The 56776-nt window shown below is 70.0% G+C and carries 52 protein-coding genes (1 of these 52 cut by a window edge); 27 read left to right on the forward strand and 25 right to left on the reverse strand.

Annotation, left to right across the window (positions count from 1 at the left end):
- Both B9H04_RS00805 and B9H04_RS00810 read left to right on the forward strand, forming a co-directional pair.
- Positions 1 to 899, forward strand: an 899-nt coding sequence (locus B9H04_RS00805; protein WP_085682360.1) for a 3-dehydroquinate synthase II, incomplete at its 5' end; no start/stop codon positions are given.
- A 71-nt stretch (positions 900 to 970) separates the two neighbouring features.
- Positions 971 to 1585, forward strand: coding sequence for a hypothetical protein (locus B9H04_RS00810; RefSeq protein WP_049929571.1), 615 nt, complete (start codon positions 971 to 973; stop codon positions 1583 to 1585).
- A gap of 47 nt (positions 1586 to 1632) precedes the next feature.
- Here the strand turns inward: B9H04_RS00810 and B9H04_RS00815 are convergent, their stop codons facing one another.
- Positions 1633 to 2349, reverse strand: coding sequence for an SDR family NAD(P)-dependent oxidoreductase (locus B9H04_RS00815; RefSeq protein WP_049929572.1), 717 nt, complete (start codon positions 2347 to 2349; stop codon positions 1633 to 1635).
- Positions 2350 to 2503: 154 nt separating this feature from the next.
- Here B9H04_RS00815 and B9H04_RS00820 point away from each other — a divergent pair, with 154 nt between their 5' ends.
- The gene (locus tag B9H04_RS00820) at positions 2504 to 3442 is read left to right on the forward strand and encodes a carbohydrate kinase family protein (protein WP_085682361.1); all 939 of its coding nucleotides are present in this window, start codon (positions 2504 to 2506) and stop codon (positions 3440 to 3442) included.
- A 69-nt stretch (positions 3443 to 3511) separates the two neighbouring features.
- On the opposite strand, the gene B9H04_RS00825 is transcribed toward B9H04_RS00820, so the two are convergent.
- Positions 3512 to 5038, reverse strand: coding sequence for a carboxypeptidase M32 (locus B9H04_RS00825; RefSeq protein ID WP_085682362.1), 1527 nt, complete (start codon positions 5036 to 5038; stop codon positions 3512 to 3514).
- Positions 5039 to 5184: 146 nt separating this feature from the next.
- Here B9H04_RS00825 and B9H04_RS00830 point away from each other — a divergent pair, with 146 nt between their 5' ends.
- The 10 genes from B9H04_RS00830 to B9H04_RS00875 all read left to right on the forward strand — a co-directional run bounded on the left by B9H04_RS00830 (position 5185) and on the right by B9H04_RS00875 (position 17527).
- Positions 5185 to 6231: a threonine aldolase family protein gene (locus B9H04_RS00830; RefSeq protein ID WP_049929575.1), complete on the forward strand. Its 1047-nt coding sequence runs from the start codon at positions 5185 to 5187 to the stop codon at positions 6229 to 6231.
- 159 nt (positions 6232 to 6390) lie between these two features.
- Positions 6391 to 6747 (forward strand): DUF2209 family protein, encoded by a 357-nt coding sequence (locus B9H04_RS00835; RefSeq protein ID WP_080508530.1) that lies wholly within the window; start codon positions 6391 to 6393, stop codon positions 6745 to 6747.
- Positions 6744 to 8102 carry a GTPase HflX gene (hflX, locus tag B9H04_RS00840; protein WP_085682363.1) on the forward strand — a complete coding sequence of 453 codons (1359 nt, stop codon included), beginning with the start codon at positions 6744 to 6746 and terminating at the stop codon, positions 8100 to 8102. The genes B9H04_RS00835 and hflX overlap by 4 nt, the downstream gene beginning before the upstream one ends.
- Before the next feature lie 146 nt (positions 8103 to 8248).
- The gene (gene acs, locus B9H04_RS00845) at positions 8249 to 10210 is read left to right on the forward strand and encodes an acetate--CoA ligase (RefSeq protein WP_049929577.1); all 1962 of its coding nucleotides are present in this window, start codon (positions 8249 to 8251) and stop codon (positions 10208 to 10210) included.
- 297 nt (positions 10211 to 10507) lie between these two features.
- The gene (locus B9H04_RS00850) at positions 10508 to 12301 is read left to right on the forward strand and encodes a bacterio-opsin activator domain-containing protein (RefSeq protein WP_085682364.1); all 1794 of its coding nucleotides are present in this window, start codon (positions 10508 to 10510) and stop codon (positions 12299 to 12301) included.
- A 98-nt stretch (positions 12302 to 12399) separates the two neighbouring features.
- Positions 12400 to 14394, forward strand: a complete 1995-nt coding sequence (gene acs, locus B9H04_RS00855; protein WP_049929579.1) for an acetate--CoA ligase — start codon at positions 12400 to 12402, stop codon at positions 14392 to 14394.
- 108 nt (positions 14395 to 14502) lie between these two features.
- Positions 14503 to 14970, forward strand: coding sequence for a DUF4212 domain-containing protein (locus B9H04_RS00860; RefSeq protein ID WP_049929580.1), 468 nt, complete (start codon positions 14503 to 14505; stop codon positions 14968 to 14970).
- Positions 14967 to 16688: a sodium:solute symporter family transporter gene (locus tag B9H04_RS00865; RefSeq protein ID WP_085682365.1), complete on the forward strand. Its 1722-nt coding sequence runs from the start codon at positions 14967 to 14969 to the stop codon at positions 16686 to 16688. The genes B9H04_RS00860 and B9H04_RS00865 overlap by 4 nt, the downstream gene beginning before the upstream one ends.
- On the forward strand, positions 16688 to 17149 hold the full coding sequence (locus B9H04_RS00870; RefSeq protein ID WP_049929582.1) for a universal stress protein: 462 nt from the start codon (positions 16688 to 16690) through the stop codon (positions 17147 to 17149). Before B9H04_RS00865 ends, B9H04_RS00870 begins: the two co-directional genes overlap by 1 nt.
- 102 nt (positions 17150 to 17251) lie before the next feature.
- The gene (locus B9H04_RS00875) at positions 17252 to 17527 is read left to right on the forward strand and encodes a hypothetical protein (RefSeq protein ID WP_049929583.1); all 276 of its coding nucleotides are present in this window, start codon (positions 17252 to 17254) and stop codon (positions 17525 to 17527) included.
- Positions 17528 to 17549: 22 nt separating this feature from the next.
- On the opposite strand, the gene B9H04_RS00880 is transcribed toward B9H04_RS00875, so the two are convergent.
- Together B9H04_RS00880 and B9H04_RS00885 are read right to left on the reverse strand one after the other, a co-directional pair.
- On the reverse strand, positions 17550 to 18206 hold the full coding sequence (locus tag B9H04_RS00880; protein ID WP_049929584.1) for an NAD-dependent epimerase/dehydratase family protein: 657 nt from the start codon (positions 18204 to 18206) through the stop codon (positions 17550 to 17552).
- A gap of 92 nt (positions 18207 to 18298) precedes the next feature.
- A complete protein-coding gene (locus B9H04_RS00885; protein ID WP_049929585.1) occupies positions 18299 to 20938 on the reverse strand; it encodes a heavy metal translocating P-type ATPase in 2640 nt (879 codons plus the stop codon).
- A 180-nt stretch (positions 20939 to 21118) separates the two neighbouring features.
- Between B9H04_RS00885 and B9H04_RS00890 the strand changes: the two genes are divergently transcribed.
- The gene (locus B9H04_RS00890) at positions 21119 to 21313 is read left to right on the forward strand and encodes a cold-shock protein (RefSeq protein ID WP_004045866.1); all 195 of its coding nucleotides are present in this window, start codon (positions 21119 to 21121) and stop codon (positions 21311 to 21313) included.
- Positions 21314 to 21487: 174 nt separating this feature from the next.
- Complete coding sequence (locus B9H04_RS00895) at positions 21488 to 22048, forward strand: hypothetical protein (RefSeq protein ID WP_049929586.1); 561 nt, start codon at positions 21488 to 21490, stop codon at positions 22046 to 22048.
- Positions 22049 to 22097: 49 nt separating this feature from the next.
- On the opposite strand, the gene B9H04_RS00900 is transcribed toward B9H04_RS00895, so the two are convergent.
- Positions 22098 to 23057 carry an oxidoreductase gene (locus B9H04_RS00900; protein ID WP_080508531.1) on the reverse strand — a complete coding sequence of 320 codons (960 nt, stop codon included), beginning with the start codon at positions 23055 to 23057 and terminating at the stop codon, positions 22098 to 22100.
- 92 nt (positions 23058 to 23149) lie between these two features.
- Complete coding sequence (locus B9H04_RS00905; protein WP_049929587.1) at positions 23150 to 24220, reverse strand: hypothetical protein; 1071 nt, start codon at positions 24218 to 24220, stop codon at positions 23150 to 23152.
- A gap of 255 nt (positions 24221 to 24475) precedes the next feature.
- Here B9H04_RS00905 and B9H04_RS00910 point away from each other — a divergent pair, with 255 nt between their 5' ends.
- Together B9H04_RS00910 and B9H04_RS00915 are read left to right on the forward strand one after the other, a co-directional pair.
- Entirely contained in the window at positions 24476 to 26938 is a 2463-nt protein-coding gene (locus B9H04_RS00910) for a DNA topoisomerase VI subunit B (RefSeq protein WP_085682366.1), read from the forward strand.
- Positions 26938 to 28023: a DNA topoisomerase IV subunit A gene (locus B9H04_RS00915; protein ID WP_049929589.1), complete on the forward strand. Its 1086-nt coding sequence runs from the start codon at positions 26938 to 26940 to the stop codon at positions 28021 to 28023. Before B9H04_RS00910 ends, B9H04_RS00915 begins: the two co-directional genes overlap by 1 nt.
- A gap of 32 nt (positions 28024 to 28055) precedes the next feature.
- Here B9H04_RS00915 and B9H04_RS00920 read toward each other — a convergent pair whose 3' ends face one another.
- Positions 28056 to 28292 (reverse strand): CDGSH iron-sulfur domain-containing protein, encoded by a 237-nt coding sequence (locus tag B9H04_RS00920; protein WP_049929591.1) that lies wholly within the window; start codon positions 28290 to 28292, stop codon positions 28056 to 28058.
- Positions 28293 to 28399: 107 nt separating this feature from the next.
- Here B9H04_RS00920 and msrB point away from each other — a divergent pair, with 107 nt between their 5' ends.
- The gene (gene msrB, locus B9H04_RS00925) at positions 28400 to 28810 is read left to right on the forward strand and encodes a peptide-methionine (R)-S-oxide reductase MsrB (RefSeq protein WP_049929592.1); all 411 of its coding nucleotides are present in this window, start codon (positions 28400 to 28402) and stop codon (positions 28808 to 28810) included.
- A 27-nt stretch (positions 28811 to 28837) separates the two neighbouring features.
- Here the strand turns inward: msrB and B9H04_RS00930 are convergent, their stop codons facing one another.
- From B9H04_RS00930 to B9H04_RS00945, 4 genes are all read right to left on the reverse strand, one after another.
- Positions 28838 to 29590: a sensor histidine kinase gene (locus B9H04_RS00930; protein WP_049929593.1), complete on the reverse strand. Its 753-nt coding sequence runs from the start codon at positions 29588 to 29590 to the stop codon at positions 28838 to 28840.
- A gap of 68 nt (positions 29591 to 29658) precedes the next feature.
- On the reverse strand, positions 29659 to 30813 hold the full coding sequence (locus B9H04_RS00935; RefSeq protein WP_049929594.1) for an acyl-CoA dehydrogenase family protein: 1155 nt from the start codon (positions 30811 to 30813) through the stop codon (positions 29659 to 29661).
- 151 nt (positions 30814 to 30964) lie between these two features.
- Complete coding sequence (locus tag B9H04_RS00940) at positions 30965 to 32104, reverse strand: pyridoxal phosphate-dependent aminotransferase (protein ID WP_049929595.1); 1140 nt, start codon at positions 32102 to 32104, stop codon at positions 30965 to 30967.
- Positions 32101 to 32589, reverse strand: coding sequence for an Lrp/AsnC family transcriptional regulator (locus B9H04_RS00945; protein ID WP_049929596.1), 489 nt, complete (start codon positions 32587 to 32589; stop codon positions 32101 to 32103). Before B9H04_RS00945 ends, B9H04_RS00940 begins: the two co-directional genes overlap by 4 nt.
- Before the next feature lie 136 nt (positions 32590 to 32725).
- Between B9H04_RS00945 and B9H04_RS00950 the strand changes: the two genes are divergently transcribed.
- Positions 32726 to 33592, forward strand: a complete 867-nt coding sequence (locus B9H04_RS00950) for an aldo/keto reductase (protein WP_049929597.1) — start codon at positions 32726 to 32728, stop codon at positions 33590 to 33592.
- 31 nt (positions 33593 to 33623) lie between these two features.
- On the opposite strand, the gene B9H04_RS00955 is transcribed toward B9H04_RS00950, so the two are convergent.
- Positions 33624 to 35030, reverse strand: a complete 1407-nt coding sequence (locus B9H04_RS00955) for an adenylosuccinate synthase (protein ID WP_049929598.1) — start codon at positions 35028 to 35030, stop codon at positions 33624 to 33626.
- 304 nt (positions 35031 to 35334) lie between these two features.
- On the opposite strand from B9H04_RS00955, the gene B9H04_RS00960 reads away from it, so the two are divergent.
- Positions 35335 to 35640, forward strand: a complete 306-nt coding sequence (locus B9H04_RS00960; RefSeq protein ID WP_085682367.1) for a hypothetical protein — start codon at positions 35335 to 35337, stop codon at positions 35638 to 35640.
- An 83-nt stretch (positions 35641 to 35723) separates the two neighbouring features.
- Here the strand turns inward: B9H04_RS00960 and B9H04_RS00965 are convergent, their stop codons facing one another.
- From B9H04_RS00965 to B9H04_RS00980, 4 genes are all read right to left on the reverse strand, one after another.
- Positions 35724 to 38000 (reverse strand): DUF7527 domain-containing protein, encoded by a 2277-nt coding sequence (locus B9H04_RS00965; RefSeq protein WP_085682368.1) that lies wholly within the window; start codon positions 37998 to 38000, stop codon positions 35724 to 35726.
- A gap of 131 nt (positions 38001 to 38131) precedes the next feature.
- Positions 38132 to 38605: an NUDIX hydrolase gene (locus B9H04_RS00970; protein WP_049929601.1), complete on the reverse strand. Its 474-nt coding sequence runs from the start codon at positions 38603 to 38605 to the stop codon at positions 38132 to 38134.
- 81 nt (positions 38606 to 38686) lie between these two features.
- Positions 38687 to 39664, reverse strand: a complete 978-nt coding sequence (locus tag B9H04_RS00975; RefSeq protein WP_049929602.1) for a transcription initiation factor IIB — start codon at positions 39662 to 39664, stop codon at positions 38687 to 38689.
- A 270-nt stretch (positions 39665 to 39934) separates the two neighbouring features.
- A complete protein-coding gene (locus B9H04_RS00980; protein WP_049929603.1) occupies positions 39935 to 40591 on the reverse strand; it encodes a hypothetical protein in 657 nt (218 codons plus the stop codon).
- 119 nt (positions 40592 to 40710) lie between these two features.
- Here B9H04_RS00980 and B9H04_RS00985 point away from each other — a divergent pair, with 119 nt between their 5' ends.
- The 3 genes from B9H04_RS00985 (at position 40711) to B9H04_RS00995 (ending at position 44422) form a co-directional block, all read left to right on the forward strand.
- Positions 40711 to 41886 (forward strand): M24 family metallopeptidase, encoded by a 1176-nt coding sequence (locus tag B9H04_RS00985; RefSeq protein WP_049929604.1) that lies wholly within the window; start codon positions 40711 to 40713, stop codon positions 41884 to 41886.
- Between the two features lie 84 nt (positions 41887 to 41970).
- Complete coding sequence (locus B9H04_RS00990) at positions 41971 to 43155, forward strand: MFS transporter (RefSeq protein ID WP_085682387.1); 1185 nt, start codon at positions 41971 to 41973, stop codon at positions 43153 to 43155.
- Positions 43156 to 43309: 154 nt separating this feature from the next.
- The gene (locus B9H04_RS00995) at positions 43310 to 44422 is read left to right on the forward strand and encodes a DUF7537 family lipoprotein (RefSeq protein WP_049929606.1); all 1113 of its coding nucleotides are present in this window, start codon (positions 43310 to 43312) and stop codon (positions 44420 to 44422) included.
- Positions 44423 to 44494: 72 nt separating this feature from the next.
- Here B9H04_RS00995 and B9H04_RS01000 read toward each other — a convergent pair whose 3' ends face one another.
- The gene (locus B9H04_RS01000) at positions 44495 to 44731 is read right to left on the reverse strand and encodes a hypothetical protein (RefSeq protein ID WP_008442562.1); all 237 of its coding nucleotides are present in this window, start codon (positions 44729 to 44731) and stop codon (positions 44495 to 44497) included.
- A gap of 71 nt (positions 44732 to 44802) precedes the next feature.
- Between B9H04_RS01000 and B9H04_RS01005 the strand changes: the two genes are divergently transcribed.
- On the forward strand, positions 44803 to 45189 hold the full coding sequence (locus tag B9H04_RS01005) for a hypothetical protein (protein WP_049929607.1): 387 nt from the start codon (positions 44803 to 44805) through the stop codon (positions 45187 to 45189).
- Positions 45190 to 45273: 84 nt separating this feature from the next.
- Here B9H04_RS01005 and B9H04_RS01010 read toward each other — a convergent pair whose 3' ends face one another.
- From B9H04_RS01010 to B9H04_RS01040, 7 genes are all read right to left on the reverse strand, one after another.
- Positions 45274 to 45876, reverse strand: coding sequence for a CDP-alcohol phosphatidyltransferase family protein (locus B9H04_RS01010; RefSeq protein ID WP_049929608.1), 603 nt, complete (start codon positions 45874 to 45876; stop codon positions 45274 to 45276).
- A gap of 26 nt (positions 45877 to 45902) precedes the next feature.
- Positions 45903 to 46460, reverse strand: coding sequence for an adenylate kinase family protein (locus tag B9H04_RS01015; protein WP_049929609.1), 558 nt, complete (start codon positions 46458 to 46460; stop codon positions 45903 to 45905).
- Positions 46457 to 47551, reverse strand: coding sequence for a histidinol-phosphate transaminase (gene hisC, locus B9H04_RS01020; RefSeq protein WP_049929610.1), 1095 nt, complete (start codon positions 47549 to 47551; stop codon positions 46457 to 46459). Before hisC ends, B9H04_RS01015 begins: the two co-directional genes overlap by 4 nt.
- Before the next feature lie 83 nt (positions 47552 to 47634).
- Complete coding sequence (locus B9H04_RS01025; RefSeq protein WP_049929611.1) at positions 47635 to 49080, reverse strand: HflX-like GTP-binding protein; 1446 nt, start codon at positions 49078 to 49080, stop codon at positions 47635 to 47637.
- Positions 49081 to 49360: 280 nt separating this feature from the next.
- Positions 49361 to 50104 carry a fumarylacetoacetate hydrolase family protein gene (locus tag B9H04_RS01030; protein WP_049929612.1) on the reverse strand — a complete coding sequence of 248 codons (744 nt, stop codon included), beginning with the start codon at positions 50102 to 50104 and terminating at the stop codon, positions 49361 to 49363.
- A gap of 95 nt (positions 50105 to 50199) precedes the next feature.
- Complete coding sequence (locus B9H04_RS01035) at positions 50200 to 51327, reverse strand: double zinc ribbon domain-containing protein (protein WP_085682369.1); 1128 nt, start codon at positions 51325 to 51327, stop codon at positions 50200 to 50202.
- Between the two features lie 39 nt (positions 51328 to 51366).
- Entirely contained in the window at positions 51367 to 52464 is a 1098-nt protein-coding gene (locus B9H04_RS01040; protein ID WP_049929616.1) for a sensor histidine kinase, read from the reverse strand.
- 245 nt (positions 52465 to 52709) lie between these two features.
- Between B9H04_RS01040 and B9H04_RS01045 the strand changes: the two genes are divergently transcribed.
- From B9H04_RS01045 to B9H04_RS01055, 3 genes are all read left to right on the forward strand, one after another.
- Positions 52710 to 53432, forward strand: a complete 723-nt coding sequence (locus B9H04_RS01045; RefSeq protein ID WP_049929617.1) for a metal-dependent hydrolase — start codon at positions 52710 to 52712, stop codon at positions 53430 to 53432.
- A 315-nt stretch (positions 53433 to 53747) separates the two neighbouring features.
- Positions 53748 to 55145 (forward strand): sugar porter family MFS transporter, encoded by a 1398-nt coding sequence (locus B9H04_RS01050; RefSeq protein ID WP_085682370.1) that lies wholly within the window; start codon positions 53748 to 53750, stop codon positions 55143 to 55145.
- Between the two features lie 94 nt (positions 55146 to 55239).
- The gene (locus tag B9H04_RS01055) at positions 55240 to 55638 is read left to right on the forward strand and encodes an OsmC family protein (protein WP_049929619.1); all 399 of its coding nucleotides are present in this window, start codon (positions 55240 to 55242) and stop codon (positions 55636 to 55638) included.
- Positions 55639 to 55676: 38 nt separating this feature from the next.
- Here B9H04_RS01055 and B9H04_RS01060 read toward each other — a convergent pair whose 3' ends face one another.
- Positions 55677 to 56776, reverse strand: the final stretch of a protein-coding gene (locus B9H04_RS01060; protein WP_085682371.1) for a PAS domain S-box protein. It continues 1492 nt past the right edge of the window; only the last 1100 of its 2592 coding nucleotides appear in the window; its start codon lies beyond the right edge, outside the window; it ends in the stop codon at positions 55677 to 55679.

Here is a 56776-nt window from a genome sequence, read left to right on the forward strand (position 1 = left end):
TCTCCGGGTCGGCCGACCTGACCACGCTGCGCCGCCGCGACGACCGCGCGCAGGGTGCATACGTCCGCATCCTCGGCACAGGGTACGAGGCGTTCGCCGAGGCCGCCGCCGACGACGCCGAGTTCACCGTGATCGTGGGCGAGGACTGGTCGATCATCCCGCTGGAGAACCTGATCGCCCGCGTCGGCGAGGAGACCCACCTCGTCGCCGGCGCGACGACGGCCGCGGAGGCCCGGACCGCCTTCGAGACGCTGGAGATCGGCGCCGACGGCGTCCTCCTCGACGCCGACTCACCCGACGAGATCCGCGGCGCGGTCCAGGCCCGCGACGCCGCGGACCGCGAGACGCTCGATCTCCGCTACGCCGAGGTGACCGAGATCGAACAGACCGGGAGGGCCGACCGGGTCTGTATCGACACGGGGTCGCTGATGGACGACAGCGAGGGGATGCTCGTCGGCTCGATGTCTCGCGGGCTCTTCTTCGTCCACGCGGAGACGGCGGAGTCGCCGTACGTCGCCTCGCGGCCGTTCCGCGTGAACGCGGGGGCGGTCCACGCCTACGTCCGCAACTCGGAGGGCGGCACCAACTACCTCGCCGAACTGTCGAGCGGCGACGAGGTCCAGGTCGTCGACACGGACGGCCACACCCGCGAGGCGGTCGTGGGCCGGGTAAAGATCGAGAAGCGCCCGATGTTCCGGATCCAAGCGGAGATCGAGACGGAGGACGGGACCGACCGGATCGAGACGCTCATCCAGAACGCCGAGACCGTGAAGATCGCGACGGGCGAGGGCCGCAAGGCCGTCACCGAGGTCGAGCCGGGCGACGAGGCGCTCGTCTACTACGAGGACGTCGCGCGCCACTTCGGCGAGGCCGTCGAGGAGAGCATCATCGAGAAGTGACCGCCGCGGCGGAAACCGGCCGCGTTCGTGTCGACCAGAACGCATTTTAGAGTTGATTGTTATCAGACGGCATGGCAGTCGCTAACGAGACCGATCGCCGCATCGTCGAACAGGGGTTCGTCGATCGAGTCCAACACCTCGCCCGGGCCGCGAATCCGGCGTTCGCGGCCGGGAGCCTCCTCGTCCCGCTGGCGTTCCTCGGGGCGAGCCTCGCGCTCGGGAGCACCGAACTGCTCTTCTACACGCACGTCGCGGCCGGGGCGGTCTGGTTCGGGTTCGCGCTGATCTTCCCGGCGATCATCGGTCCGACGCTCGGTGGTCTCGGCGAGGAGGCGTCGGCCGCGGTCACGACGACGCTGGTGCCGAAGGCGGTCTTCTTCCTCGTCGGCTTCTCGCTGACGACGGTGCTGTCCGGAACGGTGCTGTTGACGCCCGACCTCGGCCTCGGCTACGGCTTCGGCGGCGCGTGGTCGGGGGCCGCGCTCGCGCTCGGCTGGGGGCTGTTCGCGTTCGGGATCGCCGTGCCGCACCGGCTCCAGCTCAGCGCCTACTACGAGACGCTGTCGCCGGATCCGGACGCCTCGCGGCTCGAATCGATCGAGAAGAAGAACCTCGTCGTCGGACTGTTCGAGGGAGCGATGATGCTCGTGCTCATCGTCCTGATGACCGGGTTCCGGCTGGGATAAGCGCGGAGCGAGTGCGGGGACGGCCCCTCGGGGCGTCCGCGTCGCCCTCACCAAGGGACCCGCTCGCGGTCCTTCCAGAGCAGTCCCCCCGGGCTCCCCGGTGCGAACCTGGCGAGCCACACCGGGGTCTCGGCCCCTTTCGACGGCGAGCGGGGCGCACCGTCCCCGCCCATGTCAGTCCGAACCCACCCGGGGGAGGCGGCGTTGGCGATGAGTCCCCGATCGCCGTACTCCCCGTCGAGGTAGGCCGTCAACCCTCCGAGACCGACCTTCGACAGCCGGTACGGCGGATACTCGCCCTCCATTCGTCCCTCCGTGAAGCGTCCGAGGCCCGACGACATGGAGACCACGCGCCCGCCGGGGCCGTCCAGAAGCAGCGGCAGCGCCCGCTTCGTCAGCAGGACCGGGCCGCGGAGGTTCACGGCCATCGTCCGGTCGAAGTCGGCCTCGTCCATCTCGTGAAGCGGTCCCGACCGGGAGAAGATCCCGGCGTTGTTCACCAGAACGTCCAACGACCCCCGCTCTCGTTCGATCCGGTCGACTGCCGCCCGGATCTGCCCGTCGTCGGTCACGTCCAGTTCGACGGCGCGCTGGTCCGCCGCGGTGACGTCGTTCGGGTCTCTGGCCCCGGCGTACACGGTCGCTCCCAGTTCCGCGAGACCCGCTGCGATCTCGGCTCCGATACCGCGGTTCGCGCCCGTGACGAGGGCGACGTCGTCGGTCAGGTCCGGCTTGAGGTCGATCTCGGGCTGCGGCTGCGACATATGGATCGGGGACGCCCTCCGGCCGGAAATATCCCACAGCCGGACGCACGCTCGGTCTCGGCCATGGGTGGCCGGATCGCGGGCGCGGCTGAGGGGGAATCGAGTGGATAGATTCATGCGGGTACCGCTACAGCGTAGCGAACACGGTGCGACAGTGAGTGACAGCGACCGAGGAGTGGCGGTCGTCGGCGACACGACGGTCGACCTCTACCCCACGGACGGCGGACCGATCGCGCCCGGGAGCGGCTTCGAGTGGCACGTCGGCGGCACGGCGACGAACGCCGCCCGATGGGCCGCTGCGGCCGGCTGCGAGGTCGACCTCGTCACGAACGTCGGGACCGCCGTGCTCGGGGCGGCCGCCGCCGAGGACCTCGCGAACGGCCCGGTCGGCACGGAACGCCTCGCGCGGGTCGACGCGCCGTCACCGCTGACGCTGTACGCCGGGGCAGCGGGCGACGAGGAATGGAACGCGTGGGTGGCCGGAAGCTGTTACGGGTTCACACCGCCGGAGGATCCAGCGTCGTTCGCGGCCTCGTACGAGTGGATCCTGCTGGAGGGAGTCACGCTGCCGGCCGCGGTGAACGGGGCGCCGGTCCGCCCCCCCGCCGCGGCGGCCGCGGAGCGCGGCACCCGCGTCGCGTTCGACCTCAACGGGCGTCCGAACCAGTGGTCGGGCCCGGAAGAGTACCGAGACGCGCTGCGAGAGGTCCTCCCGCGCTGCGACCTACTGTTCGCCGGGACGGACGACCTCGGGGTGGCCGGCGTCGAGCCGACGCCGGCGGGCCTGCTCGAACTGCTCCCGGCGGACCACTCCGCGACGGCGTTCGTCACCGACGGCGGCGACGCGACGCGGGCGATACGGATCGACGACGGGGCCGTCACGGAGCGCCTGACCGTCGCTCCCCCCTCGGCGACGGTTGCCACACCGGCCGGCGCCGGCGACGCGTTCGCGGGCGCTGTCCTCGCCGCGCGGCACGGCGGCGCGTCGGACCTCCGCCGGCTGGCGACGGTCGGCAACGCCGCGGGGGCGGCCGCAGTGGAGACCGTCGGCGCGTTCGACGCGGACGCCGCCGCGACGGACCGGTCGTTCTGACGCACGAGCGCGTCCCGCCGAGGACCGTCAACGGTGGAAAAAAGCGGGTTCGGAGCGCTCGACGGCGCCTCAGATCCCGTACAGCTCGCCGTACTTCTCGTCGACGTAGTCGAGGAAGGCGTCGGCGGAGAAGTCCTCGCCGGTCGCGCGCACCACCAGTTCGTTCGTCTCGTAGCGGGCGCCGTGCCGGTGGACGTTCTCGCCGAGCCAGTCGCGGAGGTCGCCGAACTCGCCCTCGGCGATCTTCGCGTCGAGGTCGTCGATCTCGGCCTCGGCGGCCTCGAACAGCTGCGCGGCCATCACGGAACCGAGCGAGTAGGTCGGGAAGTAGCCGAAGTTGCCGTGGCTCCAGTGGATGTCCTGGAGACACCCCTCCGCGTCGTTCTCGGGACGGTTACCGAGGTACTCCTCGTACTTGTCGTTCCACACTTCGGGCACCTCCTCGACGTCGAGGTCGCCGCGGATCAGGTCGCGCTCGATCTCGAACCGGACGACGATGTGGAGGTGGTAGGTGAGCTCGTCGGCCTCGACGCGGATGAGATTGTCCTCGTACACCTGGTTGAACGCCTCGTAGGCGTCGCGGACCGTCGCGTCCTCGGTCTGCGGGAAGTGCTCCTGAAAGACGGGAAGGAACTCCTGCCAGAACGCCTCGCTCCGGCCGACGTGGTTCTCCCAGAGTCGCGACTGCGACTCGTGGACCGAGAGGTCGCGCGACGTGCCCAGCGGCGTGCCGAAGTGCTCCTGCGGGAGCCCGAGGTTGTACTGCGCGTGGCCGAACTCGTGGATCGTCGAGCCAACCGCGCCGAGCGGGTCGGTCTCGTCGAACCGGGTCGTCACCCGGCAGTCGAACTGGTTCCCGGACGTGAACGGGTGTGAGGAGACGTCGAGACGGCCGCGGTCGAAGTCGTAGCCGACGAGCTCGAGCGCCTCTCGCGAGCGCGACTCCTGCCCGTCCTCGGGGAAGGTCCCCTCGACGGTGTCGACGGCGAGCTCGACATCGGACGCGCGGATCTCCTCGATCATCGGGACGAGCGCCTCGCGGAGCTCGGTGAGGATCGACTCCGCGCGCTCCATCGAGAGGCACGGCTCGAACTCCTCGAAGAGGACCTCGTAGGGGTCCCGGTCGGGGTCGATGTGCTCCGCGTACTCCCGCTTCAGCTCGACGTGTTTCTCCAGGTACGGCGCGAAGGTCTCGAAGTCGTTCTCGGCCTTCGCCTCCTCCCACGCCTGAAGCGCCTCGGAGCCCGTCTCGGAGATCTCCTCGACGAGTTCGACCGGGACGGCGTCGGCGCGCTCGTACTCGCGGCGGACCTCCCGGACGACCGCGGCCTGCTCGTCCGTGAGGTCGGCGTCGTCGAGTTCGTCGAGCAGTTCGCCCGTCTCGTCGGCGGTGACCATGTCGTGGTGGACCGAGGAGAGCGCCGAGAGCTGCTTCGACCGCGCGGGCGTGCCGCCCTCGGGCATCATCACCTGCTGGTCCCAGCCGAGGACGCCGGAGGCGCTCCCGACCGCGTTCCACCGCTGGACGCGGTCGAGGAGCGCGCCGTAGGCGTCCGGTGCGTCGGCTGCGTCGTCTGTCGCGGCTTCCGTTGCCATACGTCACGGATCGATCCCGGTCAATAAGAAGGGACCGAACGCGGAACCGACCGCGCCGAGCGCGGATCTCCCGCCCCGCGTTCGCTGCGCCGCTCGCTCGCCGAGCGCGGGATATATGCCCGGCGCCGCGGTAGGGCCTACAACAGATGTCCGACGACGAGTTCATCGACCTGCGGTCCGACACCGTCACGACGCCCTCCGAGGAGATGCGCGACGCGGCCGCGACCGCCGAGGTCGGCGACGACGTGTACCGCGACGACCCGACGGTCAACGAGTTAGAGCGCCAAGCTGCCGACGCGGTCGGCACCGAGGCCGCGCTGTACGTCCCCTCTGGGACGATGGCCAACCAGATCGCGGTCCACGCGCACACGGAGCCGGGCCAAGAGCTCCTCTTGGAGCGCGAGTCGCATATCTACCGCTGGGAGCTGGCGGGGGCGGCGAAGCTCTCCGGCGTCCAGACGCGGACGATAGACGCCGGCGAGCGGTGCGTCCCGACCCCCGAGGCGGTCCGTGAGGGGCTCGTCGGCGAGGACCTCCACCGCCCCGGGACCGGTCTCCTCACCGTGGAGAACACCCATAACTACCGCGGCGGGATCGCGGTCCCGGTCGACCGGATCGCGGCCGCGGCCGAGGCCGCCCGCGAGGCCGACGTGCCGGTCCACCTCGACGGCGCGCGTGTCTTCAACGCCGCGGTCGCGCTCGGCGTCGACGCGAGCGAGATCGTCGCCCACGCCGACAGCGTCACGTTCTGTCTCTCGAAGGGGCTCGGCGCCCCGGTCGGCTCGATTCTCGCCGGCGACGAGGCGTTTATCGAGGACGCCCGCCGGGTCCGCAAGCTGTTCGGCGGCGGGATGCGCCAGGCCGGGATGATCGCCGCGCCGGCGCTCCGCGCGCTGGAGAACGTCGACCGCCTCGCGGAGGACCACGCAAACGCGGAGCGGCTCGCGGCCGGCCTCGACGCGCTCGACGGCGTCGACGCGCCCGCGCCGGACACGAATATCGTCGTGGCGGACACCGAGGCGGCCGGCATCCCAGCCGAGTCGCTCTACGCGGCCTGTAAGGACGCCGGCGTCGGCTGCGTCGAGTTCGACGACTACACGACGCGGTTCACGACTCACCTCGACGTCGACGAGGGCGACGTCGACGAGGCGGTCGACCGCGTCGCGGACGTCGTCGACAGCCTCCGGAACTGACCGTGCCGTTCGGGCCGCCGGGCCGCTCTGCGCGGCGACCCACGAAAACGTTCAATTCGACGGCCCACGTACGGCCTCGCATGGACGCACGAGCAGTCGACGCGAACGCGCGCGCCGGTCGAACGGTGGTGGACGGTTCCCGCCCCTGAGGTCGTCGGCGTGGACATCAGCGGCCGTCACGAGGAGGACGGCGAGTACCTGATGGTCGCGGCCGCGGTCCACGCGCGGATCGACTCCTCCCGGATCCGCTCCGTGGAAGGGATGGGGTTCGCCGCCGCGCGCGAGGGGCCGACGCTGGAGGCGACCGTCGCGCTCGCCGCCGACGCGGTGGGCGACCTCCCCGCGCCGCCCGACGGTCCGATCGTCGCCGAGGGCGGCGAGTTCTACGAGGAGTCGGCCGACCGCGTCGGACTCAGCTTCCAGCCCGAGTTTAAATACGTCGAGAGCATAGGCGAGCGCGAGACAGTGCAGGCAGCACACCACGCCGCGTACGCGGCCCGGGACCTCCTCCGATGAGCGACGGCGCCGGAGCGGGGGCGGCCGACGCCGACTCAGGAACCGACGGACGCCGAGCGGTCGTCGCCAAACGCGTCGACTCCGGTGCGGCCGACCTCTCCGAGATCCGTCAGTTAGCGGCGGCGGCGGGCTACGACGTGGTCGGCGAACTCACCCAGACCCGGACCGAGGACGCCGCGTTCATGTTCGGCGAGGGGAAGGTTGCGGAGCTGCGAGACCTCGTCCGGCACGCCGACGCTGACGCGGTGATCATCGACAACGACGTGGGGCCGTACCAGACGTTCAACGTCGGCGGGAAGCTCCCCGAAGGCGTCGAGGTGGTCGACCGATTCACGCTCATCCTCGAGATATTCGGCCAGCGCGCGAACACGCGGAAGGCGCAGCTCCAGGTCGAGCTCGCGGAGCTTCGCTACGAGCTCCCCCGGGCGGAGGCGAAGGCAAGCCTCGCGAAGCGCGACGAGCGCCCCGGGTTCATGGGGCTCGGCGAGTACGACGAGAGCGTCGAGCGCGACATCAAACGACAGATATCCGGGATCCGCGACGAGCTGGCGTCGATCGCGGGGAAGGGGGAGGCGCGCCGCGGGCAGCGCCGCGACTCCGGCGTCGACCTCGTCGCGCTCGCGGGGTACACCAACGCCGGGAAGTCGACGCTGATGCGCCGGCTCGCGGACGAGCTGGCGGTCGACGAGAACGCCGAGCGTCACCGCGACCTCGACACCACCGCGGAGTCGCAGGACATGCTGTTCACGACGCTCGGGACCACGACGCGCCGGGCCGAGATGGAGAAGCGCGACGTGCTGCTGACGGACACGGTGGGGTTCATCGCGGACCTCCCCCACTGGCTCGTGGAGTCGTTCGAGTCGACGCTCGACTCGGTGTACCGCGCCGACCTCGTCCTCCTCGTCGTCGACGCGAGCGAGCCGGTCGAGGCCATGCGCGAGACGCTCGTCACGAGCCACGACACCCTCTACGAGCGCAACGAGGCCCCGGTCGTCACCGTGTTCAACAAGATCGACCGGCTGGAGCCGGGAGCGCTCGCCGACAAGCGCGCCGCGCTCTCCGGCGTCGCGCCCGACCCGATCGCCGTCTCGGCGAAGACGGGCGCCGGGGTCGCCGAACTCCGCGACCGGGTCGAGGACGAACTTCCCGACTGGGAGCGCGAGCGGCTCGTCCTCCCGGTCTCCGACGAGGCGATGAGCCTCGTCTCGTGGGTCCACGACCACGGATACGTCGCCGAGGAGACGTACGCGGGCGACCAGGTGACCGTCGACTTCGAGGCGAAGCCCTCGATAGTCGCCCGCGCCCGGGCGAAGGCTGCCGAGATGGCGGCGGCGCCCGCCGAAGCGTCGGCCTGACCGCCGCGGGTCGGGCGCTCGCCGAAGACCGTCCGACCGCCGCCCGGCCCCGCGCAGACCGCTCCGGCCGGACCGTCCTGCCCAGACCGTTTCGCCCGGCGAGCGGTCGGACAAAGTATACGTTCCTCCGCGGGCCATCACGTGGTATGGACGACTCCGGTGGCGGGGGGCGGCTGACAAACGGCGACGAGGATGTCGTCCCGCCGCCGGCCGACTTCCTGGAGCGAGCCGCCGCCGATGACCCGGGTGTGTACGAGCGGTTCGAGCGGGAGGGGCCTGACGCGTGGCGCGCGGCGGCCGACCTCCTGACGTGGGACCGCGAGTACGAGACGGTCCTCGACGACTCCGAGCCGCCGTTCTACGAGTGGTTCCCGGACGGGCGGCTCAACGCCGCGGCGAACTGCGTCGACCGCCACCTCGACGACCGCCGGAACCAGCTCGCGATCCGGTGGTTCGGCAAGCGCGGCGAGCGCCGGTCGTACACCTACCTCGACCTCCACCGCGAGGTGAACGCGGTCGCGGCCGGGCTCCGCGACCTCGGCGTCGAGGAGGACGACGTGGTCACGCTGTACCTGCCGATGGTCCCGGAGCTACCGATCGCGATGCTGGCGTGCGCTCGCATCGGCGCGCCGCACAACGTCGTCTTCGCGGGGCTGTCCGCGGAGGCGCTCGCGACCCGGATCGACGCGGCCGACTCCGAGTACCTGATCACCTGCGACGGCTACTACCGCCGCGAGGACGCGTTCAACCAGAAATCGAAGGCGGACAACGCCCGGATCCGCGCCAAGAGCGAGCTGTCGGCCGCCGTCGTCGTCGATCGCCTCGGCGACGAGCTGGCCGTCTCGCTCGGCGACGACGAACACGAATACGGCGCGCTCGTCGACGCGCACGACGGCGAGACCGTCGAGCCGGTCGCCCGGGACGCGACGGATCTGCTGTTCGTGATGTACACCTCGGGCACGACCGGCCGGCCGAAGGGGGTCGAGCACGCGACGGGCGGCTACCTCGCGCACGTCGCGTGGACGACGCGGAAGGTCTTGGACGTGCGCCCGGACGACACCTACTGGTGCGCCGCCGACATCGGCTGGATCACCGGGCACTCCTACGGGGTGTACGGCCCCCTCGCGACCGGGACGACCACGGTGCTGTACGAGGGATCGCCCGACTACCCCGACCGCGACCGCGTCTGGGACCTGATCGAGCGCAACGCGGTGAGCGTCTTCTACACCTCACCGACCGCGATCCGGTCGTTCATGAAGTGGGGCGCGGAGTACCCCGAGTCGCACGACCTCTCGTCGATCCGCCTGCTCGGGACGGTCGGCGAGTCGATCACGCCGAAGGCGTGGCGCTGGTACCGCGAGCACGTCGGCGGCGGCGACGCGCCGGTCGTCGACACGTGGTGGCAGACTGAGACCGGAGCCATCGCGCTTGCCACCCTCCCCGGGATAACCCCCATGAAACCGGGGAAGGTCGGCCCGCCGCTGCCCGGGATCGACGCCCGCGTCGTCGACGAGGACGGCGAGCCGGTCGATCCCGGCGAGTCCGGGTACCTCGCGCTCGCGTCGCCGTGGCCCGGAATGTTGCGCGGGCTCCGGGAGGGCGACGAGCGCTACCTCCGGGAGTACTGGCTCAGGGGCGAGGACGGCTGGCGCTACCGGACCGGCGACGGCGCGACCGTCGACGAGGACGGCTACGTCACGATCCTCGGTCGCGTCGACGACGTGATCAACGTCCGCGCCCAGCGGTTCAACACCGGGGAGCTGGAGGCGGCCATCGTCGACGCCGACGGCGTGACCGAGGCCGCCGTCGTCGGCGACGGCGACGGCCGCATCGTGGCGTACGTGACGACGAAGAGCGGCGTCGAGCCCGACGAGGGGCTCCGCGACGCCGTCGCCGACCGGCTGGCGGGGGCGGTCGGCGACGTGGCCCGCCCGGACCGGATCGTGTTCACCCCGGAACTCCCGAAGACGCGCTCCGGGAAGATCATGCGACGGTTGCTGGAGGACATCGCCCGCGGCGAGGAGTTCGGCGACGTGAGCGCGCTCCGGAACCCGGAGGTCGTGGGCGAGATCGAGTCGACCGTCAGAGACGAGAACAGCCGGCCGTAGCTTCGGTCGCCGCCACCCGCCCGCGACGCCGGCGAACGTTCCGCACCGGTCGGCTTCCGTCTGCTGCCACCGACCGTACAGCCCCTTTTGCCGCGTCGGCGTGTCGGGATGTCGGGGTGGGATCGCGTTGGCGAGGGTGCGGGCGGAAGTATTTCGGGAATGCGAGCAGATGCGAAGTACTTCTCCGGAACATCGTTTCCGAACGGAGGAATCTCGCGACGACGCGGTAGCTCAGGGGACCGAGATCCGCGTTTCCGGAACAGTTTTGTTTCGGCTTCTTATTGGTTCCCGAAACGAATGGTCGACGGACTCGACGCGGACGCCTACGACGCGCTCGTCACCGCCGCGGAGACGTATCGAGCGGCGCTCGTCGTCAGGCTGGCGGGCGAGGCCGGCCTCCGGACGGAGGAGATAACCCGCGTCGCCCCGCGACACCTCCACGAGGCGGAGTCGGGCGCCGGCGCGCGGCTCCTCGCGGTACCGGCGGCCGAGGACGGCGAGCGTGAGGACGGAGACGGGGCGCCGCCGGCCGACATCGACGAGCAGATCGACCGCGAGACCGTCGTTCCGGCCTCGTTGGCCGCCGACCTCGTCCGGTACGCGACGAGCGAGGGGCTCGGCGCGGACGACCCGTACGTCGACGTCTCGCCCCGCCGGGTCCAGATGATCGTGCGCGAGACGGCGGCGCGAGCGGCGAATCGCACCGACGCCGCCCCCGAGGAGCGGGTCACGCCGAGCGCCCTCCGGAAGACGTTCGCCAGACGGCACCTCGTCGACCGAGATGTCGACCCGCGCGCCGTCCGCGACGCCGGCGGCTGGGAGTCGCTCGGCACGCTCGACCCGTACCTCGACCCGCTCGACGGGGAGGCGCTGGCGGCCGCCCTCGCCGTCGACGCCGGCGCCGACGCCGACGCCACCGTCGGGCGGACCGGGACGACCGTCCTCCCGGGGTTCGAGGCGCTCACCGAGTCCGGGCCGTCAGACCCCGTCGCCGCCGTCGCCGCCGGGCTGACCGAGGCGGACCGCTGGACAGAGGCGTGGTTCGCCCGTCGGGCGGTCGGGGGCGAGCGGGTCGAGATCGCCGCGACCGCGGGCGTCGACCGGGCGACGCTCGCGGAGCGCGACGTGTCCGCGCGGGGCCCGTGGCAGGACGCGATAGCCGACGAGGCGCCGGTCTCGACCGACGGCCGACAGGAGACCGGCGGCCGGCCCGCGGTCGCGGTGCCGGCGGCCTACGAGGGCGCGGTCCACGGCGCGCTCTGCGTCGTCGCCGCCGCCGCAGACCCGGTCGACGACGCGGAGACGCGTTCGCTCGCGGTCCTCGGACGCTGCCTCGGTCGGCTGATCACCGCGGACCGGTGGCGGGAGCTGCTCCACTCCGACGCGGTCACCGAGGTCGAGTTCCGCGCGACCGACGACGGCGCGTTCCTCGCCCGGGCGAGCGAGCGGCTGGACTGCCGGATCGAACTGGCCTCGACCGTCGACGTCGACGACGAGGTCTCCCGGGCGTACCTCTCCGTCGACGGGGCCGGTCCGCAGGAGTTCGCGACCGTCGTCGAGGAAGTCAGGGGCGTCTCCGACTTCCGCGTGATCGAGACCCGGGAGGACGGGTGTTCGGCGTCGGTGCGCCTCGCGGGCGGGTCGCTCGTGAGGGCGCTCATCGACCACGGGGCGACGGTGCGCGACGCGTCGGCCGCAGACGGGCGGGTCCGCGTCGTCGCCGACTTCCCGGAGGGAACGAACGTCAGGCCCGTCGCCGACGGGCTCCGCGACCGGTTCGCGGGCGTCAGGCTGGCGAGCAAGGAGTCGGTCGCGCGCTCGCCGCGCACGGAGTCGGCGCTGCGGGACGGGATCGCCGACCGGTTCACCGACCGCCAGTGGGCCGCGCTGTCGGCGGCGTACCACGGCGGGTACTTCGACTGGCCGCGCGGCAGCACGGCCGAGGAGGTCGCCGACGCGATGGACGTCTCCTCCCCGACGTTCCACAACCCCCTCCGAAAGGCCCAGCGCGCCCTGCTCGACGGCGTCTTCGAGGAGGACGGAGATCGGGCCTCCCGCGAGGACGGGAGGATCGTCGGCGCCGACGAGTAGGGGCCGTCGAGCAGGGCGCCTCGCCGGGGTATCCATCACGATTTTTCGTATTTAGCGTCAGCGTTTATATGGTGATATTGGTTGGATACGACCGTACCATGACAGAGGGAGACGGCCAACTGGAAGCGAGATTAGCGGAGCAAGAGGTGTTCGAGCCGTCGGAGTCGTTCGTCGAGCAGGCGAACGTCTCCGACCCGGAGATATACGAGGAGTTCGAGGAGAACTGGCCGGAGTGTTGGGAGACGGCCGCCGACCTGCTGGAGTGGGAAACCGACTACGACCGGGTGCTCGACGACGACGACCCGCCGTTCTACGAGTGGTTCACCGGCGGCGAGCTGAACGCGTCGGCGAACTGCCTCGACCGACACCTCGACAACCGCGGCGACGATGTCGCCATCGAGTGGGTCGGCGAGCCCGTCGACGAGGACGACCGCTCGTACACCTACGAGGAGCTCCACCGCGAGGTGAACGAGTTCGCCGCCGCCCTTCGGGAGCAGGGCGTCGAGGAGGACGACGTGGTCACGATGTACATGCCGATGATCCCGGAGCTGCCGATCGCGATGCTGGCGTGCGCTCGCATCGGCGCGCCCCACAGCGTCGTGTTCGCCGGGTTCTCGGCCGACGCGCTCGCGACGCGGATGAACGCCGCGGAGTCGGAGTACCTCGTCACCTGCGACGGCTACTACCGCCGCGGCGACCCGCTCGACCACCTCGACAAGGCGAACGAGGGGCTCGCGGGCGTCGACCACGACACCACGACCGTCGTCGTCGACCGGCTCGGGCCGAACGGCGACGACTTCGGTCACGACCTCGGCGGCGACCAGCTCGACTACGGCGACCTCGTCGCGGCCCACGAGGGCGCCGAGGTCGAGCCCGTCACCCGGGACGCCGAGGACATGCTGTTCCTGATGTACACCTCGGGAACCACCGGGAAGCCGAAGGGCGTGAAACACACGACCGGCGGGTACCTCTCGTGGGTGTCGTGGACCTCGCAGTCCGTCCTCGACATCAAGCCGGATGACACGTACTTCTGCTCGGCCGACATCGGGTGGATCACCGGTCACTCCTACATCGTCTACGGGCCGCTCTCGCTCGGCACGACGACGATGATGTACGAGGGGACGCCCGATCACCCCGAGCAGGACCGGCTCTGGGAGATCGTCGAGGAGTACGAGGCGACCCAGCTGTACACGGCGCCCACGGCGATCCGCGCGTTCATGAAGTGGGGCGCGGAGTACCCCGACCGTCACGACCTCTCCTCGCTGCGCCTGCTCGGCACGGTCGGCGAGCCGATCAACCCGCGCGCGTGGAAGTGGTACTACCAGCACATCGGGGACGAGGAGTGCCCGATCGTGGACACGTGGTGGCAGACCGAGACCGGCGGGATGATGGTGACCACGCTGCCCGGCGTCAAGGACATGAAGCCCGGCGCCGCGGGACCGCCGCTGCCGGGGCTCGACGTTCAGATACTCGACACGCTCGGCGAGGCGGTCGAGCCCGGGAAGGCGGGGTACCTCACGGTACAGAAGCCGTGGCCCGGCATGCTCCGGACGCTGTACAACAACGACGAGCGCTACATCGAGGAGTACTGGGCGGAGTACTCCGACACCGACAGCGACGACCCCGACGACTGGGTGTACTTCCCGGAGGACGGGGCGAAGATCGACGAGGACGGCTACATTACCGTCCTCGGCCGCGTGGACGACGTGCTCAACGTCTCCGGCCACCGGCTGGGAACGATGGAGATCGAGTCCGCCATCGTCGGGGTCGAAGGGGTGGCGGAGGCGGCCGTCGTCGGCGGCAATCACGACATCAAGGGCGAAGCGGTGTACGCCTACGTGACGACCGAGGACGGCTACGAGGGCGACGACGAGCTCCGCGACGCGATCGTCGCGGGCGTCGAAGACGCCATCGGCCCGATCGCCCGGCCCGAGCAGGTCGTGTTCACGCCCGACCTGCCGAAGACCCGATCCGGGAAGATCATGCGCCGCCTGCTGGAGAACATCGCCGACGGCAAGGAGCTCGGGAACACGAGCACGCTTCGGAACCCCGAGATCGTCGAGGAGATCCAACAGAAGGCCGACGCCGAGTAGCGCTCGGCGCACCGTTTTCGATCCGTCTCAGCCACGACCACGACGGACGACGCGACGGCAACTATCACGAAAAACTCAGATAAACAAACTCGCGACTCACGCCAAAACATGACAGATAATACCTCACGCGAACGGGACGACGCGGTCACCGACGGGGGCCGCGCATCCGACGACGCGGCCACCGACGGGGGCGTCGCCTCCGCCGGAGCCGCACAGACGCACAGGGACACCGACTACCTCAGCGAAGAGGTGAACCTGCTGAAACCGAGCACCGCGTACATGCGGGACCATCTCAGGATCGTCTGGGCCGGGTTCATCGTCTGGGCGCTCGCCGTCTTCGGCCCGGTGACACTGACGATGCTCGCTCCGGGGCCGATGACGACGACGACGGTACCGGTGCTCGGGTTCCCCCTCCACTACTTCCTCGTCGCCTTCGGAGCGCCGACGAGCGCCCTCGTCTTGGCGGCCGTCTACGCCCGTCAGCGCGACAAGTTGGACGATAAGTACGGCATCGAACACACCGCCGCGGAGCCCGCGGACTCCGGGAGCGTCGACGACGGGGGGCAGCAGGGATGATGGCCCCGCTTCAAGCCGAGGCGCTCGACATCTCGTTCAAGCTCCTCCCGGCGATCATCGTTTTCCTGATGATGGCCTCGTTCCTCGTCATCGGGTTCGTGTTCAAGGTGGCGGACGCCGAGGGCATGTGGGTCGCCGGCCGGGGTATCGGCAACATCGAGAACGGGATGGCGATCGGCGCCAACTGGATGTCGGCCGCCTCGTATCTCGGCCTCGCGGGGCTAGTCGCGCTGTCCGGATTCTACGGGCTGGCGTTCATCGTCGGCTGGACCACCGGGTACTTCGTCCTGCTCATCTTCCTCGCGGCGCAAATGCGCCGGTTCGGGAAGTACACTGCGCCGGACTTCGTCGCGGACCGGTTCAACTCCCCGATGGCACGCGCGCTGGCCGCGTTCACCACGCTGCTCATCGCGTACGTCTACTCCGTGGGCCAGGCCCGCGGGATGGGGCTCGTCGGCCAGTACGTCTTCGGGCTCGACATCGTCCCGATGATCGTCGTGATGATGACCATAACGGTCGGGTACCTCGCGCTCTCCGGGATGCTGGGCGCGACGAAGAACATGGCCGTCCAGTACGTTATCCTCATCATCGCGTTCCTCGCGGGCGTCTACGTCGTCGGCTTCTCACAGGGCTACTCCACCGTGCTTCCGCAGATCGAGTACGGCACCCTGTTCAGCGAACTCAGCCGGCAGTTCTCCGAACCGTTCATCGGCGGGAACAGCTACTACCTCTGGGTCGCGACGGCGTTCTCGCTCATCGTCGGGACCTGCGGACTCCCGCACGTCTTGGTCCGGTTCTACACGGTCAAAAACGAGCGCACGGCCCGGTGGTCGACGGTCTCGGGGCTGTTCTTCATCATGCTCCTGTACTGGGCCGCGCCGGCGATGGCCGCCTTCGGCGTCGACCTGTTCGCCGCGGTCAACAACCTCTCCCCGGACGCCGTCTACAGCGGTCAACAGGCGATGTCCGGCGCGGAGGGGGACGTTATCGTCGTGCTGGCCGCCCAGTTCGCGAGCCTGCCGCGCTGGTTCGTCGGCCTCGTCGCCGCCGGCGGGATGGCCGCGGCCATCGCGACGACCGCCGGACTGTTCATCACGGCCTCTTCGGCCGTCGCACACGACATTTACTCGGAGCTCATCAACCCCGACGCGACCCAGCGCCAGCAGGTGCTCATCGGGCGGGCGACCATCATCGGCATCGGCGCCCTGGTCACCGTCACCGCGTTCAACCCGCCGGCGCTCATCGGTGAACTCGTCGCCTACGCGTTCTCGCTCGCCGGCACCGTGCTGTTCCCGATGTTCTTCCTCGGGCTCTGGTGGGAGAACACCAACCGCCAGGGGGCCTTGGCCGGGATGTCCGTCGGTCTCCTGCTGTGGATCACTTCGATCATCAACAGCGTCCTGCCCGCCTACCTGGGCTTCCTCGCCGACATCGCCGGTGGCGCCGGACAGGCGAGCGTCCCGATCTACGCCCAGTACGTCCCGCCGATCGGCGCTGCTTTAATCGGAACGCCGCTCGTGTTCCTCGTCACGATTGTCGTCTCGATGGCGACGCCGGAACCGCCACTGGAGACCAAGCGGATGGTGCGCCAGTGTCACAGCCCCGAACCGATGGGGCAACAGCAGACCGCCGAGGACGTGGTCGCCGACGGCGGTGAAGACGTCGCGACGGACGGTGGTCGCGCAGTTGACGACGAGACGACGGAGGAGGAGCGATAATGTACGACCGCATCCTCGTTCCCACCGACGGCAGCGACGTCGCGGAGGCAGCGGTCGACCACGCCCTCGACCTCGCGGAGAAGTACGACGCCGAGGTCCACGCGCTGTACGTCGTCGACATCGACTCCGTGAACATCAGCCTCGGGACCGAACAGGTGGACCGAATCAGGCAGGGTCGGTTCGACGAGATGGACGAGCTGAAAGAACAGGCCGAAGCGGCGACCGGCGTCGTCGCCGACCGTGGCGCCGAGCGCGATGTCGACGTCGTCGAACACGTCGCGGGCGGGCGACCCCACAAGGTGATCGCCGACTACGCCGAGAATCACGATATCGACATCATCGTGATGGGGAGCCACGGCCGCGCGGGCGTCCGCCGCGCCCTGCTCGGCAGCGTCACGGAGCGTACCCTGCGCTCGACGCACGTCCCCGTCCTCGTCGTCGACTACCTCGACGAGGACTGAACCCCGAGGTTCGGTTCCTCGCCGACGGACGGATCGACTCGCCGCGCGGTCGACGCCGCGCGATTCCGCAACACCGACGTATCCCCCTCAGCCACTCACCATATGCCCGACTCGGACGCCGCGGAGACGCCGGACGACGAGCCGACCGACCCGAGCGTCGCCGACCGCGCCCGGCACGTACTCAGCGAGAACGGCACCGGAATGTTACAGGACCTGCTGTTCGCGCTCGTGTGGGTCGGGCTCGCGTCGTCGCTGTACAACGTCGCCTTCTCGGCGGCCCCGCAGTGGGTGCTGTACATGTTCATGCTCGCGGGGATCCCCGCCTACTTCGGCTTCTTCATCTCGCTGGAGATCGCCAAAGAGCAGAGCGCGCGCTGACGCGCCCGATTACTCTCGCCGTTCACCCGGCGAGTTCGCGAATATCACCGACGTCGAGTAACCGCTCGTCCGGATCCAGCGCGGCGCGGTACGTCGCCCGCGCGACCGTGTCCACGGAGAGCGGCCGCGACTCGCCGAGCCGGGACGCGATCGGCCGCGCGCTCGCGACGAACCGGAGGAGGCGGTCGACCACGCCGGGAACGTGCGGCTGTCCCTCCCCGTACACCGGTCCCGGTCGGAGGGTGACGGCGTCGAGGTCGAGGTCGGCGATCCCGGTCTCGGCGCGTCGCTTGGCCGTCAGGAAGGCGTTCCGGACGCCGGGCGGCTTCCCGGCCGCGGAGAGGAAGACGAACGCGTCGACGCCGGCCCGCTCCGCCTCCAGCGCCGCGAGGAGGGCCGCGTCGCCGTTGACGCGCTCGAAGGTCACGCCGTCGGTCGGCGCCTCGGTGAGGGTCCCGACGGCGTGAACCACGGCGTCGACGCCGTCGAGGCGATCGCGCCACGCGTTCGGCCGGAAGAGGTCGGCGCTCGTCCACGAGACGCCGTCGACCCAGTCGGCGGCGAGGTCCGGGCGGCCGCCCCGCGAGACGCTGCGGACCTCGTGGCCGTCGCGGACCGCGAACCGACAGACGCCGCGTCCGATGAACCCGCTGCCGCCGACGACGAGGAGGGTGGACATGCGACGGCGTACGCTCCGCGCCGTCTTGGGACTTCGGGACGGCGAGCCGAGAGAGTCGGGGAGAGAGCCCGACGAGGGACCGTCGGTGGCGTTCAGCGCCGCAGGAACCTGAGGAGCGCGTAGTCTCCGTCGGGATCGTACCGGCGGAAGGCGAGGCTGTTCGTCAGCACCGACACCGACGAGAACGCCATCGCCCCGGCCGCGAGGGCGGGCTGGAGCAGCCCGAGCGACGCGAGCGGGATCATCGCGGTGTTGTAGCCGAGCGCCCACACGAGGTTCTGTTTGATCTTCCGGAGCGTCGCGTCGGAGACGCGGATCGCCTTCACCACGTCGAGCGGGTCGTCGCGCATCAGCGTCACGTCGGCGGCCTCGATCGCCACGTCGGTCCCGGAGCCGATCGCGGTGCCGACGTACGCGACCGCCAGCGCGGGGGCGTCGTTGACGCCGTCGCCGACCATCATCGCCCGACGGCCGTCGCTCTGGATCGCCTCGACCGCGTCGGACTTGTCCTCGGGGAGGACGCCGGCGCGGACGTTCTCGGGGTCGATGCCGACCTGCTCTGCGACCGCGCGGGCCGTGCGCTCGTTGTCGCCCGTGATCATCATCACGTCGACCCCGCGCTCGCGGAGCTGGCTCACCGCGTCCTTTGCGCTCGGTTTCACCGTGTCCGCGTCGGCGACGACGCCGAGGAGCTCCCCGTCGTCCGCGCCGGCGGGGACCCGCGCGACGAGCATCGCCGTCTTCCCCTCGCGTTCGAGCCGCTCCATCGCGTCCGCCGCGGGCGAGGGGTCGATCCCGGCGTCGCGCAGCAGCTTCCGGTTGCCGACGAGTACCTCGTCGCCGTCGACGGTGGCTCTGACTCCGTGCCCCGGGACGTTCTCGAACGACTCGGGCTCGCCGAGGTCGAGGCCGCGCGCCTCGGCACCGTCGACGATCGCCCGGGCGAGGGGGTGTTCGCTGCCGCGTTCGGCGCTAGCGGCGAGCCGGAGGATCTCGTCTTCGGCCGTCGCCGTCGCGTCGTCCGTCGCCGCCGCGTCGCCGCGCTCGGCGACCGCGCCGCCGTCGGGGACCTCACCGGTCGCGACCACGTCGGTGAGCTCCATCTCGCCCGCCGTGAGCGTTCCCGTCTTGTCGAACACGACCGTGTCGACGTCTTTCGCGCGTTCGAGGACGTCGCCGCCCTTGAACAGGACGCCGTTCCGCGCCCCGATGGTGGTCCCGACCATCGTCGCGGCCGGGGTCGCGAGCCCGAGCGCGCAGGGACACGCGATGAGCACCGACGAGGCGAACACGACGACGGCGAACTCGAACACCGAGATGGTCCCGCCGGTCGAACCGGGTCCGCCCGCGACCTGCCCCCACAGCGGGAGCGAGTCGACGAAGCCCGCGAGCGCCTCGGGGAAGAGGAACCAGACGACGCCCCAGAACAGCGCGTTCGCGATGACCGCGGGCACGAAGTACGCGGAGATCCGGTCCGCGAGGTTCTGGATGTCGGGCTGGCGGGACTGTGCCTCCTTCACCGTCTGAACGATCTGCTGGAGCGCGGTGTCCGCGCCGACCTTCGTCGCCTCGACGACGAGGAGGCCGTTCTCGTTTATCGTCGAGCCGACGACCTCGTCGCCCTCGCCCTTCTCGACCGGGACGGACTCCCCGGTCACCATCGACTCGTCGACCGCGGACTGTCCCTCGACGACGACGCCGTCGGTCGGGATCTGCTCGCCGGGGCGGACCTTCATCCGGTCGCCGACCGCGACCTCGTCGATCGGGACCTCGCGCTCGGTCCCGTCCTCGTCGACGAGGGTCGCGGTGTCGGCCTCCATCTCCAGGAGCTTCCGCAGCGCGTTGCCGGCCTGTCCCTTCGAGCGGGCTTCGAGGTAGTTGCCGAGCGTGATGAAGACGAGGATCAGCGCCGCCGTGTCGAAGTAGACGCTCCCGGCGACCAGATCGAGGAGGACGGCGACGGAGTAAACGTACGCCGTCGACGACCCCAGCGCGATCAGCACGTCCATGTTGGCGCGGCCGTTCGTGACGAGCGCCTTGTACGAGTTCCTGTAGAACGGCCGCCCGAGCACCAGCTGGACCGGCGTCGCGAGCGCGAACTGGACCCAGCCGATCTCGACGCCGAGGACCCGCTCCGGGACGACGGCGCCCCCGAGGAGGAGCTTGTCGGCCATGAAGAACAGCAGCGGCGCGGCCAGCGCGGCGCCGAACAGCGTCAGCCGAAGCTGCTTTCTGATCTCCGCGTTCCGAGCCGCGTCGCGCGCGCTCTCGCCGGAGTCGCCGTCCTCCCCCTCGCCGTTCGAGTCCTCGTCCTCGCGGACCGGCGAGTAACCCGCGTCCTCGACGGCGTCGTACAGCGCCGCCCGCGAGGTCTCGGCGGGGTTGTATCGGACCTGCGCCTCGTCCGTCGCGTAGTTCACGTCGGCGTCGACGACGCCGGGTACGGACTCGAGGGCGTCGCGGTTGGCGTCCGCGCAGTTCGCGCACGACATGTCGGTGATGGCGACGGTCGCCGTCTCCGAGACCGCCCCGTAGCCCGCGTCCTCGATCGCGTCGTAGATCGCCGCGAGCGACGTCGCCTCCGGGTCGTACTCGACGCTCGCCTCGTCGGTCGCGTAGTTCGCGTCCGCCCGCGAGACGCCGTCCAGCGACTCGACGGCGTCGCCGACCGCCGCCGAGCAGTTGGCGCAGCTCATCCCCGTGATGTCGAGGTGGGTCGTTCTGGCACTCATCTTGGGTACTACTACGGGATACTCCCTTAGTGCGTTTTCCCATTCGAAACCAAAGCCTGACAAGAGAGAAAATTTAGAATCCGAAGCTACCGGAGGGTTTCGCCCGAACTCGACCCTATTTCCTCCCCACGAACGCGGCACACAACACTTATCACCTCGTCGGGCGACAGTTGATCCGCGATGGCGACAGGCAAGGTCGACTTCTTCAACGACACCGGCGGCTACGGATTCATCGAGACTGACGACGCTGACGAGGACGTGTTCTTCCACATGGAAGACGTCGGCGGCCCGGACCTCGAGGAGGGACAGGAGGTAGAGTTCGAGATCGAGGAGGCGGACAAGGGTCCGCGCGCGACGAACCTCACTCGGCTGTAACTCGTCCGGCGGCATCCGCTACCGGCGAACTCGGACAGCTCTCGAAACGCGTTCCGTGTATATTACGCACCGCGAGCGACGGCGCCGTCGTTCGTCCGTCGGCCGACGCCCTCGCTGTCTCTCCTTCCCGCCGACGGCGTCGCCGTTTTACTCGCCGAGCGACGAGCTTTCTACATGGAGGCCGACGACCCTAACAGCCACCTCGACGACCTCGACGCGTTCGTCGCCGAGAACCTCGACCGCTACGCCGAGACGCAGGGCGTCCTCCCGGAGCGGCTCGACGAGTTCGGCGAGCGGTACCGCTCGCAGGGGCACCTGACGCGGGATCAGCTGTACGAGATCGCCTACGAGTCGTCCACGCGGAGCGCGTACCACGTCGAGAAGAATCCCGAGGCGCGCTGCCGCGAGGTGACGCGCAACGCGCGCGCCGTCGACGGCGACTTCTCGTCGATCCACCTCATCACCGGCCTCGCCGGGTTCAAAGCGGCGACCGCGTCGTGCGTGGTGGCCGCGCTCGACGGCGATCGGCACGCCGTCGTCGACACGCGGGTCTGGGCGTCTCTGGAGCGGCTGGGTTACCTCGACGGGCGCAAGGAGTCGTTCGACGCCGCCGACTACGTGACGATGATCGAGCCGATCCGCGCGATCGCCGACGAGACGGGCTACCGGCCGGTCGATGTGGGCTACGCGCTGTTCGCGCACGACGCCCACGTCCGGGACGGGACGCTTCACTGAGGGACGGACCGAGCGAGCCGCGGCCGCGCGAGCGGCGCGCGAAAACCGCCTACACCGGGTACTCGACGCCGGTCGCCTCGGTCGAGTACTCCCAGAGCTTCCGGGCGTCGTCCCGGTCGTAGGAGGCGTCGTTCGACCGCCCGACGGTCGGGTGCCCGCGCATGTTCATCAGGCCGCCCGGCTCGACGTACGCCCCGCCGTCGATGTCGGCGGTGGCCGCGTACAGCATCGGCTCGACGCCGATATCGGCGTCCTGCCCGAGGACCGCGTTCGCGGCCTTCATGCCGACCTTCATCAGCGGGTTCCCGCTCTCCTCGGCGGTCCGCATCTGGAGGTTCGTGTCGGTGTAGCCGGGGTGGCAGGCGACGCTGCGGATCCCCGGGTCGCCGTCCTCGTCGCTCGCGGCGTCGAGCCGGCGCTGGAGCTCGTAGGCGAACAGCAGGTTCGAGAGCTTGCTGCGTCCGTACGCCTGCCACTTCCCGTACGACCGCTCCCAGTTGAGATCCGAGAAGTCCATCTCGCCCTGCTCGTGGGCCCCCGAGGACTGCGTGACGACGCGGGCATCACTGCCGATCCCCTCGGCGGCGTCAAGGAGGTCGAACAGCCGTCCGGTGAGCGCGAAGTGGCCGAGGTGGTTGACGCCGAACTGCGTCTCGAAGCCGTCCTCGGTCTCGCTACGCGGGATCGCCATCACGCCGGCGTTGTTACAGAGCACGTCGACGGCGTCGTAGTCGTCCCGCAGGCCATCGACGAACGCCCCCACCGAGTCGAGCGACGCGAGGTCGCACTCGCGGACGTCGAGGTCGCCGTCGAGGCCGCCCCTGGCGTCCGCCCGGACCTCGTCGGCCGCCGCCTCGGCGCGCTCGACGCTCCGACACGCCATCACGACGGTCGCGCCCCTCGCGGCGAACTCCCGGGTCCCCTCGAACCCGAGTCCGCTGTTCGCCCCGGTGACGACCACCGTCTTCCCGTCCAACCGCGGCATCTCGTCGGCCGTCCATCCTGACATGGACGGAGGAAGGGGCGTCACGGGGAGAAACCTGTCGGCGGCCGAACCGTCGCCCGAGAGCGTCCCCGGGACGGGGCGGCGACGCTCCGAAATCAGGTCTCCTCGAACCCGCGTAACACGACGGCCACCGCGTCCGCGGACGGAACGTCGCGGACGGCGTACTCGGTCGGGTGCCGTCGGGCATGCGGGTACGTGTCCGGCTGCGGGACCGCGTACGTCTCCCGCCCCTCGAAGCCCCTGAGGAAGTCCCGCGTGATCATCGGTTCGACGAACGCTAACCGCGGCGGCTCGCTCTCGTCGGGTGCGATGAACCCCTGGATGAGCGTATTCGCGAACGCGTCCGGGTCCCCCGGCTCGCCCGGGCCGTCCGGGAGTTCCGGCGCGTCCGCGGGAGCCGTGTGTTCGCCCATGTCGGTGATGTACCGCTGGTCGGCGACCGGCTCGGGCGACCGCGCGTACCCCTCGGGGAGCTGGTCGTAATCGAACCGCGTCTCCGTCACCTCGCCGTCGGGATCCGGCTGCGGACTGCCGGGCGCGTACTCCCCGTTCCCGGTGTCGTACGGCGGGAGTCGAGGTCCGTCGACGGCGTCGACGGTCGCCGGATCGAGCATGTGGAAGTGAATATCGAAGTGCGGCTTGAGCCACGCGCCCGCCCCGCCGAAGTGGCCGCCCGGATTCCAGTTGAGCCCGAGGAACGTGAACGGCGTCCGCTCCGCGGCTGGGAACGGGACGAAGAACTGGAGCGACTGCTTGAAGTGGACCTGCGTCGCCTGCCCGCCCGCGCGGTACTTGTCGGTCTCGGCCCGGTGGTTGGCCGCTTCGAGCTCGCCGGCGTTCGGGAGGCCCTCCAGCGCCGTCCGGTCGAACTCCACGCCGTGGTACTTCGGCTCGCCCGACGGGGTCTCGGTGGTGAACGTCCTGACCGAGCCGTTTCCGAGGTCGACGCTCCGGCCGTAGGTCGTGATCCCCTTCGGTGGGAACCCGCCCGCAGCGCGGACGCCGGCGCCGTTCCCACTTCTCGGTTCGCCGACGGCGGTCGACGTGCCCCAGACGAGGGCGGCGCCGGTCGCGGCCGTGCCTCGGAGTACCGCCCGTCGGTCCGGCTCCGGCGGTCGGGTCGTGGTTCGCGCTCGGTTCGCCTCGCCACTCGCGTCGTCTGTCATTTCGGTGCTCCCTCCCGGAACAAATGCTGGTCTGTGACACATCACCGTGCCGCATCAATCAATAAATTTAAATTATTTCAATGTAACGACCGGCCGGCCGACGGTATGACGGGATAGCGAGTTCAGACGCGTCCCGAGAACGGTCACGTGAGAGCGGCACACGCATCCGTCGGAGACGGCTTCTTCCGCGGGGATACACTTTCACCGCGCCGCCGGTGCGTTTTTAGGTGCCTCGGGGAAAGGAGTGAGTACCGAATGACGTCCTTCCAGTCGACGATCGGCGACGAGGAGGGGATCGCGGAGGAGCTGGCCGAGGGCCAGCGCGAGATCTCCATCGCCGAGTTCTTCGAGAAGAACAAACACATGCTCGGGTTCGACTCGGGCGCCCGGGGGCTCGTCACCGCTGTCAAGGAGGCGGTCGACAACGCCCTCGACGCGACCGAGGAGGCCGGCGTCCTCCCCGACATCTACATCGAGATCGAGGAGGTGGGCGACTACTACCGGCTCGTCATCGAGGACAACGGGCCTGGGATCACGAAAGAACAGCTTCCGAAGGTGTTCGGAAAGCTCCTGTACGGTAGCCGGTTCCACGCCCGCGAGCAGTCCCGCGGGCAGCAGGGGATCGGGATCTCGGCGGCCGTCCTGTACTCGCAGCTGACCTCGGGCCAGCCGGCGAAGATCACTTCGCGGCCGAAGGGCCAATCGCGGGCGCAGTACTTCGAGCTCATCATCGATACGGACACGAACGAGCCGGAGATCCAGGCCGACGAGGAGACGACGTGGGACCGCCCCCACGGGACCCGGATCGAGCTGGAGATGGAGGCGAACATGCGCGCCCGACAGCAGCTCCACGACTACGTGAAACACACCGCGGTCGTCAACCCCCACGCACGGCTCGAACTGCGCGAGCCGGGGCTCGACGAGCCGATGAAGTTCGAGCGCGCCACCGACGAGCTGCCGGCGGAGACGGAGGAGATCCGTCCGCACCCCCACGGCGTCGAGCTCGGCACGCTGATCAAGATGCTGGAGGCGACCGAGTCGTACTCGGTCTCCGGGTTCCTCCAAGAGGAGTTCACACGGGTCGGCAAGAAGACCGCCGACAGCGTGATCGACAACTTCCGGGACGTGTACTACGGCCGCGAGCTGTCGTGGTCGCCGCCCCGAGCGCACGACGACCGCGATATCGCGAGCGCGGTCTCCGAGGCCGTCGCCAACAAGGGCGCGGAAGCGACGACCGCCTTCGCAGCGGGCGTCGCCGAGACGGTCGGGAACAACGACCGGATCACCCGGTCCGAGCTCGCCGACATCGTCGACAACGTCGCGGAGACGGTCGAGGACGACACCGGAAAGACGTTCGGCGGGACCGTCCGCGAGAACGCGGTCGACGCCGGGTGGCGGGCGGTCACCGGCCGCGGCGGCGCGGACGAGGAGGCCGCGGCGTCGAGCGGCGACGGCGGGGCCGACGACCCCGAGGAGTCCCCGCTCGTCCCCGACGTGTACGCGCTGGTCGACGAGGCCACGTCGACGCGGAAGGACGACGCCGCGGTTCAGGCGATGGCCGAGGCGCTCGCGCGCCGGTTCGAGAACCTCGACGGCGACGCGTTCCGGACCACCCGCGACGACCTCGAACGCCGCGTCGCGGACGCGGCGTCGTTCGTCGCCGAGCAGCACGACGCGACCGTCGGCGAGACCGCGCGCGAGAACGTCGTCGCGGCGTTCTGGTCGCGGGCGCGGACCGTGCCAGACGACCCGCCGAAGGTGAAGTCGATCGCGGGCGACCGCGACGCCGCGGCCGACCTCCTAGAGGCGATGCGGACGACGGACATCCTCGCGCCGCCGACCGGGTGTCTCGCGCCGATCACGGCGGAGCTGGTCGAGGCCGGGCTACGGAAGGAGTACGACGCCGACTTCTACGCGGCGGCGACCCGCGACGCCGAGGTCCACGGCGGCGACCCGTTCATCGTCGAGGCCGGGATCGCGTACGGCGGCGAGATTCCCGCCGAGGCGTCGGTCGAGCTGCTCCGGTTCGCCAACCGCGTCCCGCTCGTCTACCAGCGAGGCGCCTGCGCGACGACGGACGTGATAAAACAGATCGGGTGGCGCAACTACGGGTTAGACCAGCCCGGGGGGTCGGGGATGCCGAACGGGCCGGCCGTCATCAGCATCCACGTCGCCTCCACGAACGTCCCGTTCACGAGCGAGTCGAAGGACGCGCTCGCGAACGTCCCCGAGATCGAAGACGAGATCGAGCTCGCGGTCCGGGAGGCCGCCCGCGAACTGGAGTCGTTCCTCAGTAAGCGGCGCTCGATGCAGCAGCGCCGGGAGAAACAGGACGTGCTCGGTCGCATCCTCCCGGAGATGGCCGACAAGGTCTCGGAGGTCACCGGCCGGCCGCGCCCCGACATCGACGGGGCCCTGGCGCGGATCATGAACAACGTCAGCGTCGAGCGCGAGGTGAACGGCGAGGCGGTGACGCTCACCGTTGAGAACCACTCGGACGTGAACGAGGAGCTGGAGATCACCGACATCGTCTCGGCGGAGCCGACCGACCTCTCCGACGGAACGGTGGTGGATATGGACGGCGAGTGGTTCGTCCAGTGGAAGCCCGAGGTCCCCTCGGGCGACGAGCGAGAACTGACGTACGCGGTCGACGGCGACCCCGAGTTCGAGGTCAGCGTCGGCGGCGTGGAGACCGAGAAACTCACGGTGAACGACTAATGACGACCGAAAGCGACGCACGAGACGAGCTGATCGACCTGGCCGCCGACTTCTACGACCAGTTCGCCGCGGGGTCGATTCCGGAGATGACGCTCCCCACGCGGACGAAGAGCAACATCGAGTACGACGAGGAGAGCGGCGTCTGGACCTACGGCGACCGCACCTCGACGCGAAGCGCGAACTCGGTGCGGGGCGCGCGCAAGCTGCTGAAAGCCGCCTACACGATCGAGTTCCTCGCGAACCAGCTCGACGACGATCGCTCGTCGACGCTGCGTGAGCTGTACTACCTGTCGGAGTCGTGGGACAACGACGAGGCGCAGTTCAACTCCCAGGACGAGTCGAACGACCTCGTGGAGGACTTAGAGATCGTCACGGGCGTCACCCGCGAGGACTTCCACATGCGCCCGGAGGAGTCGGGCGCGAAGGTGATGGGGCCGCTGCTCCTCCGCGAGCAGACCAACCGCGGTGAACGCGAGATCCACTGTCAGCTCGACGTGGGGCAGGGCGGCTACCAGATCCCGAACAACCCGGACACCATCGAGTTCCTCGACAACGACGCCGAGTTCGTCCTCTGCGTCGAGACCGGCGGGATGCGTGACCGGTTGGTCGAGAACGGGTTCGACGAGGCCCACGACGCCCTCGTGGTCCACCTCGGCGGCCAGCCCGCCCGCGCCACCCGCCGGCTCACGAAGCGCTTCCGCGACGAGCTGGACCTCCCGGTCGTGGTGTTCACCGACGGCGACCCGTGGTCCTACCGGATCTACGGCTCCGTCGCGTACGGCTCGATCAAGTCCGCACATCTCTCGAAGTACCTCGCGACGCCCGAGGCGCGGTTCATCGGGATCCAGCCCGAGGACATCGTCGAGTACGACCTCCCCTCCGACCCGCTATCCGACTCGGACATCAACGCCCTCGAATCCGAGCTGGAGGACCCGCGGTTCCAGACGGACTACTGGGAAGAGCAGATCGAGCTCCAGCTCGACATCGGCAAGAAGTCCGAACAGCAGTCCCTCGCGAGCCGCGGGCTCGACTTCGTCACCGACACCTACCTCCCCGAGCGGCTCGGGGAGATGGGCGTGATCTGACCGCCGGCGCCGTCGCGCTCGGCGGCCCGCCGCTACGCATCTTCGAACGCGATCCCGTCGACCGCGCGGCGCTCGCCGTCGGCGTCGTCGTCCTCGTATTTGTACACGACGCCGTCTTCCTCGTCGGCCGTGGCCCTATGCGAGCCGTCACAGAGCGGTTGCGAGTCGGAGAGCCCGCACCGACAGACGTAGATCAGGCCGTCGTCCCCCTTGTCGTCGTCGTCCAGTATCGTCGGCCCCCGCTCTTCGTGCGTGACTTCGCGTGCCATGGGCGCGAATCGGACCGCCGGGTGGATACCGTTTGGGGCCGCGGGCCGCAACTTCTCCGCGCCTCGCCCGTCGCAACCCCCTTGCCCGTGGGGTGCGTATCGGGGGTATGAGCGAGACAGACGAGCGCGACCCGGCGGAGCTGACCGACGACGAGTGGCGCGAGCGACTCTCCGACGAGGAGTACCGCGTGCTGCGCGAGAGCGGCACGGAGGCGAAGTTCTCCGGCGAGTACGTCGACCACCACCCCGACGACGGGGAGTACAAGTGTCGCGCCTGCGGCACGGTCCTGTTCGAGGCCGAGACGAAGTACGAGTCCGGCTGCGGCTGGCCCGCCTTCTACGCCGCCGAGGAGGAGTCGGTGACGACGACGGTGGACACCAGCCACGGGATGCGCCGCACCGAGGTCCGGTGCGCGAACTGCGACTCGCACCTCGGGCACGTGTTCGACGACGGCCCGGAGCCCACGGGGAAGCGGTTCTGTATCAACTCGGTCGCGATGGAGTACGACGACGAGTGAGCCGCCGCGACACGGCGCGTCGCGGGGTCACTCCGAGCAGAGCGGAAGCCTGACGACGAAGACAGCGCCCCTCGGCTCGTTGTCCTCGACCCACACGCCCCCGCCGTAAATCTCGACGAGCGAGCGGACGAGGTACAGCCCGATCCCCGCGCCCGGGCTGTCGAGGCCCTTCTCCCCCTTCCCGAATATCTCGTCGCGCTGGCCTTCGGGGATCCCCGGCCCGTTGTCGGCGACGCGGACCTCGGCGACGCCCTCGCCCTCGTCGACGGTCGCCGACACCGTCACCTTCGGCGGGGTCTCGTCGTTGTGCTGGACCGCGTTCCGCAGGAGGTTCCGGAACACCGAGCTCAACATCTCGTCGCCGACGACCTCGACCTCCGGGTACGAGCCCTCCACCGTGAAGACGGCCTCTGAGTACGCGGACCGCACCTCCTCGACCTGCTGTGAGAGGACCCGGTCGAGCGCGACGCGGCTCGGCTCGGCGTCCTCGCGGAGCATCACTTCGGCGAGGTCGCGGACCGTCGTGGTGAGCGAGACGGCGCTCTGCGTGTTCCGCTTGATCACGTCGAGGTACTCCCGCCCCTCCTCGTCGACGTGGTCGTCGAGCAGTTCGGCGTACGCCCCGACGAGCTGGAGGTCGTTGCGGATGTCGTGGCGCATCACCTGGTTCAGCAGCTGTAGATCGTCGCGCTGTCGCTTGAGGCGCTCTTCCGGGTCCGCCCTGTCGTCGCCCTCGAAGCGCGCGTCGTTACCCTCTCCGAGGGCCTCCTCCTCGTTCATACCGACGATACAGGCCTACCGGGGGTTTTAGATGTCGGTCGCGGGCGACCGGCGGTCCGTCGCCGCCCTCACATCCCCTCGTCGAGCAGTTCGCGGGCGACGATGTTCTTCTGGATCTCGGTCGTCCCCTCGTAGATCTGCGTGATCTTCGCGTCGCGGTAGAGTCGCTCGACGTCGTGGTCGTTGACGAAGCCGGCGCCGCCGTGGATCTGGACCGCCTCGTCGGCGACCTCGACCGCGGTCCGGGAGGCGAACTCCTTGGCCATCGACGCGAGCGCGGTCAGGTCGCCGGCCTCGTTGTCGACCGCCCACGCGGAGCGGTAGGTGAGCCAGCGGGCGGCCTCGGTGTTCGTGTGCATCTCCGCGAGCTTGTGTTTGATCGCCTGGAAGTCGGAGATGGAGCGGCCGAACTGCTCGCGCTCCTCGGCGTACTCCAGCGCGCGCTCGGCCGCGCCGCGGGCGATGCCGACGCCCTGCGCGGCGACCGCGGTCCGCGTCTCGTCGAAGAACTGCATGAGCTGGAGGAATCCCATCCCGCGCTGGCCGATCAGGTTCTCCTCCGGCACCCGCACGTCGTCGAAGCGGAGCTCCGCGGTGTCGCTCGCGCGGATGCCGAGCTTCCCGGTTATCTTGTCGCGGGTGAGCCCGTCGCGGTCGCCCTCGACGAGGATCTGCGAGTAGCCCGAGTAGCGGTCGTCGATATCGGGGTCCGTCTCGCAGACGACGACGAAGTAGTCCGCGACGGTGCCGTTCGTGATCCACATCTTCGACCCGTTTATGACCCACTCGTCACCGTCCTTCTCCGCCCGCGTCGCCACGCTCGTCACGTCCGAGCCGGCCTGCGGCTCGGAGATGGCCGACCCCATCACCGCGTCGCCCGCGGTCACTTCGGGAAGGACGCGCTCCTTCTGTTCCTCAGTGCCGAACTCCATCAGCGCCTCGGCGCCGAACCCGGCGCTCGAGATACAGAGCCCGATCCCGGGGTCGGCCGCGAACAGCTCCTCGGTGAGGATGGCGTTCTCCAGCGAGGAGTAGCCGATCCCGCCGTACTCGACCGGGACGTGCGGCGCGAGCAGCCCCATGTCGGCGGCCTTGTCCATCACCTCGTGGGGGTACGCCTCGTCGACGTCGTACTCGGTCGCGACCGGTCGGATCTCCTCGTCGGCGAACTTCCGTACCTCCTCGCGCAGCTGCTTCTGTTCGTCGGTTAGCTGGAATTCCATGGCTCAAACATCAGGATCGAGCGTGATAATCTTTGGCGAACGGCAATAAATTTGGAAATAGTTGTTCGTTTACGCGCCCGAGTGTGCCACCAGCGCGTCAGGCGCCCCGCGACGGCCGTATCGCGACGGGGACTGCGCCGCGACCGCGGCCTCAGCGCCCTTCGACGAATGCCGCGATCCGGTCGGTCGCCTCCTTCAGCTCGCGCATCGAGGTCGCGTACGACACCCGGAGGTGCCCTTCTCCGCCCTCGCCGAAGACCGACCCCGGGACGACGGCGACGCCCTGCGCCTCCAGCAGCTCCTCGGCGAACGCCTCGTCGTCCCCGCCGCACTCGGGGAACGCGTAGAAGGCGCCGCCCGGCTCGAAGGTGTCGAGGCCCAGCTCGTTGAACCGGGAGACGACCAGCCGCCGGCGGCGGTTGTACTCCTCGACCATCTCCGACACTTCGTCGTCGCAGCGGTCGAGCGCCTCGATCGCCGCGTACTGCGGCGTCGTCGGCGCCGACAGCATCGTGTACTGGTGGATCCGGTTCATCGCGTCGATCGCGTCGGTCGGCCCCAGCGCGTACCCCAGCCGCAGTCCGGTCATCGCGTACGCCTTCGAGAAGCCGTTGACGACGACCGTGCGCTCGCGCATCCCCGGCTGGGTCGCGATCGAGGCGTGGTCGCCCCCGTACGTGAGCGCGGCGTATATCTCGTCGGCCACCACGCGGAGCTCGTTGTCGCGGCAGAACGCCGCGACCTCCGCGAGTTGCTCGTCGGTCATCGTGGCGCCCGTGGGATTGTTCGGGTAACACAGCACGAGCAGGTCAGCGTCGGCCGCGCCCGCGGCCTCCAGCGACTCCCGGGTGAGCGCGAAATCGTCCGCGGCGCGCGTGGGGACCGTCAGCCGCTCGCCGCCTGCCAGTTCGATCCCCGGTCCGTAGGAGATGTACGTCGGCTCGTGGACCGCCACGGTGTCGCCGGGGTCGACGAGCGCGCGGAAGGCGAGGTCGACCGCCTCGCTCGCGCCGGTGGTGACCAGGACCTCTTCGGACGGGTCGTACGACTGGTCGTAGCGCTTGTGGTGCGCGGCGACACGCTCGCGGAGCGCGGCCATCCCGCGGTTCGCGGTGTAGGACGTTTTCCCGCGTTCGAGCGAGTCGATCGCGGCGGTGCGGGCGGCCCACGGCGCCGAGAAGTCGGGCTCGCCGACCCCCAGCGAGATCACGTCGTCGCGCGCCTCAGCGAGCTCGAAGAACTTCCGGATCCCCGACTCCGGGAGGGTGCGCGCGCGGTCCGAGATCCTCATGGCGACACGGAGAGGCGGTCGTCGTCGTCCCCGTCCTCGAACCGGATCCCGCCGTCCTTGTACGTCTCCATGATGTAGTGGGTCACGGTTTGGGTGACCGCCGGCATCGGCGCGACCTGCTCGGAGATGAACTCGGAGACGTCCTGCATGTTCTCGCCGAGCACCTCGACGGCGAAGTCGTAGTCGCCCGAGACCAGGTGTAAGGCGTCGACGGCGGGGAACTTCGCGATCCGGTCCGCGACCTGCTCGTACCCCGTCTCGCGGTCGAGTTCCACGTTGATCTCGACGACGGCGCGGATCTTCCCCTCCTCGACGCGGTCCCAGTCGACCACGGCTTGGTAGCCGTGGACGACGCCGTCGCCCTCCAGCGCGTCGATCGCGTCAGCTACCGCCGCCGCGTCGAGGCCCGTCTGGGCCGCGATGTCGTCGATGTCCTCGCGGGCGTTCCGCGCCAACACGTCGAGTACCTCGCGCTCGGCGTCCATACCCTACGATTACTCGGGGGCGGTTTATGAGTAGCGACGGGCGCAAGACGGGCGGCGGCGCGCCGCGCCGCGCCCGTTCGTCGCGTCCCCTTCCGCCACCCCTACCGCTTTCAGCGTGGCGCGAGACGGACGGACCATGGCTTCCGACACCAGCGGCGGACGCGACACGTTCGACATCGGCGGGGCGTTCACGGTCGACCGACTCGGTTTCGGCGCGATGCGGGTCACCGGCGAGGACGTCATCGGCCGGCCCGCCGACGAGGAAGACGCGAGGGACGTGCTCCGGCGGGCAGTGGACCTCGGCGTCGACTTCGTCGACACCGCGGACTCCTACGGCCCGGGCGTCTCCGAGCGGCTCATCCGCGAGGCGATCGGCGATCCCGACGACGTGGTGATCGCCTCGAAGGCCGGGCTGCTCCGCAACCGCGAGGGCGACTGGCTCCCCCACGGCGACCCGGACTTCCTCAAGAACCAGGTCCTGTGTAGCCTCGACCGCCTCGGCACCGACACGATCGACCTCTACCAGTTCCACCGCCCGGACCCGGACACCGACTTCGCGGAGTCGGTCCACGCGTTCGCGGAGATGAAAGACGCCGGCCAGATCGCGCACGTCGGGCTCTCCAACGTCACCGTCGAGCAGCTGGAGACCGCGACGGACATCGTCGACATCGCGACCGTCCAGAACCGGTACAACGTCGGCCACCGCGACGACGAGGCCGTGCTGCGCGCTTGCGAGGGCCGCGGCGTGGGCTTCATCCCGTGGGGCCCGATGTACGCGGTCGACGACGACGAGTCCGCCGACGCGCTCGACGAGGTCGCGGCGCGACGCGACGCCACGCCGCGGCAGGTCGCGCTCGCGTGGCTCCTCGACCACTCCGACGTGACGCTCCCGATCCCGGGCACGTCGAGCGTCGACCACCTCGAATCCAACCTCGCGGCCGCGGACCTGTCGCTGACGGCGGAAGACATGGCCGCGCTGAACGCGATAGATCCGCGGGAATAGGCCCGAAATCCGACGGTAGACGGGCGAGTTCCTATTCGTCGAACGGGTTCGTCAGTTCGACCGTCTCCTCGCGGTCGGGGCCGACGCCGACGGCGTAGACCGGCGTGTCGATCTCGTCGGCGACGAACTCCAGGTAGTCGCGGGCCGCCTCGGGGAGCGCGTCGTAGCCCGCCTCGGCGACCGCCGAGGAGTCGAACGGCGCCCACGTGTCGAGCGTCTCGTATACCGGCTCGCAGCGCTCCCACCGGTCGGTCGTGGTGGGGACGGTGTCGAGCGTCTCTCCGTCGAGCTCGTAGCCGGTACACACCTTCAGCTCGTCGAGCCCGGCGAGCACGTCGACGTGGTTGACTGCGACCCCGGTGAACCCGGAGACGCGCGCGGCGTGACGGAGCATCGGCAGGTCGAGCCAGCCGATCCGGCGTGGGCGGCCGGTGACCGTGCCGAACTCGCCGCCCTTCTCGCGGATCTCGTCGGCGAGCGCCTCCTCGTCGGCGTCGCCGTCGAGTTCGGTCGGGAGCGGCCCCTCGCCGACGCGCGAGAGGTACGCCTTCACGATGCCCACGACCTCGCCGTCGCCGACCGTCGTGACGCCGAGCCCGGAGCCGACGGCTGCGCCGCCCGCGGTCGGGTTCGACGAGGTGACGAACGGGTAGTTCCCGTGGTCGACGTCGATGTGCGTCCCCTGCGCGCCCTCGAAGAGGATCTCGTCGCCCGCCTCGTGACGGCGGTGAAGGTAGTCGGAACAGTTGACGGTCATCCCCTCGTCGGCGAGGCGCTCGCCGATCGCGGCGAACTCCTCGTGGAGGGCGTCGACGTCGAAGGCGGCCGCGCGGTCGTCATCGCTGTCGTCGTCGCCGGACTGCGTCCGGCTGCCAGAGGCGCGTTGCGCCTCGCTGTCGAGGTCGAGCCCGTACACGTCCTCGACGAGCGCGCGCTTCTGCGGGACCGCGTACTCGAGCTTCTCGCGAAGGGTCTCGGGGTCGAGCAGGTCCGCGACCCGGATCCCGCGGCGGCCGGCCTTATCCTCGTAGGTGGGGCCGATACCGCGACCGGTCGTGCCGACCGCGTCGCCGGCGTCGTCGTCGGCTTTTACCTCCTCCTCGATCCCGTCCAGCACGCGGTGGTACGGCATGATCACGTGCGCCCGGCGGGCGACGCGCACGTCGGGGTCGAGCCCCTGCTCGCGCAGGTTGTCGATCTCGGCGAACAGCGTCTTCGGGTTGACGACGCAGCCGTTGCCGAGGATACCGACGGTCCCCCGGACCGCGCCGCTGGGAACCAACGAGAGTTTGTACTCCGCGCCGCCTTCGACGACGGTGTGGCCGGCGTTGTCGCCGCCCTGATAACGGACTACGACGTCCGCGTCCCCTCCCCACCGGTCGACGAGCGCGCCTTTGCCCTCGTCGCCGAGTTGGGAGCCGACGATGGTGAGTGTCATACGACCTGCCGATTCCCGGCGGGGGGTAAAACCGATTACGGTCTGTGACTGCGACATAACCACGAATGAGGATCACTGAATAAACGGCTCACAGGAAATAGGCTCGTTCGTGTATCTTCGCAGTTTCCGGACCTGTACTCACTCTCGCGGTCTCCGTCGCGATCGGGCGCGCCGCGTCCGAGCCGCGCGCTGCGCCGCAATCGAACACGTTAATTACTGCCACGTCAAAGGGTGCGATCTGACAGGGTGACCGCGGTCGCCGACAGCAACTTTTAAACGGGGGCATGACAAGTTAACATGTGCCATGATAGATCGACTAGAGAAAGAGGTAGACATGCTGGAACGTCACCTCCAAGTCCTGCGGATGGTCATCGAGAACGAGCCGATCGGCATCGTGAAGATGTCGAACGAGACTGGGTACCCGCACCACAAGGTCCGATACTCGCTGCGCGTCCTCGAAGAGGAGAACCTCATCGAGCCGTCCAGCCAGGGAGCGATCACCACGGAGCGGACCCACGAGTTCGTCGACGAACTCGACGAGAAGCTCGACGAGACCGTTGATAAGCTGGGGTCGATGCGGAGCGACGACGCCGCGGAACTCCAGAACTGACTGCGATTCCGATTTGGCCCGCCGACGTAGGTGCCGCGTTTTCTCTCTCAGCCCGCGCTCGCGAGCCGCGGCGGTCGGACCGACTACAGGTCCGGGACCGTCATGTGGAACCCGCCGTCGCGCGCCTCGACGAGGCACAGGTGGAACCCCTGCTTGCGCGAGAGCTTCACGAAGCTCGCCCGCTTGGACCGGCTGAACAGGCCGCCGCCGACCGCATCGCTCGCGGTCTCTAAGGCCCCGGGCTCGAAGAAGCTCTCAGTCACCGCGAACGCCCCGGCGAACGTCTCGTTGGAGGCGGCGATGTCGCGCCCGTTCTCGACGAGCGACTCCAGCGTCCCCTCGGGCGTCGGGTCCCGGCTGTCGTTCAGGTCGGCGACGAACAGCGGGTGTCCCATGCGATCGCGCAACACGAGGTCGAACGACCGCTGCTCGCGGACCTCCTCGCCGCCCTCGCGGAGTTCGACCGACACCGTCCCGCCGATCTCGGCGCGGTCGATGTCCGGGAGCGCGTCGTAGAGGTCCCGAAGCGTCCCCTCGTTCCCGGTACCGCGGACCTCGAACGGGAGGTCCTCGACGAGCCAGCGGGTGAAGCCGTACTCGATGGTGTCCCCGAGGAACTCCTCGAGCGGCCGCCCGTCGACGGCGAGGCCCTCCGTCTCGAAGCTGGTGTGGTGTTCGACCCGGAGGTTCTCGCGGAGGGCCTCGCGGTCGACGCTCCCGTCGTGGGCGTCCGCCAGCGTCGCGCCCTCCTTCGATTCGTACCTGATGAACAGGTTCGTTCCGCTGCGCGCCTTCGCGGGGGTGAGCGTCCGCTCGGCGTCCGGGAGCCGGTCCTTCGCCTCGGAGAGCTCGCGGCGGAGCCGGTCGCGCTCCTCCCGGAGGTCGCCGACCTCGGACTCGAGCCGCTCGACTTCGTCGACCAACTCGTCGCGTTCGGTCGCGATCTCGTCGCGCTCGGCCGCTAGCCGGTCGCGTTCGTCGGCCAGCGACTGGCGCTTCGTCTCCGTCTCCTCGAGGGCCGCCTCGAGCTTCCGAAGCCGCTCCGGGCTCGCGTCGCCCGTCGCGTCGCGGGCGTCGCGGGCGTCGCGCTTCGAGACCGCCGACGGCGTCGACGCGGACCGCTCGGTGGAGCGCGGCGACGGCGACCCGCCGTTCGCGTTCGATCCGCTCCGCTCGGCCCGCCCGGGGTCGGCCGCTGAACGAGAACGCTGCGACGGCGGGTCGGGACGCTCGTCGGCCCCGCGGGGTTCGTCGCCAGCCTCCGACGGGTCGAGCGCCGGGATGGACTTCTGCTCCCGCCACTCGGCCTCCTCCGAGAAGACGTCCTCGTCGCTCGACGCGTTCCCGGTGCCCGACGCGCCCTCGGCGTTCGATGCGTCTCCCGCGTCCGGCGTTCCCCGGGTGTCCCGCGAAGCACCGTCTCCGGTCGCTTCGGTCGGTGGCCGGCGCTCGCGGTCCGCCACCCCCGCCGCCTCGACGTCCGTCTCCGCGGCGTCCATCTCCGCGGCGTCGGCGGCTCCTATCTGTACCGCGTCGGGCGACTCTTCGCCCTCCCCCGTCGTCGCTTCACCGCCCGCTTCGGCCGCGTCGGGCCCGTCCGAATCTGAGTCGCGAGCGGCGGTCGTCGGGTCGTCTCGGGGCCGAGCCGCCGAGCCGTCGTCCCGCCCGGTGTTCGGCGCGGGATCAACGGCGTCCGCGGGGGAAGCTTCATCGGCTCCGCCCGGCGCGTCCCTCCCGTCGTCGCCCCTCGAGTCGGGGTCGCTCCCCGCGTCTTCCGTCTCGTCGGTCGTCCCGTCGTCCGCAGCGTCCGCCGTCCCCGCGTCGTCCGGGAGCGGGCGGACGTCGAGATCGACCTCGTACACGGTGTAGATGCCGACCTCGTCCGCGGCGAGTTCGAAGGCGTCGTCCCCCGTCTCCAGCCGGCGCGCGTTGCCGACGTACGCGGCGGCCATCGACTCGCCGCCGGTGTACGCGACGTAGTAGTCGCCGGAGAGGACGTTCTCCGACAGCTCGATGTAGCCGGTGAATCCGCCCTGCGAGAGCTTCCGGTCCGCCTCCTTGAGCGGCGTGTCATTGGTGTAGTACTTCGCCCGCGGCTCGCCGCCGAGCTCCTGCATCGCGAAGAGCACCGGGAGCGCGTCGTCGGGGGCCCGGTAGACGGTCCCCGAGGCCTCCGCGAAGGCGTCGAGCGTCGCGTCGACCACGCCGACGACGCGACCGTCGACGAGGAACACCCACCCGACCCCGTCGGTCGCGGCGCCGGAGAACCCGTCGTCGACGATCCGCCCGAGCCCCGCGAGCCCGTCGGAAAACGAGCGCTCGTCCCACTCGGCGATCGCTTCCCTTCGCTGTGCGTCCATCCTTGCGTTTACGTCGCCAACACCGACTCAAATACCTTCCGGAGCGTGAGACGGCCGTCTGACGCCCCGCTCCGCCGCTCCGACCGGCGGACGGCGGCGGCCCCGAGAGCGCTCTCGACGGCCCGTCCCGCTCACCCCTCGTCGACGGCGGCGATCGCCTCCCGACCGAGGTCGACGACGTCCTCCGGGAGGTCGCTCGCCGCGAGTTCAGACCGGGTGTACCAGCGCCACTGGTCCGGGTCGACCTCGTCGTCGCCGTCGGGAGCGATCTCTCGGGAGCCGACGCGGGCGTAGTAGAGGTGATCGACGTGCTGGTGGCCCACCGACCCGTCCTCGTGGACGTTGATGTCGTGGAGCATGAGGTGGGCCGGCTCCGGGAGCCCGCGGGTGTTCGGGCCCGTGATCTGCGACTCGGCGGCGACCAGCTCCGGCGTCAGCCCCGTCTCCTCGCGGACCTCGCGGCGAGCGGCCTCGTGCGGGAGCTCGTCGCGGTCGACGTGGCCGCCGGGCGGCAGCCGGATGCCGAGCCGCTCGTGGTCGTGAAGCGCCGTCGCCCCGTCGTTGACGATGTACGTCGTCGCCGTGAAGTGGCGGGTCGTCTCCATACGTGCGGGTGGCGACGCGTCGCCTTCGCGGTTTCGACCCGGACGGAGGGCGACCGACGCGGCGGCGGGCAGAAAAGCGGCTCAGTTCAGCGCGACGGAGTCCTCGGCCTCGAGGAGCTCGTGGTACCGGTTCCGGATGGTGACCTCGCTGATGTTCGCGACCTCGCTGACCTCGCTCTGGGTCACCTTCTCGTTGACCAGCAGCGAGGCGGCGTAGACGGCGGCGGCGGCGAGCCCGACCGGCGATTTGCCGGAGTGGATCCCTTGCTCCTTCGCCGTGTCGAGCAGGCTGCGGGCGCGGCGCTCGGCCTCGTCGGAGAGGCCGAGGTCGGAGGCGAACCGCGGGACGTAGCTCTCGGGGTCGGCGGGCTGGATCTCCAGCTTCAGCTCGCGGACGACGTAGCGGTACGTCCGAGCGATCTCGTCCTTCTCGACGCGGGAGACGCCCGCGATCTCGTCGAGGCTCCGCGGCGTCCCGGCCTGCCGGGCTGCGGCGTACAGCGAGGCCGTCGAGACGCCCTCGATGGAGCGCCCCGGCAGGAGGTCCTCGTCGAGCGCGCGGCGGTAGATGACGCTCGCGGTCTCGCGGACGTTGTCGGGGAGGCCGAGGGCGCTGGCCATGCGGTCGATCTCGCCGAGCGCCTGCTTGAGGTTGCGCTCCTTGGAATCGCGGGTGCGGAACCGCTCGTTCCACGTCCGCAGCCGCTGCATCTTCTCGCGCTGGCGGCTGGACAGCGACTTACCGTAAGCGTCCTTGTCCTGCCAGCCGATGTTCGTCGAGAGCCCCTTGTCGTGCATCATGTTCGTCGTCGGGGCACCGACGCGGGACTTGTTGTCCTTCTCCTTGGAGTCGAACGCGCGCCACTCCGGCCCGCGGTCGATCTCGTCCTCTTCGACGACCAGTCCGCAGTCGACGCAGACGGTCTCGCCGTGTTCCGTGTCCGTCGCTAGCTGACCGCCGCACTCGGGACACCGCAGTTCCTCCTCTTGGCTCTCCGACTCGGTTTCGCGCTCATCGTCGGCCGTCTCTGTCGTGTACGTTCGAAGGTTCTCGCTCATTGGTTTGGTACGTGGAGGGAACAACGAAACCGAGAGACGGATCTCGGTGTTTTCCTCACCTTCGGGTAAGTGAGCCAAATACTTAAATGTTTGTGTGGTTGGTACCTCTGAGACACGCCCGAAAACGGAGTGTACAACCCTGTAAGATTCGGTATTCGAGATGCCTCCTGCGAAACCACGTCACGAGCGAAACAGACGGACTCTCCCCGGGATATAGTATATAGGCGTTTCGCGGTGACGGGACGGCGTTCGCGGCGACCGATCCGGCCGTCAGTCCCCGGTCGCGAAGGTCGCGCTCGCACCGACGAGATGGCCGACGACGACGCCCAGTCCGGTCACCAGTAGCACTGTCGCGGCGAAGTCCGGACCGGCGGTGACGCCGGCCGCCTCCGTCACAGGTATCCCGTCCGCGTCGGAGATCGGCACCGTCCCGTCGGTCGCGTGACGCGTCAACGGCACCCGAGAGACCGCCCGCAGCGCGAGCATCGTCGGGAGGTATCCGAGGGTCGCGCCCATGCCGGTCACGGCGCCGGCGAGCAGGTCGTCGATACCGAGGTATCGGACGGCGGCCGCGGCGCCGAGAGCGAAGGTCAGCGGGACCGCGCGGAGCGGCCACAGCGCGGCGTCGGCCTGTATCAGCGGATGCCCGAAGATGACGTGGTTCGACAGCCCGGGTCCCGTCCGGACCCGGACCCAGTGGGCGTCGAGGAGGAACCAGATCGACCCCTCGACCGCGGATATCGGGCCGCCGACCATCCACCGGGCGACCTCGGACTCCCCCGGCGAGACGCCGGCGACCGCGAGCCCGATCCAGGTGAGCGCCAGTCCGAGCAGCGCCGCAGCGCTCCCGCAGGCGACGGCGACCGGCAGCCAGCCGGACGGGAGGTGTACGAGCGAGAGGAGGGTAGTTCGTCGGTCCGTCGACATCACGCCCCGGTCGTTCCGGCTTGGCGGGCATATGCTTTGTCGCGGGTCGTCGAGGCCCCTCACCGTCTCGCCGGTTCCGAGAGGACAACCGCTTTGCCCTTCCCCGAACAGGGGCACGTATGAACCGACCGCGGCTCGACGACCGCCTCGCCGACCTCGAGACGGACGGCTACCTGATTGACGCCTCGCAGGAGGACGCCAACCAGCTGTACCTCTCCGGGTTCACCGGGCCCGACCCGTTCCTCACGCTGTACGCCGACGGAGCGGTCCACGTCCTCGTCGGCGGCCTGGAGTACGGGCGGGCGAAGAAGGAGGCGACGGCCGACGGCGTCGAGCGCCACGCCGACTACGACTACGAGTACGGCGGGCGCGAGGCGCGAAACGACATGTACGCCGCGTTCGTCCGCGACAAGGGCGTCGAGTCCGTCTCGATGCCGCCCCGCGGCCCGGTCGGTACCGCCGACGCCCTCCGGGAGCGCGGCGTGGCGGTGACCGTCGACACCGACGACCGGCTCCGGGAAGTCCGGGCGGTCAAGACCGACGACGAGATCGAGGCGATCCGCGAGGCCCAGGCGGCGAACGAGGCGGCGATGCGCGCCGCCGAGGACCTGATCGCCGGCGCGGACGTGGCGACCGAGAGCGACGACGCGGAGACGGGCGTCCTGCTCCGCGACGGCGAGCCGCTCACCAGCGAGCGGGTGACCGAGGAGATCGAGGTCACCCTCCTGCGGCACGGCTGCGCGCTCGACGAGACGATCGTCGCCGGCGGCGCGCAGGCCGCGGACCCCCACGACCGCGGCTCGGGCCCGCTCCGCGCGGACGAGGCGATCATCGTCGACATCTTCCCCCGGTCGAAGGCGACGAAGTACAACGCCGACATGACGCGGACGTTCTGCGTCGGCGAGCCGAACGAGACCCTCCGCGAGTGGTACGAACTCACCGAGCGCGCCCTCGACGCCGCGCTCGACGCGGTCGAGCCGGGCGCGACCGGGGAAGACGTCCACGCCGCCGCCTGCGAGGTGTACGAGGAGGCCGGCGAGCCGACCTTCCGCACCGACCCGGAGACGGAGACCGGGTTCATCCACTCGACGGGGCACGGCATCGGTCTCGACGTCCACGAGTCGCCGCGGCTCGCGAGCGGCGGCGGGGAGCTGGAGCCGGGCCACGTGATCACCGTCGAGCCCGGCCTCTACGACCCCGACGTGGGCGGCGTCCGGATCGAGGACCTCGTCGTCGTCACCGAGGACGGCTACGAGAACCTCACCGACTACCCGATCCGGTTCGCGGCCGAGTGAGCTCTCGGGCGGTCCGGCCGGCGAGGCTCCGGTTCGTCTGACCGCGATCGGAAGCCGCTTTGACCCGTGTCCGGTACGGCGACCGTGAACTGGCGGTACGAACAGACGGCGCTCGCGCTCTGTACGCTCGCGTTCACCGGCACCATGGTGGCGCGGCTGGTCGTCAGCCCGCTGGTCCCGGAGATCACGACGCAGTTCGGCGTCACCAACGGCACCGTCGGGCTCGCGCTCAGCGGCATGTGGCTCACCTACGCGCTGGCGCAGTTCCCCTCCGGCGTCTTCGGCGATCGCTACGGCGAGCGCCGCGTCATCCTCACCGCGGTGGGGGCCACCGCGATCGCGTCGGTGCTCCTCGCCGCCTCGCCCTCGATGCTCGCGTTCGGACTGTTCGCGGCCGTTCTCGGCGTCGGGGCGGGGCTCCACTACTCGGTCGCGACGACGTTCCTCACGCGGCAGTTCGACGACACCGGCCGCGCCATCGGCGTCCACGTGGCCGGGGGACCGCTCGCGGGACTCGCCGCGCCGCCGGCGGCCGCGCTCGTCGGATCGCGGTACGGGTGGCGCGCCGGGGTCCTCCTCGGCGCTGCCGTCGCGGTCCCCGTGTTCGCGCTGTTCGCGTGGCGGGTCCGGCCGACCGAACCGCTCCGCCCCGACCAGCCGATGGGCGAGCGGTTCGCGTTCGGTCCGCTCGCCGAGCTGCTCTCGCGGCCCGAGATCCTCTACACGACGGCGCTGGCGACGATGGGCGCGTTCACGTGGCAGGCGACCGCATCCTTCCTGCCGACGTTCCTCGAGGTCGGGACCGGCTTATCGAGCGCGCTGTCGGCGCTTTTGTTCTCGGCGTACTTCCTCGTCCACGGGGGAACACAGCCGGTCACCGGGTCGATATCCGACCGGATCGGCCGCGACGCCACCGCGATGGTGACCATGAGCGCCGGCGTCGTCGGGTACGGGGCCCTCGTCGCGACTGCGACGCTCGACCTGGGGCTGCCGGTCACGGTCGCGGGCGTCGGCCTCGTCGGCCTCGCGATGTCGTGGGGCGCGCCGGTACAGTCGCGGTTCATGGACCTCCTCTCCGACGCCGGGCGCGGCGCCGGGTTCGGGCTGGTCCGGACGGCGTACATGGTCACGGGGGCCTCCGGCAGCGTCGTCGTCGGCGCCGTCTCCGACGCCGCGGGGTGGCCGGTCGCGTTCGGGCTGCTCGCCTGCGTGATGGCGCTCGGGCTGGCCACGCTGTCGGCGAACCGGCTGTTTGGCTTGGGGTATTGACTCGCCGCAGGTATGTCAGTTACATGCCTGTTGTAGAGTTACTACACACAGATTCGGTCGACTGAACCCCGATTCGAACGCCAGCCAGAATATAATATACAAAACAAGTCAGCACGTATTCACGTACGTGTCTGGAGGGTACCGTAGACCACATATGAACAGGCGATACGTTCTCACCAGCGCGGCGGCCGTCTCTCTTCCACTTGCGGGCTGTAGCGGTTCGACCCCCGACGAGTCGGCGCCGCCGAACGGGTCCGAGGAAGCGTCCGACGGGGACGACAACGGCTCGGAGAATCAGACGGAAAGCACCGAAGACGCGGCGCCGACACTGGACGATTTCGACTACCCGGACGGGGCACGTCAGGACGGTGTCGACGGAGCGACGCTGTTCGGCACGCACGAATCGACCCTGGTCGAGGCGGGGTCGTTGACGCACGAGGGGGAGCGCACCGACGTGTTCGACGACAACGAGTTCTCCCAGACGCAGACGAGCAAGTTCGACGACAACGCCGTCTCGCGTGAGGTAACGGAGAACGGGGAGACCGAGCGTGTCTGGTCGCCGGCCGACGAGGACGTGGCGTACGTCAGGATGGAGTCCGGGTTCGAGCAGGCCTACAGGGTGGACGAGCGCGCACCGCCGACGGACGAGGTGACCGGGCTGAGCGAGTTCAGGCGGTACATCTCCGAGGTGGAGTGGGGAGCGGCGACGGAACTGGTCGAGACCGCGGGCGGCTTGGGGGTCGTCTACGAGTCGGTCGGCTACTCGGAGCGACTCAGCTTCGGGGAGATGCGGGAGTTCGACGCGTCGATAACGGTCAGCGAGTCCGGATTCGTGAGCCAGCTGGAGTACGATCAGACGGAGCTCCAGGGCGGCGAAACGATCGCGTTCGACGTTACGGCCGCGATAACCGCGGTCGGCGACACGAGCGTGGACGAGCCCGACTGGGCGGACGCGGCGCGAGAGCAGGGCGTCCGGTTCGACGTCGCGTTCACCGACGACGGCACCGCGTTCCGGGTGGAGATGACGGGCGGCGACGACGTGTCCCGAGACGCACGTATTCGTCTGCGAGACGAACGGGGGAGCGCCAGCAGCAGGCTTTCGGAGCCGCTCTCGGTCGGCGACGTGCTGTTCGTCGGACTCTCCGAGAGCGGCGGCCTCCTGATCGACGAGAGCGAAGCGCCCGCCGAGGCGCGACCGCTGGCCGGGGACCTTCGGCTCACCGTTCGCACGGAGTTCCCGCTTCTGACTCACACGCGGCGGCCGTAGTCCGCCGGACGCCGCTCGCTGTCGGCGTGGTGCGTTTCTAGGAAGAAGCCGGGTCAGGCGTCGAGACGACCCTTACAGCCGGTCGTCTTCGATGCTTCCGGGGTCTTCGGCGGTGTCGAACATGTTGTTCTCGGCGCCGTCGAGCATCTCGTCGCGGGGATCGTCGTCGACGACGCTCACGTTGTACGCCTCGATGCCGGACGCGATGAGATCCTCGGCGGCCTGCTCCTCGGAAACGAACTCCTCATCGGCCAGCTGCTGAAACTCCGCGTACACGTCGTCCGAGAGGTTCAGCTCGAAAGTGGGCATACCTCCCGTATCGACCGGACGCTTTTAAATTGTTCCCTCGTTTCGCGAGGCGTTCGGAGAGGCTGGTTCCAGTGAGCGACTCCGCCGAGACGATCATCGAAACGTACGACGACGGCCATCGGATCGTCCGCGAGGAGCGTGTCCGCCCCGACGCGTACCACTTCGACGGCCCCGACGGGCGCATCGCGCCGTCCGACCTCCCGCAGGCGGCCCGGCTGTACGCCGATCTGTACGCTATCGCCGGCGGGTTCGACGAGAGACAGACCGGCAGACGGGGTACCCCGCCCTCGGTCGTCCGAGCCGACGAGGAGGTCCGGATGACGTGTCTCGCCGTCAGGCTGTCGGTGGCGTACGCCGCCCGGGCGTTCGACGTCGACGAGTCGATCGTCCGCGACGCCGTCGACGACGTCCACGCGCGGGGGTCGGAACTGCGATCACGGGCGGGCGAGAACGGCTGAGAACCCATCGCCGACGACGATCCGAACATCTGCTCAGGCGCCGCTCTTGGGCAGGACCGGACCGGGGGAGGGAACCGCGAGCGGCTACAGGTCGCTCCACGCGCCGAGGAACCGCTGGACCGCGGTCAGGTGACCGACGACGGCGAACAGCGCGAGCAGCAGGCCGACGACGTTCAGTCCGGCGACGATCGGCGCCGAGTAGACCGCGGCGACGACGCCCACGACGCCCATCAGCGCGAGCCGGTCGGCCCGGCCGAGGAGGCCGCCGTACTCGCGGCCGATCCCGACCGCCTGGATCTGCGTGCCGAGGTACGAGGTGAGCAGGACGCCCGTGACGGCGGCGAAGCCCAGCGCGTACGCCTCCACGCCGGCCGTGAGCCCGCCGATGACAGCCACGTCGGCGTAGCGGTCGAGGACGTGGTCGAGGAAGTCCCCGCCGTCGGAGGCGATCTCCTGGTGGCGCGCGAGGGCGCCGTCCACGAGGTCGAGCCAGCCGTTGAGGAGGACGAGTAGCGCGCCGGCCGCGTACAGCGGCGTCGACCCGGCGGCGAAGGCCGCGGCGGCCCCGACCGCGACGAGGAAGGCGATCACGCTCACCTGGTCGGGCGAGAGGCCGAGCCTGTCGGCCGCGGACACCCACGGGCCGAGCAGCCGGTCGGCCACGGAGCGGTACTGGTCGAGGGTCATCTACCGTCTCGACGCTCGCGGCCGGCTCATATATAATCGATGAAGTCCACGGTGCCGGCGCTCGGCTCGCGCTCCCCCTCGATCGCCGCCCGGACCGCGTCAGCGACCGCCTCGGGGTCGCGGTCGGTGGCGTCCACCTCGTAGACGTTCTCCGCGCCGTGTTCGGCCACCGCCTCCGAGAGGATCACGTCGAGCGCCTCGCTCTCGGCGTTCTCGGCCGCCGTCTCGGCCGTCTCGCCGCGCGCCTCGAGTCGGGACTCGACCGTTTCGGGGTGACAGCGCAACACGACGACGCGGTCGACAGCGAACCGGTGCGCGAGGTGCGAGTCGAGGACCCCGGACCAGCCGCCGAGGTCCTCGCGGACCGCGTCGAGGTCGGCGACGAGCGTGTCGCGCTCGTCGTCGCGCTCGGTCCAGAGGTCGTCGTCGGACTTGATCCGGTCGTTGAGGTGGATCACGTCGTACTCCCCTTCGAGCAGCGCCGTCGCGGTCGTCTTCCCGGTTCCGGGCGTGCCCGTGACGGCGACGCGGTCGGCGCGGTCGCGGTCAGGGCTGGCGTCGGCGTCGTCGGCCCCCGCCGTCACGCCCGAACACCGAGGTCGAGGTCGGCCAGCGTCTCGTTGAGCAGTTCGACCGCCTCGCGGGTCTCCTCGCGGGTCCCCGTCGAGATACGGACGTGCTCGGGGAGCCCGAACGAGGTACAGTCGCGGATGATCACGCCGCGCTCTTGAGCCGCCTCCGCGACGCGCTCGCCGTCCCCCACCGCGGCGAGGACGAAGTTCCCCGCGGAGTCGACGGTGGGCGCGTCGAGCTCGTCCGCGATGTACTCGCGGGCCCAGCGGGCGGACTCGATCGACTGCTCGACGTGGTCCTCGTCGTCGAGCGCGGCGAGGGCGGCCCGGCACGCCAGCTCGTTGGCCGCGAACGGCGTGTTGACGCGGGCGTACGCCTCGCCCCACGCCTCGGGGACGACGCTGTACCCGATCCGGAGCCCGGCGAGCCCGTACGCCTTCGAGAAGGTGCGCAGGACCGCCACGTCGTCGCGCTCGTCGGCGAGCGGGATCGCGCTGTCGACGTCCGAGAACTCCCCGTACGCCTCGTCGACGACGACCAGCGTCTCCGGCGCGGTCGCGTCGGCGATCGCCTCGACCTCGTCGAGCGGCATCATCGAGCCAGAGGGGTTGTGCGGCGAGGTGACGTAGACGATGCGCTCGCCCCCGTAGGCGGACAGCACCGTCTCCGCGTCCTGCGCGAAGCCGTCGGCGGTCGAGAGCTCGTACTCGGTCACCTCGCCGTGGTGGTACCGCGAGGACATCGCGTAGTACGCGAAGCCGGGGCTCGGCACCAACACCTCGTCGCCCGGCTCCAGCGCGGCCCGAGAGAGGTAGTCGATCGAGCCGTCGGCGCCGGGCGAGACCCACACCTGCTCGTCGTCGACGCCCCACTTCTCGGCGATCTTCGCGGTGAGGTCCGTGTGCGAGGACTTCGGGTACTGGTTCACGCGGTCGGCGTGGTCGCGAATGGCCTCAACGGCCGCCGGGCTCGGGCCGTGCGGGTTCTCGTTCGAGGAGAGCTTGATGAGGTCGTCGGGGTCGATCCCGCGCTCGCGGGCGACCTCCTCGACGCCCCGCCCGGGCACGTACGGCGAGTGATCGGAGAGATCCCGTGGTCGCATGCCCGGAGGTCGGGGGCGGTCGGGCTTAAGGGTGGTCTTGACGGACGCCGGTCACGGCGCTCCCGGGTCGGTGTCGGGAGCGCTCACGGGGGCGAACCCGCGCCGCGCAGCCGCCTCTCCGCCTCGGCGACGACGTCGGGCCGTCCCGCCAGGTCGACGGCCATCGTCTCGCCGCCGTACTCGACGCCCGCGACCACCGCTCGGTCGTACGCCCACGAGAGCGCGGCCTGCGCGTCCCCGCCGTTCTGGACCTCGACGGTCGCCGTCGCCGTCGGCAGCGCGTCCGCCACCGCGTCCGCGAGGTCGCCGAGCCCCGACTCGTCCCGGACGCTCACCGGAACCGGCGACCGGAGCGCGTCGGCGACGGGCGCGTCCCGCGGGCCGAGTTCGGCGACGACGGTTTCGTACGCCTCGACGGCGGACGCGAGCCCGTCGGCATCGACCTCGTCGACCTTCGACAGGACGGGGACGACCGGGCCGTCGGTCGCTTCGATCGCCGACAGCGACGCGCTGAGCTTCCGACGGAGGGCCGCGGGGTCGTCGCTCGCGTCCACGACGAGCAGCGCGCAGTCGGCGGCCCGGACCGCGTCGATGGTGGCGCGGAACGAGCGCACCGCCTCGTGCGGCAGCCCGTCGAGGAACCCGACGGTGTCCGTGAGCAGGGTGCGCCGTCCGGCGACGGTCGCGCGACGCGTGGTCGTCGAGAGCGTCTCGAACGGGCGGTCGGCGACCGCGAGCGCACCGGCGTCGTCCGCCGGGTCCCCCGCGGCCGTGTCGGCGCGCGCTGCGGGCCGATCCGAGGCCTCGGCACCGAAATCGGGGTCGTCGACCTCGTCCGCGAGCCGCCGCGCCAGCGTCGACTTCCCGGCGTTGGTGTAGCCCGCGAGGGCGATCAGGTCGAACCCGGCGTCGCGGCGCTCCGCCCTGCGCGCCGCGCGGTCGTCGGCGATCTCTTCGAGCGCGCGCTCGGCCGACTCGATCCGCTTCTCGACGTCGAGGACGCGGCTGTCGCCCTCCGGCCGGAGGCGCACGTCCTCGCTCGCGTCGCGGGCGACCGCCTCCCGGAGTCTCAGCAGCTCGTAGCGGAGCCGCGCCAGCTCCAGCTGTCGGTCGGCGGCCCGCGAGTCGGCGGCGTCGGCGAACAGCTCCAAGGCCAATCGCGGGCGGTCGACGACCGCGGTCCCGGTCGGCAGCAGGTCGCCGAGTGAGAACGTCTGTCCCGGCGACAGGCTGCCGTCGTAGATGACGGCCTCGGCGTCGGCGTCGGCCGCGAGCCGCATCAGCTCCTCCGCCTTCCCGCGCCCGAGGTCGTAGGTCGGGTCCTCGCGCCGTCGCTGGGTGACCTCGCCGACCACCGCGTAGCCGGCCGCAGCGGCCAGCTCGCGGATCTCCGTTGTGTCTGGCGGGTCGTCCTCGGACCGCGCCGCGACTATCGCTCGGGTCGCATCGCTGTGTGCGGCGTCGGTCTCGGTTGTGCTCGGTCCGCTCGATTCGTCGCGTTCGTTCGTCGCGTCGTCGTCTCGTGACATTCGGTCGGGCGCTCGCGTCGGCCCGGAGAGGGGAGCGTCTCCGCTCCGCGTGCGGTCTCGGCGGCGCGTCCGATCGGTCGATCTGATTCGGACCGGTTGTCCCGCGTCCGACGGGGCCGGCCGGCGTCGGATCGCGCCGCGACGGTGCCGTCAAGGTTCGGCGACGAACGAACTGGTCTCCATACCTCCGACTCCGGGGGCTGGCATATAAGCGTTCACCGGAAACGAGGTGTGGTACCGAGCTACAGGAACGGCCGGACAGGTCGGTCGGTCCGGGCGTTCAGGGGACGCGAACGTCGTGTTCGAGCGTGCCGACGCCCTCGATCTCGATCTCCACCGTGTCCCCGTCAGAGAGGGCGCCGACCCCCTCCGGCGTGCCAGTGGCGATGACGTCGCCGGGCTCGAGCGTGAGGTACGTCGTGATCTCCTCGATCAGCGTCGGCACGTCGAAGATCATGTGCTCGCGGTCGCTCGACTGCTTCGTCTCGCCGTTGACGCGGAGATCGACGCTCGCGTCGGCGGGAACCTCGTCGGGCGTCGCGAGGACCGGGCCGAGCGGCGCGGCGCCGTCGAACGCCTTCCCGCGCACCCAGTTCTGCTCGCGGTTCTGGTCGTCGCGGTTCGACACGTCGTTCATGCAGGTGAACCCCGCGACGACCTCCATGGCGTCGGCGGCGTCGACCGCCTTACACTGCTCGCCGATCACGACCGCGAACTCCGCCTCCCAGTCGATCCGGTCTTTGCCGGCCGGGACGGTCACGGTGTCGCCGTGGCTCGCCACCGCGTTCGGCGGCTTGAGGAAGAGCAGCGGGCGGTCGGGCACGTCGTTCCCGAGCTCTTCTGCGTGGTCGGCGTAGTTGCGGCCGATACAGACGATCTTCGAGGGCTCGCTCGGCGCGAGCACGTCGATCGCGGGGTCCGAGAGCGCGTACGCCTCGCCGCCGAAGGCGACCGTGTCGGTCGCCGGGTCGTACTCGCCGTCGCGGATCGATCCGGCCGGATCGCGGAACCGTACGTGGTACATACGAGGCCGAACGGGCGGCCGCCCGAAAAGCGTTCGCGGAGGGGCAAGCGACGACCCATCGAAGGAAGCGACGACCGCGGCGGAGGGGCCCCGACTCACTCGGCGGAGTCAGCCGACTCGCGGACCGAGTCAGTCGCTGACTCCGCGCTCGAACCGTCGCCCACGGCGTCGTCCGCGGGACGGCCCGCGCCGCCGTCCGCGGCCTCGTCGTCGACCGCGACCCTCTCGTCGGCGAGGTCGCCGAGCGACGGCGAGTCGACGCGGTCGCCGAACAGCTCCGAGCGCGCGCAGTCGACGCAGTAGTGGTTGTGGCGGACCGAGTGGGTGCGGACGGGGACGCCGGCGACGAGCGTCTCGTCGCGGCGCCGCCTGACGAGTCCGCGGTCGAACTCTTGCCCGCAGACCACGCAGGGATCGTCGACGGACTCGGGCGGTCGGACGATCCGGTGGTCGACCGTCCGCTGCCGACCGAACCGCGTGATCCCGTGGCGGCGGTCGAGCCGTCGGCGGACTGGCGGAGCGACGCCGAGGCCGAGCCCCGCGAACGCGAGGCCGATCAGCGCGGCCGGCGGGGAGCCAGACTCGACCGAGAGGAACGCGATCCAACCGCCGATCAGCAGCAGCAGCGCGGTCAGGACGTACGCGGAGGCGGTCTCGACCCGACCGCCGCCACCGTCGCCGCTCGACGGGGCGCGCGCGGTCGTCTCGTCGCCGCGGACGAGTCGGCGCCGTTCGGCCAGCTTGGAGTAGTGCCACCAGCCGTACAGCAGGTTGCCGATGCCGCTGGTGAAGATGAACAGGAGGATGTGGACGCCGACGGAGCCGATCCCCCTGTCGACGAGGACGACGCGGTCGCCGTCGTCCCGCTCCACGTCCCACCCGGCGTCGAGGTGGTCCTGAACGCGGCGCCTGAAGGCGCGCTCGCTCTCGCCCGGGGACGGCTCCGAGCGAGAGGCGCGTTCCGCATCGCTCGGGCGCTCGGCCGCGTCGGTCCGGCTCTCTGACGCGGCCGGGGCGGACCCGTCGCCCGACCGCGACGCGCCGCAGTTCGAGCAGAACCGGTCGTCCTCGTCGAACGCCTCGCCGCACTCGGCGCAGTACGCGGCGGGGCCGTCGAGGTCGGCGCCGCAGTCGGGGCAGAAGCTCGCCCCGGCCGGAACCGCCTGAGCACACTCGTGACACCGGTCGGTCGGCGGCGGGGCGTCGGTCCGCTTGGAGGGCATCGACAGTCGGTTCGCGCGGGGGCGAGTTAACTCCTCTCCTCACCGCCGGCGGAGCCGGATCGACACGTCGTTCCCGCCGAGGTCGCTCGCGCCGAACGAGAGCTCTCCGCCGAACGTCTCGACGGTCAGCTCAGCGAGCCAGAGCCCGAGCCCGCTTCCGTGGTGCGTCGGCGTTATCGCCGATCCGTCGCGGATCACGTCCCGTTCGTCGGCCGGGATCTGGGGGCCGTCGTCCTCAACGTGGATCACGACCCACTCCCCGGACGCCGCGCCCGAGAGGCCCTCCGCGCTCGTTATCCGGAGACGGACCCGGGGCTCCGGGCTCGGATTGTGCTCGATCGCGTTGTCGACGAGGCTGTCGACCGCGTACCGGAGCCGGCTGTCGGCCATCACCCGACCCGTCTCGCCGGTCTCGATCTCGATGTCGGCGCTCGGCGTCCGCTCTCGGTGGTCGTCGACGACGGCGCGCACCGTCGGTTCGGGGTCGATGTCGGCCACCTCGTCGGTCGGATGTTCGAGGACCTGACGGATGTGGTTGGCCTCGTCGGCCAGCTGTTCGAGCTCGTGGGCGGCGCGCTCGATCGTGGCCGCCACATCGACGGTCTCGCCGCGTCGATCCTCCAGTTGGGCCAGCAACCGCGTCGTGTGGCCGGCGACGACGTTTGCGTTGTTACGGAGGTTGTGCCGGAGGATCCGGTTCAACACCTCCAGCCGCCGCTCGTTTCTGGACACCTCCGTGAGGTCGGTGTAGACCGCGAAGCCGCCGTCGGGGGTGTCGTCGTCCGCGTCGCCGGTCGCGTACGGGATCCCCCGGTAGAGGAACTCGCGGAGGCCGGTCGCGGTCTCACGGGTCACCTGCTGGTAGTTGATCGCGCCGGAGGCGGTGTTCGTGTCCAACTCCCTCGCCTCCGCGAGCTTCCAGTCGGGGACGACCCACTCGTTGAGCGACTCGCCGCGAATGTCGTCGGCCTCGTAGCCGAAGACGTCGACGAACGCCCGATTGACGTCGCTGACCGTTGGCTCTCCGTCGGCGAGCGTGAACTCAACGACCGCGTCCTGAACGTGTTCGATGAGGTGACGATATCGGCCGTCATTCGAGCCGTCCGCGACGCGTTCGTCGGTCGGCTCACCCGCCATGTCGAGGCTCCACTGTCACGGGCGTCGTAGGACGATCCGATTGTTAAGGCTGTATTCGCGGGAAGATATTGCGCAGGCCGCCGCTCGAACTGATCAGTCTGCGGAAAAACTGCGAAGACGAGACGAACAGACACCGCCGGTCGCGGTGCGGACCGGTTCGCCGTGGCCCCGCTCTCTATCGCGCGCCGATTGGGATCCGCAGCGTCGAGTTTTATTACCGTTCGCCGAGACGCATCGAACGGACCATGGAACTCACCTGGCACGGCCACTCCACGTGGCACGTCGTCGTCGACGACACGGAGCTGCTCATCGACCCGTTCTTCGACAACCCGAAGACCGACGTCGATCCCGCGGACCTCGACCCCGATTACCTGCTCTTGACCCACGGCCACGCGGACCACATCGCCGACGCGGCCGAGTTCGAGGACGCCACCGTGGTCGCCACCCCGGAGCTGACCGCCTACGTCCAAGAGAACTTCGGCCTCGAGAACACTGTGCCGGCCGGGGGGATGAACATCGGCGGCACCGTCGAGTGCGGCGACGCGTGGGTGACGATGGTCCGGGCGGACCACTCGAACGGCATCGAGAACGACCCGGACTACGCCGGCGGCATGCCGACCGGCTTCGTCGTGGGCGACAAGAAGCCGACCCAGGAGTCCGACCCGGACTGTACCACCTTCTATCACGCCGGCGACACGGGCCTGATGTCCGAGATGGTCGACGTGATCGCGCCGTACCTCGAGCCGGACGCCGCCGCCTTGCCCGCCGGCGACCACTTCACCATGGGGCCCGCCGGCGCGGGAATCGCCGCCGACTGGGTCGGCGCCGACGTCGTCTTCCCGATGCACTACGACTCGTTCGGCCCGATCGAGATCGAGACGCAGGAGTTCGTCAGCGAGGTGAAGGCGGCGGGGGCCGCCGCCGAGCCCGTCGTCCTGGACGGCGACGAGACGTACACGCTGGAGTAGCGCGAGGGGCGTCCCGTGCCCACGGCGACGGGGCTCCGACCGGGCTCTTTTCGCGAAACGACGACGCGTCCGCGGAGCGCGAGGGCCGCGCGAGGCACCGTTTCGAGCCCGCGTTCGGCGTACCACTGTCACGCGTCGAGTCCCGACTGCCGGGCGGACCGGTAATAAGATACTATTCGGATCCGAATAAATATAAGCCGTCCCAGTGGTAGATTTCGTCGCGCTCCGCTGACAGAAATATATTGGATATACGTAAATTAATAATAAATCAGAAGTCTTCTAAATAAAAGATGATTAGCGCCGGATCGGTACACCATGTCAACCGCCGATATGCGGGCCGCGATACGCGGAGACGGGGGACGGTTCGTGTACATCGTCTCCGCGCTCGCGGCGCTCAACGGACTCCTGTTCGGGTTCGACACGGGGATCATCTCCGGAGCCATCCTCTTCATCGACACCGCCTTTGAGCTGAGTCCCTTGGTGGAGGGGATCGTGGTCAGCGGCGCGATGGTCGGCGCGGCGGCCGGCGCGGCCGTCGGCGGGCAGCTGTCCGACCGGATCGGCCGCAAGCGCTTTATCCTGCTGTCGGCCGGGGTGTTCTTCCTCGGCTCGTTCCTCATGGCGGTCGCGCCCACCGTCGAGGTGCTCGTCGCGGGGCGGATGATCGACGGGATCGCCATCGGGTTCGCGTCGATCGTCGGCCCGCTGTACATCTCCGAGATTGCGCCCCCCGCCGTCCGCGGGGGGCTCACCTCGCTGAACCAGCTGATGGTCACCGTGGGGATCCTCTCGTCGTACTTCGTCAACTACGCCTTCTCCGGCTCCGGATCGTGGCGGATCATGCTCGGCGCGGGGATGGTCCCCGCCCTCGTGCTCGCCGCGGGGATGTCCCGGACGCCGGAGAGCCCGCGGTGGCTCTACGAGCGGGGCCGGACCGACGAGGCTCGCGCCGTCCTCCGTCGCACGCGCGACGGGGAGATCGAGTCGGAGCTGTCGGAGATCGAGGCGACCGTCGAGGCCCAGTCCGGGAACGGGGTCCGCGACCTGCTCAGCCCGTGGATGCGCCCGGCGCTGATCGTCGGCCTCGGGCTCGCAGTCTTCCAACAGGTCACCGGGATCAACGCCGTGATGTACTACGCGCCGACGATACTGGAGTCGACCGCGCTCGGCAGCTCGCAGTCGATCCTCGCCTCGGTCGCCATCGGGACGGTCAACGTCGTCATGACCGTCGTCGCGATCCTCCTCGTCGACCGCGTCGGGCGGCGGCCCCTCCTGCTCGTCGGGACCGGTGGGATGATCGGGTCGCTCACCGTCGCCGGCCTCGTCTTCCAGTTCGCGGACCCGACCGGCGGAATGGGGTGGCTGGCGACGCTGACGCTGGTCTCGTTCGTCGCGTTCTTCGCCATCGGGCTCGGTCCGGTGTTCTGGCTGCTGATCTCCGAGATCTATCCGCTCGCCGTCCGGGGGAGCGCGATGGGGTTGGTGACCGTCGCCAACTGGCTCGCGAACCTTGTGGTGGCGCTCTCGTTCCCCGTGCTGCTCGACGGGATCGGCACGCCGATGACGTTCTGGCTGTTCGGCGCGTGTAGCCTCGTCGCGCTGCTTTTCACCTACCGCGTCGTGCCCGAGACGAACGGCCGGACGCTGGAGGCGATCGAGGCCGACCTCCGGGGGGCGACGGGACTGGGGTCCGACGCGTCAGAAGACGACTGAGGCCGGTCCGCCGCCCTCGGCGACGGGTCGCGGCGGTGTCGGCGCGCCGATGGCGGTAACTTTTATCCCCGCGAGTCCGAACTGCGAGACGACTATGGCAGACATCGAGACATCCACAGTTTCCGAGTCCGGATACGCCAGCACGAGTCAGGTCGGCGAGTTCGACCTCCAGATCGACGCGACCGACGAGACGGGACCGAACCCGAACGCGACGCTCGTCGCCACGTACGCCTCCTGTTACCTCCCGGCGTTCCGCGTCGGCGGCAGCCAGCGCGGCGAGGAGGAGCTCGGGCAGATCCAGATCGACGCCAGCGCCGAGCTGGACGACCACGACGACCTCGAGTCGATCGCCTTCGACGTCCACGTCGAGGCCGACTTCGACGACGAGACCGCCGCGGACATCGCCGAGCGCGCCGAGGGTATCTGCCACGTTCACAGCGCTCTCCGCGAGGAGCTGAACGCCGACGTCAGCGTCTACACCGGCGCGTTCTAGCCGGGTCGAAGCGGTCTTCTCTTTCCCGCGCCGTACGCTCAGCCCGACGACTCGGCGGTCTCCGCGGGCGACTCCGGCCGGTCGACGCCGGTGAACTCGAACCGAGCGCCGCCGCGTTCCCCCTCCGTCACCGCGACCTCCCAGCCGTGCGCCTCGGCGATGCGCTGGACGATGGAGAGCCCGAACCCGGTGCCGGTCTCCGAAGTCGTGTAGCCGCTCTCGAACACCTCGTCGCGGCGGTCCGCGTCGATCCCGGGGCCGTCGTCCGCGACGTAGAACCCGTCCGGGAGGTCGCCGACGACGACGCGGTCCCCGCCGTGTTCGTCGGCGTTGCGGAACAGGTTCCCGAGCAGCTGGCCGACCCGCCCGGAGTCGGCGCAGATCTCGCCGTCGGCCTCGACCGCGACCGTGACGCGAGGCTCTCCCTCCGTCTCGTCGCCGCCGAAGGGGTCCTCGCCCTCGGCCGACCCGAACGCGTCGTCGCTGTACCGGGCGGCCAGCTCGCCCAGGTGGACGGGCTCGAACGAGCCGACCGCCTCGCCCTGTTTGGCGAGCGTCAGGACGTCCTCGATGAGTCGCTCCATCTCGTCGAGCGCGCGCTCGCACCGGTCGAAGTACGAGTCGTCCCCGGTCTCGCGGGCGAGACGCAGGTACCCCGAGAGGACGTTGAGGGGGTTCCGGAGGTCGTGTGAGACGATGCTCGCAAACTCGTCGAGCCGCTCGTTCTCCCGTTCGATCCGGCGCTCGTACGCCTTCCGCTCGGAGATGTCCCGGCTGCTCGCGAGGAACCGGTCTTCCCCCCGAACGTCGATGCGTCGCACGTGGACCTCGACGGGGAACGTCGACCCGTCCGCGCGGGTGAACGTCGTCTCCAGCCGCACCGTCTCGTCCATCTCCAACCCCTGCCAGAGCCGTATCCCCTCGTCGGGCTCCAGCTCCGCGTCGACCTCCCATACGTCCATCCCGACGACCTCGTCGCGGTCGTACCCCAGCTCTCGGGTCATCTCCCGGTTGGCGTCGACGATCTCTCCCCCCTCGTCGTGGATGTCGATCATGTCGGGAGACCCCTCGAACAGCGCTTCGAGGCGCGCCGAGGTGCGTTCGAGCCGGCGCTGGCGCCGTCGCTGCTCGGTCACGT

Source organism: Halorubrum ezzemoulense DSM 17463 (genome assembly GCF_002114285.1).
Classification (GTDB): domain Archaea; phylum Halobacteriota; class Halobacteria; order Halobacteriales; family Haloferacaceae; genus Halorubrum; species Halorubrum ezzemoulense.

Coding starts and splice junctions, on each gene's coding strand:
- B9H04_RS00810 (WP_049929571.1), top strand. CDS start 971: ATGGCAGTCGCTAACGAGACCGATCGCCGCATCGTCGAACAGGGGTTC.
- B9H04_RS00815 (WP_049929572.1), bottom strand. CDS start 2,349: ATGTCGCAGCCGCAGCCCGAGATCGACCTCAAGCCGGACCTGACCGAC.
- B9H04_RS00825 (WP_085682362.1), bottom strand. CDS start 5,038: ATGGCAACGGAAGCCGCGACAGACGACGCAGCCGACGCACCGGACGCC.
- B9H04_RS00830 (WP_049929575.1), top strand. CDS start 5,185: ATGTCCGACGACGAGTTCATCGACCTGCGGTCCGACACCGTCACGACG.
- hflX (WP_085682363.1), top strand. CDS start 6,744: ATGAGCGACGGCGCCGGAGCGGGGGCGGCCGACGCCGACTCAGGAACC.
- acs (WP_049929577.1), top strand. CDS start 8,249: ATGGACGACTCCGGTGGCGGGGGGCGGCTGACAAACGGCGACGAGGAT.
- B9H04_RS00850 (WP_085682364.1), top strand. CDS start 10,508: ATGGTCGACGGACTCGACGCGGACGCCTACGACGCGCTCGTCACCGCC.
- acs (WP_049929579.1), top strand. CDS start 12,400: ATGACAGAGGGAGACGGCCAACTGGAAGCGAGATTAGCGGAGCAAGAG.
- B9H04_RS00860 (WP_049929580.1), top strand. CDS start 14,503: ATGACAGATAATACCTCACGCGAACGGGACGACGCGGTCACCGACGGG.
- B9H04_RS00865 (WP_085682365.1), top strand. CDS start 14,967: ATGATGGCCCCGCTTCAAGCCGAGGCGCTCGACATCTCGTTCAAGCTC.
- B9H04_RS00870 (WP_049929582.1), top strand. CDS start 16,688: ATGTACGACCGCATCCTCGTTCCCACCGACGGCAGCGACGTCGCGGAG.
- B9H04_RS00875 (WP_049929583.1), top strand. CDS start 17,252: ATGCCCGACTCGGACGCCGCGGAGACGCCGGACGACGAGCCGACCGAC.
- B9H04_RS00880 (WP_049929584.1), bottom strand. CDS start 18,206: ATGTCCACCCTCCTCGTCGTCGGCGGCAGCGGGTTCATCGGACGCGGC.
- B9H04_RS00885 (WP_049929585.1), bottom strand. CDS start 20,938: ATGAGTGCCAGAACGACCCACCTCGACATCACGGGGATGAGCTGCGCC.
- B9H04_RS00890 (WP_004045866.1), top strand. CDS start 21,119: ATGGCGACAGGCAAGGTCGACTTCTTCAACGACACCGGCGGCTACGGA.
- B9H04_RS00895 (WP_049929586.1), top strand. CDS start 21,488: ATGGAGGCCGACGACCCTAACAGCCACCTCGACGACCTCGACGCGTTC.
- B9H04_RS00900 (WP_080508531.1), bottom strand. CDS start 23,057: ATGTCAGGATGGACGGCCGACGAGATGCCGCGGTTGGACGGGAAGACG.
- B9H04_RS00905 (WP_049929587.1), bottom strand. CDS start 24,220: ATGACAGACGACGCGAGTGGCGAGGCGAACCGAGCGCGAACCACGACC.
- B9H04_RS00910 (WP_085682366.1), top strand. CDS start 24,476: ATGACGTCCTTCCAGTCGACGATCGGCGACGAGGAGGGGATCGCGGAG.
- B9H04_RS00915 (WP_049929589.1), top strand. CDS start 26,938: ATGACGACCGAAAGCGACGCACGAGACGAGCTGATCGACCTGGCCGCC.
- B9H04_RS00920 (WP_049929591.1), bottom strand. CDS start 28,292: ATGGCACGCGAAGTCACGCACGAAGAGCGGGGGCCGACGATACTGGAC.
- msrB (WP_049929592.1), top strand. CDS start 28,400: ATGAGCGAGACAGACGAGCGCGACCCGGCGGAGCTGACCGACGACGAG.
- B9H04_RS00930 (WP_049929593.1), bottom strand. CDS start 29,590: ATGAACGAGGAGGAGGCCCTCGGAGAGGGTAACGACGCGCGCTTCGAG.
- B9H04_RS00935 (WP_049929594.1), bottom strand. CDS start 30,813: ATGGAATTCCAGCTAACCGACGAACAGAAGCAGCTGCGCGAGGAGGTA.
- B9H04_RS00940 (WP_049929595.1), bottom strand. CDS start 32,104: ATGAGGATCTCGGACCGCGCGCGCACCCTCCCGGAGTCGGGGATCCGG.
- B9H04_RS00945 (WP_049929596.1), bottom strand. CDS start 32,589: ATGGACGCCGAGCGCGAGGTACTCGACGTGTTGGCGCGGAACGCCCGC.
- B9H04_RS00950 (WP_049929597.1), top strand. CDS start 32,726: ATGGCTTCCGACACCAGCGGCGGACGCGACACGTTCGACATCGGCGGG.
- B9H04_RS00955 (WP_049929598.1), bottom strand. CDS start 35,030: ATGACACTCACCATCGTCGGCTCCCAACTCGGCGACGAGGGCAAAGGC.
- B9H04_RS00960 (WP_085682367.1), top strand. CDS start 35,335: ATGATAGATCGACTAGAGAAAGAGGTAGACATGCTGGAACGTCACCTC.
- B9H04_RS00965 (WP_085682368.1), bottom strand. CDS start 38,000: ATGGACGCACAGCGAAGGGAAGCGATCGCCGAGTGGGACGAGCGCTCG.
- B9H04_RS00970 (WP_049929601.1), bottom strand. CDS start 38,605: ATGGAGACGACCCGCCACTTCACGGCGACGACGTACATCGTCAACGAC.
- B9H04_RS00975 (WP_049929602.1), bottom strand. CDS start 39,664: ATGAGCGAGAACCTTCGAACGTACACGACAGAGACGGCCGACGATGAG.
- B9H04_RS00980 (WP_049929603.1), bottom strand. CDS start 40,591: ATGTCGACGGACCGACGAACTACCCTCCTCTCGCTCGTACACCTCCCG.
- B9H04_RS00985 (WP_049929604.1), top strand. CDS start 40,711: ATGAACCGACCGCGGCTCGACGACCGCCTCGCCGACCTCGAGACGGAC.
- B9H04_RS00995 (WP_049929606.1), top strand. CDS start 43,310: ATGAACAGGCGATACGTTCTCACCAGCGCGGCGGCCGTCTCTCTTCCA.
- B9H04_RS01000 (WP_008442562.1), bottom strand. CDS start 44,731: ATGCCCACTTTCGAGCTGAACCTCTCGGACGACGTGTACGCGGAGTTT.
- B9H04_RS01010 (WP_049929608.1), bottom strand. CDS start 45,876: ATGACCCTCGACCAGTACCGCTCCGTGGCCGACCGGCTGCTCGGCCCG.
- hisC (WP_049929610.1), bottom strand. CDS start 47,551: ATGCGACCACGGGATCTCTCCGATCACTCGCCGTACGTGCCCGGGCGG.
- B9H04_RS01025 (WP_049929611.1), bottom strand. CDS start 49,080: ATGTCACGAGACGACGACGCGACGAACGAACGCGACGAATCGAGCGGA.
- B9H04_RS01030 (WP_049929612.1), bottom strand. CDS start 50,104: ATGTACCACGTACGGTTCCGCGATCCGGCCGGATCGATCCGCGACGGC.
- B9H04_RS01035 (WP_085682369.1), bottom strand. CDS start 51,327: ATGCCCTCCAAGCGGACCGACGCCCCGCCGCCGACCGACCGGTGTCAC.
- B9H04_RS01040 (WP_049929616.1), bottom strand. CDS start 52,464: ATGGCGGGTGAGCCGACCGACGAACGCGTCGCGGACGGCTCGAATGAC.
- B9H04_RS01045 (WP_049929617.1), top strand. CDS start 52,710: ATGGAACTCACCTGGCACGGCCACTCCACGTGGCACGTCGTCGTCGAC.
- B9H04_RS01050 (WP_085682370.1), top strand. CDS start 53,748: ATGTCAACCGCCGATATGCGGGCCGCGATACGCGGAGACGGGGGACGG.
- B9H04_RS01055 (WP_049929619.1), top strand. CDS start 55,240: ATGGCAGACATCGAGACATCCACAGTTTCCGAGTCCGGATACGCCAGC.